Here is a 57,671-nt window from a genome sequence, read left to right as displayed (position 1 = left end):
TATGTCATCCAACGTCAAACCGTCTTTTCCTTCAAAAGAAAAATCAATCCTGCTCATCTGATGCGAAAAAGCAAAGTTGACATCCGGATTGTTCCGTCCGGCTTCCGTAGTCGCATAAAGAAAATCAATGGACATTTGCTTTTCCTGTGTTTGTTTATCCGAAGTCGTTTCCACTGTTATACAATCGGCAACCATAACGGAAGTCTCCGTAAATGGATAATAGGCGGACAATACATGTTCCTGTTTTCCCAGGAAATAAATAGACTGATTCTCGTCAAATGCTGCAAACGAAGATAAATTTCCTGTATATTTATAGGAAATATTTACATCATCTTCACAAGTTACCCCTATACGATCACCATCAGTCCACGTAGTACCAACAGTCCGGGACTTCTCCACAACCTCCGTGATTGTTCCCGAGATTGGCGCTTTCACCCCGACGATATCATCGCCGGAGTAATCATAGCTGCTACATCCCCAACATAAGATAGACAATGCAGCAATAAATGGCATTTTTCTTTTCATAATACTATAATTTAACAAGTTATATTTTCGGAATAAAGACTGTTATTGTAATGTTACGCTCATCAATCCAATCACTACATCATTAGCAACGGTTTCCAATGTCAGTTCTTTCAGAGTCTTATTCTTGTCCAACGGAATATCCAGCATGACACCGGCGCCACCTTCAAATCTGCGGTCGGCAGATCCGCGAAGTTTCAAAGCCTTTCCCAAATCACGACTCACGATTCCTGTTTTTAAATGAAACCGATACGGGCGAGGTCTGGGAGCATCAAAAGCAAAATCATCCAGATAAAAGTCCTGCTCAATCGGACACCAATTATCAGGGTTTACCAATTCCAGCACCTCTGAAGTTCCATCTGTATAATATACACGTACAATTCCGTTGGCTATCCGGCACTGCATATGATTGGTGCTCCCTACAAGCAACAAATAAGCATGGGAAGCTTTTCCAGAGAGAGGAACCTTCACCATATCCGGATAATTATCCCATAAAGAAGTGTAAGCGATATTGTTACCTTCTTTCATTACACGGAAAGGAATACCAAGTGAAGTTTTATACATATTATCCTTCACCAAGCTACGTAAGCCGGAATCATCAATTTCAGCAGTCAGCAATGGATGGCACCATTCTCCAATTCCCTGAGTCGGTAACTGCAAAGTTGTATAAGGAGAACGTGGAGATAAATACTCATTTTTAAAAATATCCGCTACAGAAGAATTAAACTGCTTATCCATGTTTACCACACGACATTTACCAGTTTCAATATTTTCAAATCCATTGTATACGACTTGAGGAACATTGACATAGACATTGACAGGTTGCCACCATTCCATATTCCCTTGACGAGTGTACACAAAGAAAGTATGATGTCCTTTCTTATCTTTATTCACTTTCGACGAAAGCTTGGTTGTGTTTACCTTCTTCGTTACCAGAACATTTTGCGGGTCATATACTTTAAGAAACGAAATACCCTGAGGAGCGTTCAAGTCTACCTGTCCTTCCAGCGTAGTAACAATTTCATCATTTGCAATCTGTTGTAAGACATTACCTTCCCATTGAATCTCGATTTCAGCTTTGGTGACAGCCGGTACAGAAACAACAATCAGAGGATACCCATTCGCAGCTTCTTCCGTCTTCCATTTCACAGCTTTTCCATTCACCTTTACCAAACGGATCTTATCCTTCACTGCATTCACTTGCAACGTCAAGGCCAATGGTTCTTTGAAACGTTGTGTCACATTATAAATATCCATATCACCCTTACGTAAGAATTCATAAGCTAAATCAGCCATTGACATAGACGCCTTATCCCACGCCATAGGAAATCCCGGGCGGATCACCAATTTTCCATTCAGAGCATCCGGCGAAACGCCATACAAGCCCTGTATCAAAGTGCGGGATGTTATACCTATTTGGTCTGCAAAATCACGGTAAGTTTCCCGGCGAACAGCATCATACAAACTTATTTGTCCGAAATTGCCAGGACTTTTCCCAAGGTACATCCCATCCAGAATAGAACCTTTCAACAAATTAAAACCATCGTCTCCACGCCCTGCCTGAAAAAAAGCAAGCGCAGTATGCATCACCTCGGCAAACGCCACATTATTCACACTCCACACATAAGGCATCCAGTTCGTAGTGGATAATGTTTCATAATCACGATCCAACCCATCTGCAAATACCGGAATATGCGGAATAGAGGTATCGACATACCGGGTTGCCTGATAAGCCTGGAAAGGATCGGCTGTTTCACTATCTATCGCGTGATAGATAGTCCACAAACCAGCGCTTTCATGTAAACGCTTATGCCCCATGAAATCTTGAAACTCGGCCCAATGCCCTTTATCTTTTATCCAAAGCCTTTCATTCATCGCTTTCAATATCTTATCCGCCTCTTTTTCATAGGGAGTAGCATCTTCCCCTATCTTTTCAGCCAGCATAGCGGCCAATTTATTAGCACGATAGTTATACGCTGACGAATGAGTTACAGCTCCACTGTTATAATAAAGTGCATCACTGGCCCAAATACAGCAATAAGCATCATACAGCCCGTCATTATCAGGGTCATAATTCAATTTTTCCCATGCCAGATGACTAGTCAATACAAGCCACATTTTACGTACATAGTCCAAATCGCCGGTCCAGTTGAAATGCCAGAGCAACTCATCAATGTAGCAAAGATTCATATCATAATGATGCATTTGATCCTTTCGGTAAGGAGTACGGCAAATATACCCGTTACTGTAATGCGGGGTACCCCATTTTTTTACCGAACGTGCCAAATGTAAAGCAGTATCCTGTGTAGGATGAGGTATTGTCGCAGGGACATCCGTAACCTGACTTGCTGCATACGAATCGAAATGCGTACGAGCCCTATCATGCCAGCCAATAAAATCACCGATATAAGCAGCACGCCAGCCATTTAATTGCGAACGCCAGCCAATAGCGCCGTGAAGCCATATTTTGCCATCCCATATTCCATCAGCGGCAGCCGCCAAAGCCCCTCCCAATGGATTAAAATAGGGATCCGGAGTAGAAATCTGAAGAGATGACTCTATCTCCGAACGCCACTTTTCAGACTTATCGTATAGGGAAGTTCCTTCAACAAGAGCTGGTAAACGTAACTCCTGATCTTCCACAACAATATAAGCAGTCGTTCCATCCAAACTCAATTTATAATGTTTCTGTTCTTTCGGAAGTTGGGGAGCATCAAAACTATCAGCACGATCAGCACCCATATCACCATTGCGGCTTAAATTCTTCGCTCTAATCTCTGAAATATAGCAATGTAAAAGAGCCCCCTCCGGCATATCCTTCATTGTAAACCGCCATATCCCTCCTTCTGCGTCAGGAAATGCCAGTACGGAGATATTTAATTCACCTTTGCCCAACAAAGGATCTGTCAGACGATAAGTACGCCTTCCCGCCCTGTATCTGGCCTCACAAAATTTTAAAGAATCAAGAGCTATACTTTGATTACCACATTGCAAGCGAAAACAGATATGCTTACTATCCTTCGGCTTATAAGCAGCAAACACAGGCCGGTCGCTCGTTTCAATCCTAAAGTCTGTAATACCTCCGTACAATGCACGAGTATAGCGATTCTTGCCGTTCACACAAACAAAATCATTACCATCCGGACGATATTGTATAGTACGTTTTATCCCTTTTTTACGTTCAATTTGGGAAATTGTCTTTGTTATATGCGCCCCATCTGTCGCTGCTTGTACAACAAGTGAGAACGCAGAGCACATCAGAAAACCAATCAAACAACTTTTATTCATATTTTCCTATCCTATATTTATTACATTTACTTCAATTTTTAACGATACGCTTCATTTTGTACATACAGCCCCTCTTTCACTTTCATCTGCGAATCGGGAATAGGATAGAGATAAGTTCCATCCTTTATTTGCCGGATATACAATAACAAAGTCGGACGTATGACATTACCATTGGCATCCACTGCATATTCCTGAAATTTATCACGAACAGCTTGAAGATTATTATGACGTACCAAATCATGCCAACGGATTCCTTCACAAGCCAACTCTCTCCGTCTCTCCTTGTCAACACATTCCCGGAATGCAGCCGGTTCCTTTTCGGCATTTGTCAATACCGGTATTCCTGCACGCCGCCGTATCCTGTCGACCATATCAACCCCTTTTGAAGTTGGACCTACAATCTCGGCATACATCAACATCACATCTTCCAAACGAATCAACGGGAAATTCAGAGGGAAATAAGTACGATCCACTATCTGCGCATTAATATCATCATACCCCAATGCTTCTCTTTTCATTTTATGTTCCAGGAATTTGATAAAGAAATCCTCACCTGCATATTTCGTCACACTATTAGGATTGTCATCATTCACAAACTTGGTCGTATCAATAGTAGCCAGACACCGTACATCAAGAAAATGTCCTTCTTCATCTTGTTCCTCTTTCAATAAATTATCAAGCCCCTTCGCACAAGCAATACTATTACCGGACATTTCAAGAGTAACATATTTCGAAGGTAAACGAGGCACGGAGTGAAATACCATCGGATTACCATAATCTTTAGCGACTATATATTGAATTTCAAAGATGTGATATTTATTATCATTCTCATTTATCCACATTCTTTGCCATTCACTTGCATTTTTAGCCCAAAATTTACCGGTTGCATCCGCATAATCAATTACTTCTTCAAGAAGCTCCCTAGCGAGTTCCTTTTTAGTTTCATCATACAGAGGAAATCCCGCCATTGTCAGATAAACTCTTCCTAACAATGCCTTTGCCGCAGTCAATGTTGCACGGCCACTGGCGGATTTCCTTCCTAGATAATCCTTCGGTTCCTCCGTCAGGCTTCCGACAGCATATTCCAAATCAGGAATAATAACCTTCTCATAAATTTCTACAGCCTCCGACTGCGGAGTCGACATTGCTTCTGAAATAGTCTGAGGAACAAGCGTCAAAGGAACACGCCCGTAATAACGAACCAAATCAAAATAAGCTAATGCTCTCAAAAAACGCGCTTCTCCTATTTGTTGTTCCTTTATTCCTTCAATAGTATAATTCACCCCATCTACCTTGGACAAAAACAAATTGGCACGCGAAACAATCTCAAACAAGTCATTCCATGCATCCCGAACTGTTGCAATGGTCGATATATTAGGGTTAAAAGAACTGATGTCCATATAGTCACGCTGTGCCGTACTCAGTTCTCCGCACCATGTATTATCCGAACGAACCTCTGACATAAGTAAAGCATAAGTCGACAACGGAAGCAGTCCGTTATATACTCCTATCAACGCTTGCTCCATTTGCGACGGGGTCGTATAAAAGTTTTCAGTAGTACGGGTATCTACCGGAGTGACATCTAGCCAGTCACTACAAGAAGAGAATAACAATCCCATACTCATAGCTCCACTTAGTATATATTGATATAGTTTCATAGTTTCTTTTATTAGAATGTTACATTTACCCCTAAAGTAATAGTTCTAGCCTGCGGATATGAACCGTAATCATAGTCACTATTCTTTCCGTCATTATTTACTTCCGGAGAATAACCACCTTCATATTTATCCCACATCAGAAGATTTTCTCCCGAAATATAAACACGGGCATAATTAATTATCTTCTTATTTTTGATGGGAATACGATAGCCCAGCGTTACGTTTTTAATTTTAATAAAATCGGTACTATACAACCAGCGGGTATCGTACAGTGAACCTGTATTAGAGTTATTAATACCGGGAGTTTTCCCATCACCCGGCTGTTCCTCGGAAACCCACATATTTTTCCAACGTGACAATACATTGATAGATGCTCCCATACCCGGACGATCCATGCCACGACCGAGCAGACTATATATCATTCCCCCTGTCTGTCCAGTCAGTAATACAGACAGGTCGAAATCTTTATATTTAAAGGTATTTGTCATACCAAAAGTATAATCGGGATCCGGTTTACCAACCAACGTACGATCCTGGTCATTAATCTTACCGTCATCATTCACATCACGGTATCTCACATCACCCTGGATAGAATTGGACATTGTAGGATATTTCCTCAAATCTTCCTTATACTGATACACTCCTACAGCATCATACATATAATATGCCCTCAAAGGTTGTCCAACCATCAATACCTGTGTATTCGATTTATCCCATCCAATGAAAACCGTACTATTATCTTCTCCCAAACTCAACACCTTATTCTTATTATAAGCTATATTCAAAGAAGTAGTCCACTTGAACCTTCCTGTCAAGTTTTGGGTAGTCAGTTCAATCTCAAACCCTTTATTTTTTATACTACCGATATTCCCCCATGCTTGTGTGAATCCCATTGTGCCAGGAACAGAAACCTGATATAATAAATCTTTAGTCGTTTTATCATAATAATCGGCAGCAAGAGTTATCCTGTTATCAAAAAATCCCAAATCCAAACCAACATTCCAACTGTGTGTCTTTTCCCATCCAAGTTCTTTATTATCAATTGAACTGGAAGCAAAACCATTGGTCAGGCTTCCACCAATTGAATAGTTGGAACTACCCATCAGCCCGATAGCAGCGTTAGTAGAAATAGAATTATTTCCATTCATACCCCAGCTACCGCGTATTTTCATTTGATTGACCACAAACTTTTCCGGCCAAAACTTCTCGTTAGAGATTCGATAGGCAGCAGAAACAGCAGGAAACATCCCCCAACGATTATTCTTTCCGAAACGTGAAGAACCGTCGCGACGAATACTTGCTGTCAACAGGTAACGGTTATCATATTCATACTGGGCACGCCCGAAATAGGATAATAAGCGATTGGGAGTTGACAAGGTAGCTAACGCAACTTTTATAGCCTCATCACTTTGGTTGAAAACTTCAAGTGAATTATCCGGGAACTGTTGCGCAGACAAGTTTGTAGTGGCTCCCGAAGAACTTTCCATTGAATAACCTGCCATAGCGGCAATATTATGCTTGCCTAATTTCTTATCATAATTTAATACAGCCTGCAACAGATATTTGGATGACCGTATATCTATACGGTTGGCAGAACTATGATACCCTTCACCATCCGTCCAGTTCTTAATTACCGAACTCGGAGTAAAAGTGCGAGTCTGACGGCTTGTAAAATCATACGCACCTTTCACTTCCGCCCTCAATCCGTCAATAATATTGACTCTGATAAAAGCTGAAGAATTCAACCGGGCCGTTTCGATATGATTGGTGACCTGCTCCATATAAGCAATAGGGCTGATTTTTGTACTAGACCATAAATAAGAGGCATAAGGTTCCGCACCGGAATATATCCCAGCATCTGGCTCTGCAACTGGACACATTGTCAAAACCTGATTTGCCTGCTGATCTTTGCCATCCACACGCCCACCATCTTTCCAGTCCATTGACGGAGCCATATTAACGCCTAAAGTGATGCGATCATACAATTTTGTCTCCACATTAGCCCGCAGATTCAAACGTTTGTAAGCACTCTCTATAGCAATACCTTGCTGGTCTATATATCCCAGAGAAAGCCGGTATTGAGTATTCCCTCTACCATTTGAAACAGAAAGCTGATAATTCTGCATCGGAGCCAAACGATAAAATTCATCCTGCCAGTCAATTAGTCTTAATCCACCGTAACCGGGCTGTGTCCATCGCGGGTCATTCATATACTCATAGTTTACCCGATTACCATTCAAGGCATAACGGGTATCCCAATCATCATCTGCCGTAGCTCCTTTTCCTCCTAAAGCAGCAAGGTATCTACTATTGTTATAGGCAGTCCGGAAAGTGATCCACTCTTCCGGGCTTAGTACATCTATTTTCTTTTCCAATTGTTGGATACTGAATGCAGCAGAAAACTGTACCCGGACTTTATCATCCTTATTAGCCATTTTAGTTGTAATCAAAACAACACCATTAGCACCACGAGAACCGTAAATAGCAGAAGATGAAGCGTCTTTCAAAACTTCAATCGACTGAATATCATTTGGGTTGATACTTCCCAAATCATCTATCGGAATTCCATCTACTACATATAAAGGAGTGGCATCCGCATTAATGGAAGCAGCTCCGCGCACACGAATCTGTAATTCTGATCCCGGCGCACCATTAGTTGACCGTACTTCTACTCCCGCCAACTGCCCCTGCAATGAAGAGGCAAGATTGGGTGCCGGACGGTCTTCAAGTTTCGCTGCATCAACTTTGGCAATGGCCCCGGTCACATTCCCCCTTTTGGCTGTACCATAACCGATTACAACCACTTCGTCCATTTGCACGTCATTTTCGCTCATCCTGATGGCAAAAACACTCTTTCCTTTAATAGAAATAGTCTGTGAAGCATATCCCAAATAAGACACCTCAATTGTCTTAGCTTTATCAGGAACTGCAAGAGTAAATTTGCCATCCACATTGGTAATTGTCATTCCAGACTTCCCTTCTGCTACAATAGTTGCCCCGATCAACGGTTCATTTCGTTCATCAACCACCGTACCGGATATGGTACGTTTTTGTGCAAATACTGTGACCGAATGGAGAGCCGAAATCATCATCAAGAAGAAAAATATATATTTTCTTCTCCAACAGCTAATCTCACAAACAGTGCTTTTCATACATTCTAGTTTTCATTTAATAATATTAGTTTTATACAATCTCATAAACCATGGTAATACAAAATCCAGTTATCAATTCAACAGCAAATATAGCGGCATACATGAAGCTGCTCATGCATTTTTCTCCATATACCATGCACATTTGTCCACCTGAACATTCTTATATAGTCCCTCTTTCTTTTTTTCAGGTTATTCAAGAAATTCAATGCAAAAGTCTGAATTTAAACTTTAAAATTACGTGCTATTTATCTATCTTTACCGCAAATCTAAAAAAACACAATCATTATTATCACTATACAAGTATGAGATTCTTCATTAAAGCTACAATTTTCTTTTTTATATGTACATGTATTATATATCCGGCAAACGCCTCCATAGAAATACATGCTAGGAATCTGACTGCCACTGACGGATTAGCCAATAATTCTATCAGGCATATCTATCAAGACAGCAAAGGATTCATTTGGTTTTCTACTTTAAATGGCCTGAGCCGTTATGATGGAAATTCATTTGTTACTTTCCGTCCCCAGAGCGGTGAAGAACTGTCATTAGCGGATCATCGTATCAGAAGTGTACAGGAAGACTCCGACGGATTCCTATGGATTACAACTTCCGCGGAACAAATCAGTTGTTATGATTTGAAAAAAGACTGTTTTGTAGATTTCACCGGCAAAGGAGAAATGAAAGACCGTTATAATGAAGTCACAATCCTCCCTAATAAGGATATATGGCTTTGGGGAAGGGTGCAAGGCTGCCGGAAAATTACTTATAAAAACAACAAATTCAGTTCGGAAACATATTCTACCGACAACCATAAACTAAAATCCGACAATATACGTTTTCTTAGTGTATTTGATTCAAATTCCATTTGGATTGGTACAGGAAAAGGGCTGTATTTACTTAAAGATAACACGCTCGAATGTATAGATTCGACTCACTACTTCCTTCAAAGCGCAGTCATTGATAATACTATTTATTTCATAACATCAGAGGGATTTATTTGGAAATACAACCAGCAGCACCTCACGAAAGTTGCCAATACTGCCACATCAACTGATTTTTTGCTAACAGGCAATATTGTATTACGTAACGAATGGCTGTTATTTACCAAACAAGGCGGAATCTTATTCAATCCCAAGACCAATACAACCAGAATTGCTCCGGAAGAGCTCAATATCCGTAATGGATTGGTAGTGAAAGATAACCGCAACAACTACTGGGTTCATAATCAGACTGGATACATTAACTATATTCAAAAAGAATCCGGTAGTGTCAAAAAGATTGATGTAAGATCGTCAAAGCTTCCATATTTCATTGATTACGAACGCTATCATGTCTATCATGACTCCAGAGACATTATATGGATAACGACTTATGGGAACGGACTTTTTGCCTATAATCCTACTACTAAAGAACTGGAACATTTTACCGCAACCGCCAATCATACAAATCCCATCGCCTCAAACTATCTTCAATATATAATAGAAGATCACTCGGGCAATTTATGGACAAGTAGCGAATATTCCGGTATATCCCAAATTGAAATCATAAATAAAGGGGCTGCAAAAGTATATCCCGAAGGTGAATTAAATATCGACAGGGCAAATGCCATCCGCTTCATATCCCACATGCAAGATGACGAAGTATGGATAACAACGCGTGCAGGCGGATTATATATCTACGATAATAAACTAACAAAACAGAAAAGCAAAAAGTATTATGATATAAATATCTATTCTGCATGTGAGGATAGTAAAGGTAATATATGGTTGGGAACACGCGGGAAAGGGCTCCAAGTCGGAGACGACCAACACTATATACATCAGGCAACCGATACAAATTCCTTAGCTGCCGATCCAGTATTCTGCATTTTGCAAGACCGCAAACAACGTATGTGGATAGGAACGTTCGGCGGAGGACTTGATCTCGCTGTTCCTAAAAAAGACAAATACATATTCCGGCATTTTTTCAATAAGACTTATGGCCAAAAGGAAATCCGCACTATCTGCGAAGACCGTAACGGATGGATATGGGTAGGAACCAGTGAAGGTGTTTTTGTATTCGATCCTGACCGTATTATAAAAGACCCGAACGATTTTTACCAATACAATCTGGATAACCATGCCCTGAAAAGCAATGAAATAAAATCAATTATACAAGATAAGAAAGGCAGGATATGGATTGCCGAATCAGGTATCGGATTTTGCGTAGCCAATATAAAGAATGATTATAAAGATATATCCTTTACTCACTATACGGTCAATGATGGACTTGTCCACAGTGTAGTACAAGCTTTCATTGAAGATGATGAAGGAAATATCTGGGTATCCACCGAATATGGGATTTCTTGTTTTAACCCGGAAAACAAAATATTCAACAATTACTTCTTTTCTAATGATATATTGGGGAATGTATATACAGAAGGATGTGCCAAATTAAAAGATGGTCGTTTGGCTTTCGGCACCAACCACGGACTTATAATACTCAATACTAAGCAAATTAAAAACAAAGAGAAAATTCTGTCCGTTACATTTACAGACTTAAAGTTAAACGGAATATCAGTCCGTCCTGCCGATATGGACTCTCCATTGACAGCCGCTCTGGCATATACAGATGCCATCAGTCTGAAATATTACCAAAGTTCCTTTGTCATAGACTTCTCCACTTTTGACTATCCAATTTCGACTAATACAAGGTTCAGCTACAAACTTGAAGGATATGACGATGACTGGAGTATTCCTTCTACATTAAACTTTGCAGCTTATAAAAACTTACCGGCAGGTACCTACTATCTACATGTCAAAGCCTGCAGCGTATCAGGTATATGGAGTGATAACGAGGAGACACTTGAAATCAAAGTAACTCCCCCTTTTTGGGCAACCGGATGGGCTTTCTTTGTTTACATACTCATTGCAGGCATTATCATGTATTTTGTATATCGTACTATCAGGAATATTAACAACTTGCGGAATAAAATTAAAGTAGAAAAGCAATTAACAGAATACAAGTTAGTATTTTTCACCAATATCTCACATGAATTCAGAACTCCGCTTACACTAATACAAGGGGCTTTGGACAGAATCCACCGTACCCACAATATCCCCAAGGAGATACGTTACTCTATCAAACTAATGGACAAAAGTACCCAGCGTATGCTGCGTCTGATCAACCAATTACTTGAATTCCGGAAAATGCAGAACAACAAACTCGCCCTTTCACTTGAAGAAACTGACGTTATCGCTTTCTTATATGAAATCTACCTAAGCTTTCAGGATACAGCCGAATCCAAGAATATGGATTTCAAATTTATACCATCCGTCAATTCATACAAAATGTATATTGATAAAGGTAATATCGACAAAATCGCCTACAATCTTTTATCAAATGCTTTCAAATATACTCCTTCCGGTGGAAAGATAGAATTCAGCATTTATATTGATAAACAGAAACAGCTATTAATCATGAAAGTAACGGATACAGGTGTAGGCATACCCAAAGAAAAACGTAATGAGCTGTTTAAACGTTTCATGCAAAGCAGTTTTTCTAGCGACAGTATAGGAGTAGGTTTACATCTTACCCATGAACTGGTTCATGTTCACAAAGGGAACATCTGCTATGAAGAAAATCCGTCAGGTGGTTCTATTTTCATTGTAACTTTACCTACTGATTCTTCCATTTATCAATCTAACGACTTCCTTATTCCTGAAAATGCCATATTAAAAGAAGAAGCACAAAACCATCCTTCGCTTTCTGCTCTTAATGAGGAAAATGCTCACTCTGAATCAGAAGAAGAAATAGATAAAGAAGTAGAAAATATAGAGAAAGAACTAAAAACAGAACTGAACGCATCTGATCAAGAGGGTCCTCTAAACAAACGGAAAATACTTATTATCGAGGATGACAATGACGTACGGGAATTCTTGAAAGAAGAACTGACCCCATATTTCGAGGTTGCTGCCGAAGCGGATGGAAAAAATGGTCTGGAGTATGCCCATAATAATGATATAGACCTCATTATCAGCGATGTCATGATGCCTGGATATAATGGTTTCGAGATAACCCGTAAACTAAAAAGTGACTTTAGTACCAGTCATATTCCTATAATCCTACTTACAGCCCTGAATGCAGCGGAAAGCCATCTGGAAGGAGTGAAAAGCGGTGCAGACTCTTACATAACAAAACCTTTCAGTACCAAACTGTTACTGGCAAGCATATTCAAACTGATAGAACAGCGTGACAAACTAAAGGAGAAGTTTTCCAATGACTTGTCAGCCAAACGTCCTGTGATGTGTACATCGGATAAAGACAAGGAGTTTGTCGAAAATCTGACCAAGATAGTGGAAGAACAACTGACTAACCCTGAATTTACTGCCGATGATTTTGCTTCTATGATGTCACTGGGTCGCACCATCTTTTACCGTAAAGTGCGTGGAGTGACCGGATATACTCCCAAAGAATATCTTCGTATCATGCGAATGAAGAAAGCTGCTGAATTGTTGTCAACCAAGAAATATACCGTATCTGAAGTAACTTATATGGTCGGCATCAATGACCCGTTCTATTTCAGCAGATGTTTTAAGGCTCAATTTGGCATCTCTCCTTCCAGTTATCAGAAAAGATACCAAGAGGGCATAAGAGAAACAGAAATAAACGAAGATTAATAAATATATTTATGTGTTTGTGAACATATGTACATGTTTAATGGAATTTTTTCACTAGTCGGAATAAAAAGTTCAGACTAATTTTGTCTCAGAAAAAATTATCAACACATTTAATTATAGCATTATGAAAAGATCAGTATTAATTTTAAGCCTGGCAGCCTTTGTATTATCAAGCAACGCACAAGTATTAAAAAGCAATCTGCTAAATGGATATAAACAAGGTGATAAATTGGAAAAAGCTACATATAATAAAGCTGATGCTCCGATAAAAATAGATACCTGGTGTGAAGCATTCTCTTCCCAAACTGACAAGAATGCCGGTAGTCCCATTACCGGACAAGAGCTCAGTTATGAGGGATATACGGAAAAAGGAGTATCTATCAAAATAGGAGAACTCCCGGAAAATGTGAAAGGTTCAAGATTTAGCGTATATTCCATTTCTGAAAAGAATGACTATTGCAGGGGAACTTTATACCTTTCATTTTTGGCAAACTTTTCCTCCGTCGCTTCCAGTCGCTTAGGCGATTTCATTGCTCTTTCCCCTGTTCATACTGGCGGTAATCTGCGTGCCAGAGTATATGTCGGTAAGATAGACGATGAACATATCCGATTCGGGACTAATCTGTTAAGAGTTAATGCAGAATCCTTCAAAAGCCATGCGCTTAATAAGACGCATCTATTGGTTCTCAAACTGGATTATAAAAAGAACGAGGTTTCATTATTTGTAGACCCAGCCTTAACAGCAGAAGAACCTCAACCCGATGTGGTAGCGAAGGGGGACGAAGATAATAACAAATTAAAAGGGGGGATTCGTTCTATTTCATTTAGGAACCGCGATGATTTGACCGGAAATGTCGGTAACTTCCGCTTCTCTTCCAGTTGGGCAGGTGTGATAGCTCAATAAAAATCTATTTTTATTATTGCATTATGATGTAATATGGAGCATTGAATTGTGTACAATGCTCCATTGTTTTTACAATCATGTCACTTAAATTCACTTCTGTCATTTTACATCATAATAAGTATTATCCTCCTCCTTCACATAAAGAAAAAAAATGACTTATCTTTAATAGACAAGCTTTCTGTTTTTAATAAACTATTGAGGAGTTTATTAAAAACGGTATCCAAGTTTATTATAAATTATAAATTTCGATTTTAAGGTTCTCCCTGTACTTTTTCATAACAAAAAAGACTGCGAACCTTATAAAGATTTGCAGCCTTTAGCTTATACGGTAACTCTCACAGCTTAACTATTGTAAGGAGCTTCTGATATATTGTTATAATATTGTACTATTCTATTTTCATTCTTTTTTAAATTCTTTATCCATTAATCTTTCCGCTTGCAAATATACAAAATTAAAAAGGCTTTGTCAAGAGTGCGCTACTATAAGAAAAAGTATTTGTAACAAAGTTCCATATCTAATACCTTACAACCATAATATCGCTATTTGTGGATAAAACTACATACAAAATGGAATTTTTTCATCATAGCTATTTGCAGAATCAACCTAATTTTGTCATACAGGTCTAAAAGAATTATTAATCATATATAAATATCACAGAAATTATGAAACACATCCTTTTTTATGCATTATTCTTTATTTTAAAGATTGCGTCGGCACAAGCCCAAAGTCTTGACCAGCCGAAGAACTATCCAGCAGATGCTATTTCTTCTTTTGCTGAACGTCTGGAACCTATGGGACGCATCTTGGAAGACGATAATTATTATGTGTGGTGTTGTGCACCAATTATAGATGAAAAGAATAAAGTACATGTATTTTATTCACGTTGGGAAAAAAAGTATGAAATGAAAGGATGGCTGGGGCATTGTGAAATCGCACACGCCGTAGCCGACCAACCGGAAGGCCCATACAAATATGTATCAACAGTACTGTCCCCCCGCCCGGGCTATTTTGATGGTAATACATGTCACAATCCAAGCATTTATAAAATAGACGGTCGTTACTGGCTATTTTACATGGGAGCAACCAATGGTAAATTTGGAACGAAACGTATCGGATACGCTGTAGCAAACTCTATTTGGGGACCGTGGGAAAGATGCGAAAAACCATTATTAATGCCTGGAAATACAGGTGAATGGGATGATTATATTACCACTAATCCAGCTTTCTTAAAACATCCGGACGGAAAATACTGGCTTTATTATAAATCTTGTAATGAAAATGAATATGTGAACCAACATATCAATGGTATTTCAGGTAACCGGAAATATGGGGTAGCTTTTGCAGATAAAATCACAGGACCTTATCGACGATATGAAAAAAATCCGATCGTCGATTTCTCCGGTTTCGGAGAAAACAGGCAAGTAGAAGATGCGTATATCTGGTATGAAAACGGTATATTCAAAATGTTAATGAGAGATATGGGGTTCTACGACCATACAGTGGGGCTCTATTTCGAATCCAAAGACGGGCTGAACTGGCAAAACCCTCAAATTGGTTGGTTTGGAGCAGAGCATTATATCAAACAACCACCCGCTCCTAAACATCTCAAACGTTATGGACGTTTCGAACGCCCGCAAGTACTAATGAAAAATGGAAAACCGGCTTACCTTTTCACGGCTTCCCAAGGGGGAAAAGCAGAAACATCTTCAGGTTTCGTCTTTAAAATCAAGCCCGAATAAACGAACATAGAACTTAAAGTACACTTATAAAAAACTGTTATGAAAAAAATTATATTGATATTATTTACCTTGTTGCAATTCCCGGCAAACGCAAAAGACTTGCCTCACTCCTCCTATTGGCACGGAGAAGAAAGAACTCTTCGATATAAACCCGAAGGAGAAGAGTTTGTAATAACCAATGGAAATAAAAGATTTACTAGAGCTATTTATGGAACTAATACCGGCTTTCGTTTTGAAACCAGTGACTTCCCCGAATTCGGACTTTACATGCCTAACCTCGGTGGAAGTGTATATATGGCTATATCTACCCCCTCAAATATTACTTGGATAAAAGATATGGAATTCATTGAATCTCGTTTTAAATCCGGGCAACGCACCTACATTGTGAGAGACAGGAGACATCTAGGAAACGGCAGTCTGACAATTGATGCTGTAGCTATGTCCGATGGCGATGGATTAGTAGTAAGATACAAAGCCAAAGACATCCCTGCCGGCACTAAAATCTTGTGGATATATGGGGGGAGCCAACAATCAGAAATTCGGACGTGAGGGAGACTTGAATTCCGACCCAGCCGATTGTTTTTTCATTAAAGCCAACAATTGTTCCGGAAATATATATCAAATTAATCAAAACAAATTTACGATACAATACGGGCACCACACCAGCAACAGAGCCTCTCAACATAAAGTAATGTCCATAGCAGGAACCTTTCCTATCGGAACTGATATAAAAGAAGTGGATGGAAACCTTATTGACCAATTGGACGAACTTATCACATCCCGCAAATCAAACAAACCGGTTATCATAGCAAAATATCCGGTTAGTACCATTCCTTTCTATATTGAACTGCACAACCCTAAAAGTCATAGTGAGTTTCAATATAATGATCTCAGTAATGTTTTCAACAAAGGTGTTGAGTTCAGAACCCAAATAGCTTCCAGAATCAAAATAAAAACACCTGATCCATTTCTGAACACATTAGGAGGCACCTTCTCTGGAGCGGAAGATGCTGTATGGCAATCTCCATCGTATCTACATGGAGCCATCTGTTTCCGCGAATTACTTCTTACCGGTTGGAGAGGGGCTTATCTCGCAGACTTGATGGGATTAGAAGATAGGGCAAAAACTCACTTTAACGGTTATCTTAATTCGCAAGTTATAGATGTTCCCGTCACATTACCCCATCTTCAGGACACAGCCCTAAACCTCGCACGGTCTGCAAAAATATGGGGAACCCCCATGTATAGTAATGGTTATATAGGAAGAGTTCCTAATAGAAGAGACGTCATGCATCATTATGATATGAATCTAGTCTTTATAGACCAACTGTTGTGGCATCTCAAATGGACCGGAGATCTTGATTACGCACGAGAAATATATCCTGCCCTCCAACGTCACTTTACATGGGAAAAAAAACTATTCGACCCCGATAACGACGGGTTATATGATGCCTATGCTTGTATCTGGGCTTCAGACGCATTACAATACAATGGCGGTAAAGTGACACATTCTACTGCATATAACTACCGGGCAAATAAAATAATGGCAGAAATATCCGAAAAATTAGGAAAAGATCCAAGCATATACAAAAAAGAAGCAGAACTTATATTATCTGCCATAAACAAAGAATTATGGATAAAAGACAAAGGATGGTGGGCGGAGTTTAAAGATAATATGGGAAACCGGATACGACATGACAACGCTGCCATATGGACTATTTATCATGCAATAGATTCTGATATACATGATCCCTTCAAGGCATATCAGGCAACCCGATATATAGATACGGAAATCCCCCACATCCCCGTCATGGGAAAAGGTTTGAAGGATACTGCCAATTATGTGATTTCAACAACAAACTGGCAACCTTATATGTGGTCTATCAACAATGTCGCTTTCGGAGAAATCTCACATACCGCCCTTGCTTATTGGCAAACAGGACGTTATGAAGAGGCTTTCAAAATGTTCAAAGGAGCTGTTCTGGATGCGATGTACCTTGGTTCAGGTCCGGGAAATGTCACACAATTGTCATTCTATGACGCAGCCCGCAGAGAGACATATCGTGATTTTGCCGATGGAATAGCGACAGGGGTACGTGCTCTTGTACAGGGTATGTACGGTATCATGCCAGATCTTATTAATAATAGACTAACGATAAGACCCGGATTCCCCGATGATTGGAATTTTGCAGAAATTGAAACTCAAAATATGGCATATACTTTTGAAAGGAAAGGCAATATAGAAAGGTATTCTATAACTCCTAATTTACTCAAAAAAGATGTCAGCTTGTCAATGGAAATAAAAGCTATAAGAAACAAAATTAAATCTATCAAAGTAAATGGAAAAGATACACCCTATACTTTACTTACAACCACTATTTTATCTCCAGAAATTAAGTTTGAGGCAGGAATAGCTGACAAATACGATATCACGATAGAATGGGACGGAGAAAAAATAAACAGAGACATGATATCTGTCAATGTAGCCAATGGCAGCCAGTTCAGACTAAATATTCCTTATAAATCAGGAAAAATATATGACCCGCAAAACGTTCTGCGTCATGCAAACTTAAAGAATGACATACTAACCGGCACTATAACCGCTCAAAACGGACATCGCACTGTATTTGTCAATATCACCAATGGAAATATGAATTATTGGCTTCCCATAGATATAAATGTCAACAATCCGCTTGATATCGTTTGTGATTCTGAATCTTCTTCTCTTATTTTTACCTTGAAAAACAATATGGATAAAGTGATAAAAGGTGATTTGTATATCAATGGTAAAAAGGTGAATGAAAACATCAATATAGAAGCTCATGGAAAAAACAACTATGAATTTGATATTCCCATTGCATCTTCAGGAACTAATAGAATAAAAGTCAAATCCGGAAAAGACACTTACTCTTTTCGAGCCATCAATTGGAATATCTCTGTACCGGAAAAATCAGTTTATAAGACGGTAGACATGAAGAAAATATTTAATGACAAAGTAAGTAATATATTCGCTTATGGAAAATATATGTTCCCAAGATGGAAATACACCACATTACAAGTTCCGACCCAAGGTATGGGACAATGGTGTCATCCTCAAAGTATTTCTGTTATTGATGACCGTGGAATAAGAAATAAGGCTTCAAGAAATAACAATAGATTCATTATGCCACAAGGAATACCTTTCAGTACTCCAGGAGAAAAAGAATATAATAATATTGCATTCACCACATTATGGGATAACTACCCGACTTCCATTAATATACCACTAAACGGTAAAGCTTCTAAAGCCTATTTCCTCATTGCAGCTTCCACTTATTATATGCAATCTCATATAGTAAATGGCGAAATCAAAATAGAATATACAGATGGACAAAAAGAAGTACTGAAACTTATATTACCAGATAATTTAATTCCTTTAGATCAGGATATATTCGTAGATGGATATGCTTTCAACACTAAAGATCCACGTCCGTGGAGAGTACGCCTTAAAACAGGTGATGTAAGCAAATATCATGCAGGCGAACTTGGAAAAACAATATCGAACAACCCGATATCTATTGATGGTGGTATGGCTACAATGCTTGATCTGCCACTCAATCCAGTTAAAGAATTAAAATCATTATCTTTGGAGACGACAGCCAATGAAGTCGTGATAGGATTGATGGGAGTAACGCTAGTCAAATAGCCACAGAATGAGGGTGATCAATGATACACCCTCATTCTATATATTTCTGGACACTGTCCATAATATTCCTACTGATAACTGATTTCTATTTTACTATCAATATTGTATTCTTGTCTTACTTGACTCTTATCTTCCACTTCCAAATAAATTTCACTTAATCGAACTTTTTTTCCATACACTATCTTTCCCGCTGTTTTCACTTGTGCTCGAATATTAAATAGATAGAAGTTCTCAATACGTAAACTATCATTCCACCCCGAAGCTGTAATGAAACATTTAGATCTTTTCGCTCTTACATGAGAGAAATAAACATTGCGAAAGTGTGGATACCCTTTTTCTTTAGGTTCTACTGGAGTCAGCATTATTTTCCAATGTGCAGGAATCTCCCTACTTTCATATTCTACAGGTAATTTCGAATAACTATATTTTGGATGCCAGTTCAAATCCACCTCCAATACATTAGATACACTATCAGCCTCAACTCCTGTGACATAAATATTCTCTACTGTCCCACCACGATTCATAGACGATTTAAGCCGTAATACAGATCCTGTGCCATACGCTATCAGATCATGAGCCAGTACATTACGAATAGAACCGGAAGTCTCACTTCCGCAAGTCAGTAACCCTGCACCTTTACGGGCAATACAGTTACGAACCACCACATTCTCCGTGGGACGATTCACACGCAGTCCGTCGGCGTCACGCCCTGCCTTAATACAAATATTATCATCGTTGCAATCCACATCACAGTTTTCTACCAGAATATTGGTAGATGAATCAATATCAATGCCATCCGTACTTGGTCCGTGACCTCCTACATTATTATTAATAGTAAGTCCGCTCACCGAACAATGATCCGAATACAAAATCTGACAAGCCCAGAATCCCGTACGCACCAACGTAAAGTCTTTCAACGTGATATGCTTGCTGTTGGAAACCAGTACTCCCCTCACCCGCTTGCAATCATAATCCACAATCCAACGCAGATTCTTCTTCTCATATTCCTCCCGCATCGCCCAATATTTATCCCAGAATACTTTTCCGCGGCAATCGATAAAACCTTCCCCCGTAAGAGCGGCATTTTCCGCATCCATTATATTGATAACGGCCGAAGGCCATGTCATTTCGATACCGGCAATGCGGGAAGGAAATTCCGGATAGTCCTGAATATTATCACTCGCAAGCAAGGTAGTACCTTTACTAAGATGCAGATTCACACCACTCTTGATAAACAAAGCACCTATTTTATAATACCCCGGGGCAACAACTACCGTACCTCCTCCCTGTTGGTGACAAGCATCAATAGCGGCCTGGATAGCAGGAGTACTGAATACGGAAGTGTCATTCCGCAACCCGAACTTTCCGGCATCCCATTCTGTGTTTTCCGGAGTCCTCTGCGCCCCCACCTGATCGGCCCACGACAAATCCGGCTCTGCAGATACACTTCCCCAATCATAAGCAGGAATCGTCTTTTTCGGAGTTGTAAAACCAATCAAGGCCAATAGTACAATAGATAAAAGATACTTCATAATTACTTCTTTTAGTTCACGTTGCAAAATTATCGCATATCATCAAAGAGGTAATGGACAGATGTACGCAAAAGATAGAATATTATATCATACGGACAATTAACTTGAAAGGGTGCACAATTGTATATAGTCTTTGTACATTTCTCCATTTCATACATCACAAAAAGGAGTAATTTTGCGAGTGAATAAATACAATAAGGTCCAAACCGATAAAACAAATATGAGAAGAATTGCAATTTATCTATTGTGCATATTCATGTTACTGCCTGTTGTAACAATGACAGCACAACCTGGTTATAACTACTCAAAGTTACAACGGGAGAAACTAAACCGCGGCGTAGTTGCCATTCGCGAAAACCCTTCAGAAGTAATCGTTTCGTGGAGGTATCTTTCTTCCGATCCGATACAAACCGGTTTCAACGTATACAGAGACGGGAAGAAATTGACAGACACTCCCATCACTGTCAGCACCCTGTTCCGTGATAAGAATAACAGTCAGAAAACGGCTGTTTACGAAGTGCGTCCTGTTCTAAAAGGAAAGGAGACGCATCACATTGACGGTACATACACATTCCCGGAAAACGCGCCTCTCGGCTATCTGGAAATTCCCCTGCAAAAACCGGCAGACGGAATAACTCCGGCAGGCGATACCTACACGTACAGTCCCAATGATGCTTCCATCGGTGACGTAGACGGTGACGGCGAATACGAAATTATCCTCAAATGGGATCCCAGCAATTCACACGACAATGCACACGAAGGTTATACAGGCGAAGTATACATCGATTGTTACCGAATGAACGGAGAACAACTATGGCGTATCAACTTGGGTAAAAACATACGTGCAGGAGCTCATTATACTCAATTCATGGTGTACGATCTGGATGGTGACGGCAAAGCGGAAGTAGTGATGCGGACTGCCGACGGAACAGTGGACGGAAAAGGAAAAGTAATTGGAAATGCTGATGCAGACTATCGCGAAGCCGGTACTTTTGACCCAAGCAGGAATCAAATGATGAAGCAAGGACGTATTCTGAAAGGCAAAGAATACCTGACTGTTTTTTCAGGAGACACCGGTGAAGCCTTACATACCATCGACTATATCCCTGCCCGCGGCAACGTTGCCGACTGGGGAGACGCAAAAGGTAACCGAAGCGACCGCTTCCTGGCTTGTGTAGCCTATCTTGACGGAGTACACCCAAGTGTTGTCATGTGCCGAGGCTACTACACACGCACCGTTCTGGCGGCCTTCGACTGGAACGGAAAAGAACTGAAGAACCGATGGGTATTCGACAGCAACCATCCCGGATGCGAGCAGTACGCCGGACAAGGAAACCACAATCTGCGTGTAGGCGATGTGGATGGTGACGGATGCGACGAAATTATTTACGGTTCCTGTGCTATCGACCACAACGGCAAAGGACTTTATTCTACCCGAATGGGACATGGAGACGCCATCCACCTGACACATTTTGACCCTTCCCGTAAAGGTCTGCAAGTATGGGACTGCCACGAAAACAAACGTGACGGAAGTACGTACAGAGATGCCGCCACCGGAGAAGTGTTATTACAGATAAAAAGCAATACCGATGTAGGACGTTGTATGGCCGCCGACATTGACCCGACTCATCCGGGTGTGGAAATGTGGTCAGGAGATTCACAAGGAATTCGAAACGTAAAAGGAGAAATCATAGCCCCTAAAATGAGAAATATGCCGACCAATATGGCTGTCTGGTGGGATGGAGACCTATTACGCGAACTATTGGATAGAAACATGATTATTAAATACGACTGGGAAAACAAAAAGTTTGTTCCGCTTGTCAAATTCACAGGAACTCTTTTCAACAATGGAACGAAATCGAATCCTTGTCTCCAAGGTGACATTATAGGCGATTGGCGGGAAGAAGTACTCGTACGCTCCGAGAACAACGCTGCTCTCCGGCTCTACGTTTCGACTATTCCGACCGAATACAGATTCCACACCTTCCTTGAAGAACCGATATACAGAATCAGTATCGCTACCCAAAATGTAGGCTATAACCAGCCAACACAACCGGGATTCTATTTCGGACCGGACCTTATAAAAATGAAAGGTACTTTCAGAGGATATCAATTCAAGTAAGTTAAGAGACTATCATGAAACACAAATTATTTCTTTTCACATTTCTCCTGGCTATACTGTCCGCCATTAATATACAGGCATCCGAACGCAAAAAATACAATTTCAACAGCGAATGGAAGCTGCGGATAGGAGACTTTCCTAAAGCCAAAGATACAAAATTCGACGACAGTAAATGGAAACAAGTAACTTTGCCCCATGCCTTCAATGAAGATGAAGCATTCAAACTTTCCATTGAACAATTGACAGATACAGTGGTATGGTATCGCAAGAGTTTCCAGATTCCGGAACTGAAAAGTAATCAGAAAGTATTCGTCGAATTTGAAGGAGTACGCCAACGCGGAGACTTCTATCTTAACGGACATTATCTAGGCAGACACGAAAACGGTGTTATGGCGGTAGGGTTCGACCTGACTCCACATATCAAAGAGGGTGAGAACGTGATTGCCGTTCGCACCGACAACGACTGGATGTACAGAGAAGAAGGAACTAACTCTAAGTTCCAGTGGAACGACCGCAATTTCAATGCCAACTATGGCGGTATTCCTAAAAACGTCTTCTTGTACGTTACTGATAATGTATATCAGACTCTTCCCCTATATAGCAACCTGAAAACGACAGGCGTATACGTCTATGCCCAAGACTTCGACATCCAAGGACGCAAAGCTACGATTCATGCCGAATCGGAAGTCAGAAATGACAGTAAAGCTACCCGGCAATTCAGCTATCAGGTGACTATACTTGATGCCGACGGCAAACTAATGAAAACTTTCCAAGGTGATAAAGTGACTTTGAAAGCCGGAGAGACTAAGACGGTAAAAGCATCTGCCATCCTTCATAATCTTCACTTCTGGAGTTGGGGATATGGTTACTTGTATACGGTAAAAACCGCTTTGAAAGATGATAATAATCAGATATTCGACGAAGTCAGTACCCGCACCGGCTTCCGCAAGACCCGCTTCGCGGAAGGAAAGATATGGTTGAACGACCGTGTTATCCAAATGAAAGGGTATGCACAGCGCACCAGCAACGAATGGCCGGCAGTAGGTCTGTCCGTACCTGCCTGGTTGAGCGATTTTTCTAATGACCTGATGGTGAAAGGAAACGCGAATCTGGTTCGCTGGATGCACGCTACTCCGTGGAAACAGGATGTAGAATCCTGCGACCGTGTAGGTCTGATACAGGCAATGCCTGCCGGAGATGCAGAAAAAGACCGTGAAGGACGTCAATGGGAACAACGGGTGGAGTTGATGCGAGACGCGATTATCTACAACCGTAATAATCCGAGTATCCTGTTCTACGAATGTGGCAACAAAGCCATCAGCCGCGAACACATGATAGAAATGAAAGCTGTCCGCGACAAATACGACCCGTTCGGCGGACGTGCCATCGGATCACGTGAAATGTTGGATATCCGCGAAGCGGAATACGGTGGCGAAATGCTGTACATCAACAGAAGCGAACATCATCCGATGTGGGCGACCGAATATTGCCGCGACGAAGGTTTAAGAAAGTACTGGGATGAATATAGCTATCCTTTCCACAAAGAAGGTGACGGACCACTTTATAAAGGACAACCGGCCACTGACTATAACCGCAACCAAGATGAACTTGCCATCACCATGATAGCCCGCTGGTATGATTATTGGCGTGAGCGTCCCGGAACGGGTAACAGAGTCAGCTCCGGCGGTACTAAAATTATCTTCTCCGACACCAATACCCACTACCGGGGTGCGGAAAACTACCGAAGAAGTGGAGTGACGGACGCGATGCGTATCGAAAAAGATGCTTTCTACGCACATCAGGTAATGTGGGACGGATGGGTAGATACGGAAAAAGACCAGACCTACATCATCGGACACTGGAACTATCCGGATAATACGGTAAAACCTGTGCAGGTAGTATCTACCGGAGAAGAGGTGGAGCTTTTCCTGAATGGTAACTCCCTGGGTAAAGGCAAACGCCAATACAATTTTCTCTTTACTTTCGACAACGTAGCCTTCAAACCGGGCAAACTGGAAGCTGTCAGCTACAATAAAGCAGGGAAAGAAATCAGTCGTTATGCTGTAAATACAGCCGGTGAACCTGCCAGTCTGAAACTTACCGCTATCCAAAACCCCGAAGGCTTTCATGCAGACGGTACGGATATGACATTGATACAGGTGGAAGTGGTAGATAAAGACGGACAACGTTGTCCGTTGGACAACCGCACTATTCAGTTCACACTCAAGGGTCAGGCGGAATGGCGCGGAGGTATTGCTCAAGGTAAAAACAATCATATTCTTGATACAAACCTTCCGGTAGAATGTGGTATCAACCGCGCACTGATCCGCAGCACGACGGCTGCCGGAAAAGTAACTCTGACAGCACAGGCTAAAGGACTTCTAAGTGCCTCTCTCACATTGGAAACGGTGCCTGTAAAAGTGACCGGAGGTTTGAGTACCTATCTTCCGCAGGCCACTTTGAAAGGCAGACTGGATAGAGGAGAAACACCTTCTACCCCTTCTTACAAAGACAGCAAAAAGGGTGTACGAATCGTTTCGGCAAAAGCCGGTTCCAACAATAATGATGCTGAAAAAAGCTACGATGATATCGAACTGACCGAATGGAAGAATGACGGTAAACTAAGCACTGCATGGATTACCTATACATTGGAAAGAGATGCCGAAATAGACGATATATGCATCAAACTGCAAGGATGGCGTTCACGAAGTTACCCGCTGGAAGTATATGCCGGCAACACCTTGATTTGGAGCGGAAACACGGATAAAAGCCTGGGATATATTCATCTCAATGTAGAAAAGCCCGTACGTGCTAATACGATAACCATCCGCTTGAAAGGAAACACCAGTGACAAAGATGCTTTCGGACAGATTATCGAAGTAGAGGCTATAGCGGCCAATACAATGGAATTGGAAAAAAGCAGTAGCAAACACCAGTTGAGAATCATCGAAGTTGAGTTTCTCGAAACAATCAAATAAAAAAGTTCCGGCAATGTTGTTTATTTGCCTGCCATCAAGTATCTTTGTTCATAAACTGAATTTTAACGCTTATGTGTAAACAACCGGATATCCTAGAAAGTGAAAAGATTCACTTTGCAGTCATGGCAATAGAAGCTGGAGCACGCGAAATGGGAATTTCTCCTATGGAAATGCGCCGACGTTTAGAGAAAATGAATCTAATCAAACGTCTTCTACTGGACAATTACGAAGTGATGCACACACAAAGTCTAAAACATGTAGGCGAGGATGTGGTCGAGGCTTTGAAGAACTGGGAGGCACAGGAGGGCGAGAAGGGATGAAAATAACACTTTATCATGGCTCCACCCTTTCTATAGAGCATCCCTTAGCCAAAGTGGGACGTGCCGATTTAGATTTCGGTAGAGGTTTTTATCTAACCTCACTACGCTCACAAGCAGAACAGTGGGCTGCCCGCGTACAACTATTACGGGCAAGTACTACTGCATGGATTAATGTATACGAATTTGATATGGATGCAGCTATAAAAGCTGGATTCAAGCTACTTCGTTTTGATGCTTACGATCAGCATTGGTTGAATTTTATTGTCGCTAGTAGGAATGGAAAACAGCCTTGGAAAGATTATGATATTATAGAAGGAGGCGTAGCAAACGATCGGGTTATTGACACCATAGAAGATTACCTTAACGACATTATCACCATAGAGCAAGCCCTCGGGCAATTGGTATATGCACAACCTAATCATCAGATATGTTTGCTCAATCAGCAACTCATTGATACATATCTACATTTTGATAATAGTTTTCCACTGGATACTATGGACAGAAAAGGAGGTAACAAATGAGAGAACAAGTACTTTGGAGAAAAATCAGTCGCATCGTCCTATTATTATCAGCCCGATTGGAGATAAGCCCGGAAAGAGCATTAAATCTGTTTTATGAAACGAATGTATGTGCCATGTTACATGACTCCCGTTACGGACTGCATCTAATGAGTGATACTTATATTATAAATGATGTATTGCGTGAATTACAAGACAAGCAGTAATTTTAGAATATATTATGATACCAAGCAAACAAAATCTCTTCTTTTCATACCGTTCCTTTTTGAATCCTTATCACTCATTTTTTTCATTTATTCCTTCATTATTCACACCACGCTGATAAACCGATGGTGCCACCCCAAACTGTGCTTTAAAGCATTTGCTGAAATAAAAAGGATCACTGATGCCTACCTTGTAAGAGACTTCCGCAACCGTTAGATTATCTTCTGACAGCAACAACTCCGCCGCTTTCTTCATTCGCACCACACGCAAATATTCATTAGGCGAATATCCTGTTACGCCGCGTAATTTCCGATAAAAAACGGTTCGTCCCAACTTCATAAGCTGCGCAAACTCATCAATAGAAAATTCCGGGCGGGCAAGATTCTGTTCGAGAATGGCAGCCAAGCGGTCTGCAAATTCTTTATCCCGTTCGGTAGTACACATAGCCGGTCGCACAATACCCGGTTCGTTGGAGAACTTCTCACGCAATTTATCACGCTGTTCGATCAAACGGAATACACGTGCCAACAGCAGTTTAACGCTGAATGGTTTGGCGATGTATGCATCCGCACCTGCCTCAATTCCTTCCAGATGCTTTTCCGGTGAGTTCAACGCAGTCAGAAGGATAATGGGAATATGACTCGTATCAAAATCTGTTTTTAGTTTCTTGGTCACTTCAAATCCGGTCATTCCCGGCATCAGAACATCACAGATAATCAGGTCGGCATCATACGTACGGGCCTTTTCAAATCCGGACGTGCCGTCGGCAGCCACTTCCACTTCAAAGTATGCGCCAATTTCTTCCCGTAGAAACTCACGGATATCATTATCATCTTCAATAATCAGCACTTTCCGTTTGTTCAAAGGAGCAGCCATCTTTTCCGGGTCAGGAAGCTCTTCCGAAAGCTGTAACAAATGATGTACGTGACCGTCTGCCTCTTTCAGCAATACGTTGCCCGGAACAAGGAAGTCTTTCTCCGAATACACCGTCTTATCTGTCGGAATACATACGGTAAATACAGAACCGCCACCTTCATTGTCTTTATACTCAATCGTACCTTTATGCACCTGCACCAGTTCGTGGCTCAAATGCAGACCGACTCCAATACTGTCACCGGAGAAATTACTCTGCATAAACCGCTTGAACAATTCATTCTGTTTCTCTTTAGGAATCCCCACTCCCGTATCCGAAACCTGAATCTGCAATGTTTGCTTCCCTTCGTCCACATTCACCGAAAGAATAATCGTTCCGTTGGAAGGAGTATATTTAAATGCATTTGAAAGCAGGTTATAAGTCACCTTATCCAAATTACCTTTATCAATAAACATCTTATAAGATGGCACCGAAGGCAAGAAACGGAAGTTCATATTCTTCTGTTCCGCCACGTCGCCGAAACTCAAAAATATTTCATAAAGGAAAGAGATGACATCTGTTTCCTCTAAAGAAAGCGCCAGTTTATTATTCTGCATCTTTCTGAATTCCAATAACTGGTTGATGAGTCTCAACATACGTTGCGTACTCTTATCCATTGTTTTCAGAGGATATATCAATTCGCGCGGAATATCCGTGACACGCTGAATTTTCTCCAAAGCTCCCTGGATTAAAGTAAGCGGCGTACGGAATTCATGAGAAATATTGGTGAAGAAGACCAGCTTATATTCAGTCAGTTGCTTCTCTACGTTAATACGGTTACGCAAACCATTAAAGTTGCGGACGATGCGGAAGGCAAAATACAAGGCTACCATCAATAACAGAACATAGCACAACATTGCCCAGTTAGTCTTCCAAAACGGTGGGACGACTACGATCTTCAGTGTAGTCTCACTGTCGTTCCATATACCCGATCCATTGCTGGACTTGACATGAAGTATGTAGGTTCCCGGATTCAGGTACTTAAAGGAGGCGAAATTCAGTGGAGAAGGAGCACTCCATCCCTGGTCGTAGTTTTCCAACCAATACATATATTTCGTATGTCCGCTATCCGAATAGTCGAAAGTGGAGAAATCTATCAGGAATGAGTTTTGAAAATATTTCAGCGTAATTTCATCCGAATAAGCAAGAGACTGTTTTAAAGGAGAATCCTCCATCTGCGGATTCATCTGGGTCCCATTGACGTACAAATCAGTGAAAACAACCGGAGAAAACGTTTCACTATCTTGTATCTTTTCAGGGTCGATCACAATTAATCCATAGTTTGTACCAAAAAGCAATTTCCCGTCTTCACGCATACAGGCACTATTCTCACTATACACATTTCCTAAAGTATAGGAAGAAAAGAAATAGTTCTCAAAAGAACGGGTGGACGGGGTGAACTTGGAAATTCCATATTCAGTCGCTACCCAAAGGTTTCCTTTTCTATCTCCCAGAACAGACTGGATCACATCGTTGACCAACCCTTCGGAAGTTCCGTAATGCTCATATTTCAATGAATGATAGTCGTCCTGCGGCGTACAGAGGTTCAGTCCCGAACCGGAAGTACCAATCCACATACGTCCCTTCGTATCACGATAGATACATTTGATTTCATTACTGCAGAATTTTCCGTTTGTATAACTGAAGAGATGATAATTATCACCATCCGCAATCAGTGAGTCCGGATGAAAGATACAAATCCCCTCACTGGTTCCTACCCAGACCATTCCGTTTTCATCTTCTTCTATCACACGCACCATCCTCATTCCGAACGTTTGCTGGAAGAAATGCCGGAATTTATATTTCCCGTCAGAAGTAGGTTCAGCCAATTCGAGCCCTCCGCCGAATGTACCCACCCACATACGGTCTTTACGATCGCGATAAATAGCAAAAACGTTATTATCCGACAATGAAGTTGGGTCGGACGGGGTATTATAATACCAGGTATCTCCCACCTTCAATCCATTACCACGGGTTCCAGTCCACATCCGTCCCTGGCGATCTTCAGCGATTGCATAAATATTGGAATGAAAATATTGATTCGTCATTTTCGACTGAAGATTTGCGTCAAAGGTATAAAGTCCGCCTTTACGCGTACCTACCCAAATATCGCCATTAGACATCTTGGTCAACATACGGATGGTATTCGAACGGTCGAACAGTTCACGGGACTCGGGATAGATGCGGGAAGTTCCTTCATTCAACACTGAAATGCGGGATAAACCCGAATATTCCGAAGCTACCCAGATGCCACCGGCACGATCTTCCATGACATATTGCAGGAAATCCGAACTGATATGACTTTGATCGTTGATGTTGGCAACGAAATGTTCCAGTTTATCTTCGGCTGTGTTATAAGCAAAAAGCCCATTCCCATAGGTAGAAATCCAGATGATTCCGCGGGAATCATGTACGATATGATAACGTTCGAAGTCGATGTAACTGATCTTGTCTTGAGGGATCAACTGGAAATCTTTACTTTCACCGGTTGCGGCAACCACATAGGTGAGGCGTCCTGTATGATTATATATCCAATAGTCTCCGTGGTTGTCGCGAATCAGTTCGCCCTTTTTAATATTCAGACGAGGATCAGCGGCTACCTCTCCGGTCGTAAAATCATAAGTATATACTCCGGTCGTAGTCAGAATCATCCATTTATCTTTCAACAAGAAATTTCCGGTAGGCGACGTCTGCCCTGCAACGGTTGAAAGGGCAGCCAGCTTCTGCATCTTCTGCGTAGCCGAATGGTAATAATAAATATCTCCATCTGCCGTAAGGAAATACATGTCATCCTTATAAGCCAGAGAAGAAGTGAAATGAATCAACCGGTCTTCTATCCGATATTGTCCATTGGAGACAGAAACTAATCCGCATTGAGTGCCGATCCAGATACGTCCACTGGCATCTTCATTCACGAATTTCACCCGGTTGTCCGGCAGGTTTCCACGTTCTGTCCTGAATACGGTGGATGTCATTTCACCGTTTTTCTGATGCACCATACGTCGGCAACCATTGCCTTGATGTGATAACCATACGTCTCCGTTGGCTGTAACAAATACAGTAGAGTAATTCTGCCTTAACTCGCCGCAACCCGTGTAATCAACAAAACGGGCACGTTGCAAATCATAGCAGCTATATAGTTCAGGTGTAGTGGAAATCCATAAAAAGCCATCTTTATCTTCTGTGAGATCGTAAATCCGGTTGTCGGCCAAAGACACTTTATCTCCGGCTTCCGGACGAAAGGTCAGGAAAGAGTTGCCATCATAACGACTTAATCCGTTCAAGGTAGCCAGCCACAAAAAGCCTTTGCTATCCTGATAGATGTATCGGATAGAGTTGTTGGGAAGACCGTCACTAGTTCTCATTTGTGTAGAACGAAGCTCTATTGCACTATAGGCATTCAGTACAAAGCTAACAAGGAAAGTGAAGACTAAAAGGTGTCTTTGCGTCATATAGATTCCAAGATTAATAATAAATGTAGGACAAAAATAATCAAGATAGTTGAGATAATAAAAGAAACACTCCATTAAATAGTAGGAAGTGAATATGCTAAAGGACAATTATTACCATTTTTTAGACGCGGATTACACGAATGACGCGGATTTTTTATTCTTAAATCTGTGTCATCCGTGTAATCCGCGTCTAAAAAATTACAGACTGATAGAATTACTGAAAACTCAATCCATGTGGAATACTTCCGGCAAAGGAATGGATACGGGTGAATTGTCCGGATTCACTTCCATGATATCCGCCATATAATCCCACCATTTCTGTACGATTTCCGTATTACCTAAATCCTGCGAACCTGCTCCCCCTTCCGTTTTTTGGAAAGCAAACAGGATATTTGTTTCTTTATCCCAATAAATCGAATAGTCCGACACTCCATTCTGTGAAAGCAGTGCTTTCAGTTCGGGCCAGATGGCAGCATGTCTTTTTTCATATTCGGCTTCACATCCGGGTTTCAAATACATTTTAAATGCTTCTCGTTTCATGGTTTCAATCTATTTAAAGTTAATCTTTCTTTTCTTCTGTGTCGATAGCAAAAATAGGTGCTGTCGTCTTTTGTTTCACCTGGTAGTATTGAACGGCACTGTCATTCATCTGTGGATATTGATTTTTCAACAAGCGAATCATTTCCGCACCTGCCCAAAGAACCGGTCCGTAACCATGTGCCGCATATACATTGACCGGACGGTAATAGTAAAAAGCAGGGTCGAAAGCCATTCCCGTACCGACACAGGTTCCTTCCACTTGCCCCTCCGCATTTATCTTGCCGGCTACGGCATGCCATCCCAGATGAGTAACCGGTCCGTAAGCAATGGCGTCAATCCATCCTTTATTGATGGCGTGTGCCAGGCAGTATACATATATCGCAGTAGCGGAAGTTTCCAGGTAAGAATCATTCCGGTCGAGCAGTTGGTGCCAAAGTCCTTCTCCACTTTGCAAGGCTGTCACTCCACGTACATGAGCCCGGAAATAATCCATCACTTTCGCACGTTGAGGATAGTCTTCCGGTAGAACGTCGAGCAGTTCGCAAGCCGTCAACATAGCCCAACCGTTGGCGCGCGCCCAACAAAAAGCAGGATGATCGCTACTGCTTTCCACCCATCCGTGACGATACAGTCCTTTTTCGGGAATAAACATGCGATCGGCAAATTGCAGGAATTGTCTCACTGCTTCTGCCAGATATTTATTTTTTTGCCCCTTGTCATAATAACTCATCTGTGCTACTGCCGGAATACCCATAAACATATCATCCAGCCAAAGAGTGTTATGCTGCGGACGGTTGCGTGCAAAAGTTCCATCTGCCAGACGATACTCTTTATTAATGATGAAATCAAAATAATTACGTATCAGTTCATCCACAGGAAGCGAGGGATCTTTCAAACGGACTTTCACCATCGCCGCGCATACGGCTCCCGCATCATCCAGTGCGTGCGGAGTGAGGATTTGAAGCAACTGCGGGTCCGTTGTGCCCTTTTCTTTATAAACACGCTTGAAATGCGGTGCTACTTCGGCCAGAAAACGAAAACGATTCTGTACATAATCCATATAGCGTGTGTCACCCGTAGCTTCGGATGCCGCTATCAAGGCAGAATAGGTCACTCCCCATTCATAACTTGCCAAACGAAAAGCTCCACGCTCCAGTTGTGCCTCCTCTCCCATCGTTGTATAATTGGTAATCACTTTACCCGTATTCTTGTCTACCACACGGGCGGGAGTCTCCTTATCTATATAAGCAAATACACGGTCTACCTCTTTCTTTACCTGTTCCGGTGTCAAATCACCATAAGTGCCCTGATAAGCAGGTTGCAATAAATGCAAAGGCGTGTTTGAGTCATTCACTACAGTTTTCTTTTTCTGTGCGCTGACAGGCAAAGCTATCAGCAACGAAGCAATGGCTATGATACGAATATTCATATTTTATTTTTTAGGTATTTTACATCCTCTGAATAGGGTTCCCTGCAAATCCGGTCCAAAGTAGAATCCCGGTTGTGTCGGCTGGTTGTAGGCTACGTTCTGGGTAGCGATACTGATGCGATAAACAGGATCCTCCAAAAAGGTGTGGAAGCGGTAATCAGTGGGAATGGTAGAGACATAAAGCCGCAAAGCGGTATTATCGGCTGTGCGCAACAGTACTTCTTCCCGCCAGTCGCCTACAATATCCCCTTGCAGGCAAGGTGTTGCCTTCGTTCCGTTGTTGGAAAGAGCTCCTTCGAAAATGGCTATACGCTCACAGACTCCTTTCTTCCAATTATATTTGCTGACTATATTTCTATCCAATAGTTCGCGCAGTAAATCACCGTCCCACCAGACAGCCATATTACATGACAATCCTCTGACACGGGCTTTCACCACTTCTCCTTTTATATTTCTTATTCCTCCGGAAGCAAGAGACCACATTTCAACGCCCGGTTGGGTCGGGTCAATATCAGCCGCCATGCAACGCCCGACATCTGTACTATCTTTTATCTGGAAAAGAATTTCTCCGGTTGCCGCATCTCTGTATGTACTTCCGTCACGCTTGTTTTCGTGGCAGTCCCATACTTGCAACCCTTTGCGGGAAGGGTCGAAATGAGTCAGATGAATCGCGTCTCCATGTCCCATCTTCGTTGTGTACAGCCCTTTGCCGTTATGGTCGATGGCACACGAGCCGTAGATAATCTCATCGCATCCGTCACCGTCTACGTCACCTACCCGAAGGTTATGATTACCTTGTCCGGCATAGTCTTCACAACCGGGATGGTTACTGTCGAAAATCCAGCGTTCTTTCAGTTCCTTTCCATTCCAGTCGTATGCTGCCAATACTGTACGGGTATAATATCCACGACACATCACAACACTAGGATGGATGCCGTCGAGATAGGCAACACAAGCCAAAAAGCGGTCACTACGATTACCACGATTGTCTCCCCAGTCCATCAGGTTTCCTCTTCCCGGTACGTAATCAATCGTTTGCATCGCTTCTCCTGTCAGACCGTTGAAGACAGTCAGATATTCCGGTCCGGTCAAAATACGTCCCTGTTCATTCCGATAGTCAGCTTGCGCATCTCCAATCACTTTTCCTTTTCCGTCCACTGTTCCGTCGGCGGTTTTCATTACTACTTCCGCTTTACCGTCACCATCGAGGTCAAACACCATAAACTGGGTGTAGTGTGCACCGGCACGTATATTACGTCCCAGATTAATGCGCCATAAATGTTGCCCGTTTAATTTATAACAATCGAAATATACCTCTCCGGTGTAACCGTCATGCGAATTATCGTGTGCGTTCGACGGATCCCATTTCAAGATAATCTCATATTCCCCGTCACCATCCACATCGCCGATACTGGCATCATTAGGAGCATAGAAATAACTTTGTCCTGCCGGAGTCGTACCGTTTTCAGGACGATTCAGCGGGATGTTCAGATAACCAGCCGGAGCATCGGACGGCAATTGATAATTGCTTTCCGTTTTTGATTGGATAGCTTTGACGGTATAAAGTACGGATTCCGTACCTTTATATATATCCTGAAAGAAAGTCGCATTTCTTATCGGATATTTGTTTACCTTTTCACCGTTTCTATAAACATCAAAAGATTCGTCCATCGGGTCGGAGGACAGATAACGCCAAGACACGGCAACAGTAGATGGATTCTCTCTGATGGCAATTACACCGCGTCCCAAATGTTCGCGTTTCAGTTTCGAAAAGTCATAGTTCGGCTGCGCCACTACAAAAGCAGCTATCAGACACAGACTTAAAAAAGCACTTATGCATTTCATAGTTTTATCGTTAATCAATTTACAACACAAAAGTAAGCGGCACAGCCTACTTATAAAATAGAATATTGTACAGATCTATGTAGAAATCATCATATAGCCCACTTTTAAACCGCATTATAACTACCTGGTGAACAAAAATGAATATATCTGAACGGAAATCCATTGAAAAAGAAAAGTGCGTCCCTTATCTTTGCCAATGAAAATTAGAATGAACACCCAATTAATAAAACAGAATTATTTCACCATGAAGAAATCACTACTCTCATTCTTTACAGTAACTCTTCTTTGTCTTATGACAGGAAAGCCGGTCATGGCACAAGAGTTACCTGCACAAAAAGAGACTTTAGAGACTATCGTAAAAGTAAACGACTACTTTATGAAAAAGTATGCCGATTACACATTGCCTTCTTTCTATGGCAGAGTTCGTCCAAGCAATATATGGACGAGAGGCGTATATTATGAAGGATTAATGGCTCTGTATGGCATTTACCCTCGTGAGGATTATTATAAGTATGCCTACGATTGGGCTGATTTCCACAAATGGGGAATGAGAAACGGCAATACGACCCGTAACGCAGACGACCATTGCTGCGGACAAGTTTATATCGACCTTTATAATATGTGTCCGTCCGATCCGAATATGATCCGGAATATAAAAGCAAGTATCGATATGGTAGTCAATACTCCGCAGGTGAACGATTGGTGGTGGATTGACGCTATCCAGATGGCAATGCCAATCTACGCTAAGTTTGGGAAAATGACCGGTGAACAGAAATACTACGATAAGATGTGGGATATGTATTCTTACACTCGTAACGTGCACGGAGAAGCCGGAATGTATAATCCTAAAGATTGCTTGTGGTGGCGCGATCAGGATTTTGATCCTCCTTACAAAGAACCGAATGGAGAAGATTGTTACTGGAGTCGTGGAAACGGCTGGGTATATGCAGCTCTTGTACGGGTATTGGATGAAATCCCTGCCAATGAAATACATCGCCAGGATTATATAAATGATTTTCTCGCTATGAGCAAGGCACTTAAAAAATGTCAGCGTGAAGATGGTTTCTGGAATGTGAGTCTTCATGATCCGACGAACTTCGGAGGTAAAGAGACTTCCGGAACAGCACTGTTTGTATACGGCATGGCTTGGGGAGTGCGCAACGGACTGCTCGACCGCAAAGAATATCTTCCCGTCCTTTTAAAAGCATGGAACGCTATGGTGAAAGATGCCGTACATCCGAACGGATTCCTGGGATATGTGCAGGGAACAGGCAAAGAGCCTAAAGACGGACAGCCGGTTACTTATAAGAGTGTGCCCGACTTTGAAGACTACGGAGTCGGTTGTTTCCTGCTTGCCGGAACAGAAGTTTATAAATTAAAATAACATAGACAGTTTTTTCATTAGGTTTAAAGATAATCATTCATTAGGTTTAGTTAGAGGTTAGTTAGTAGCTAGTTCCCTCACTGACTGTTTAGACACCGGTCAGTGAGGGATTTCAAAGAAAACAGATTCATGAAAAACAAATTATTCCCGTATATATGTTGGCTGATGGCCATTACATTTAGTTTGCAACTGCAAGCGCAAAATAAAGTTTCCGCTCCCATGGCAGACGTCAATCAAGTAATTGACAACACGCTGGACAGCCTGAATAAAGCACGTACCTCGCGACCGGAAGCCGGTTCGAGCCGGAAAGGTGACAACCCTGTTCTGTTCCTGGTAGGTAACTCTACCATGCGTACCGGAACTTTAGGAAACGGCAACAACGGACAATGGGGATGGGGCTATTATGCAGGTGATTATTTCGACTCTAACCGGATTACTGTAGAGAATCATGCGTTGGGTGGAACCAGTAGCCGTACTTTCTATAACCGTTTATGGCCGGATGTAATCAAAGGAGTACGCCCGGGAGACTGGGTTATCATCGAACTGGGGCACAATGACAACGGCCCATACGACAGCGGACGTGCCCGTGCTTCCATTCCCGGAATTGGCAAAGATACACTGAACGTAACGATTAAAGAAACCGGAGTAAAAGAAACCGTATATACCTACGGGGAATATATGCGTCGTTTCATTCAAGATGTAAAAGCCAAAGGTGCTCATCCTATCCTATTTTCGCTTACTCCCCGCAATGCTTGGGAAGACAAAGACAGCACCATCATCACACGTGTCAACAAGACTTTTGGATTGTGGGCAAAGCAGGTGGCAGAAGAACAGCATGTTCCTTTTATTGACTTGAATGATATCAGTGCCCGCAAATTTGAGAAGTTCGGCAAGAATAAGGTGAAATATATGTTCTACATCGACCGTATACATACAAGTGCTTTCGGTGCTAAAGTAAATGCAGAATCTGCTGCTGACGGAATACGTGCGTATGAAGGACTGGAATTAGCCAATTATCTGAAACCTGTTGAGAAAGATACAGTGACAGGTTCCAGTCGGAAAGAGGGACGTCCGGTATTGTTTACTATCGGAGATAGTACGGTCAGAAATGAAGATAAAGACAAAAACGGTATGTGGGGTTGGGGAAGCGTAATTGCTGACGAGTTCAATCTAAATAAAATTTCTGTAGAAAATCGTGCGATGGCAGGACGTAGTGCACGTACTTTCCTCGATGAAGGTCGTTGGGATAAGGTATACAATGCCTTGCAACCGGGGGACTTCGTTCTGATTCAGTTCGGACATAATGATGCAGGAGATATAAACAAAGGGAAAGCCCGTGCCGAATTGCGCGGTTCGGGAGATGAGAGCAAAGTCTTTCTAATGGAAAAGACAGGCAAATATCAAGTTGTTTATACTTTCGGCTGGTATCTTCGAAAGTTCATCATGGATGTTCAGGAGAAAGGTGCCATTCCCATCGTTCTTAGTCATACGCCACGCAACAAATGGAAAGATGGAAAAATAGAACGTAATACCGAGTCTTTTGGCAAGTGGACACGTGAAGCTGCGGAAGCTACGGGAGCTTATTTTATCGATCTGAATAAGATTAGTGCCGATAAACTAGAAAAGAAAGGTGTGAAGAAAGCAGCAACTTACTATAATCATGACCATACACACTCTTCTTTGAAAGGAGCGCACATGAATGCGAAAAGCATTGTTGAAGGGTTGAAAAAGAGCGATTGCCCGTTAAAGAATTACTTAAAGTAAGAACATAAGGGATAAAGTACGCTATCTATCCCGTAATCTATTAATAGAAAAGTTACTCTTATCCCTTTGCAAACTTCTTTTGGATTAGTACCAAAGTATCAGTTGCTTAAGACTAATCTATAAACGCAAGTTCCGTTTATAAAAATGCAAGTTTTGTTTTTATAATCAAAAGCTTCATTTATAAAAACAGAACTTGCGTTTATAGTTTATAATAAGTTGATTGTAAGTTTGGTATTAAAAGAAAGGAAGTTTACCCTTAATGCGGAAGAACTTTGCTATTAATAGATTGGGAAGCAACTAGTGCTACTTTACACTCGTTCAGTTATCTATTGGAATAACTTCCTGCATATAAATAGCATCCAGACTCCAAAGAGCAGCATCATTCGTGCTGATGCTCGTACATTCATCTAATAGAGACGGTACTTCCGGCGGAAGTATGGTAGTGATGCGGAAAGGCGGTGCAGGTGTATGTTCCAACCGGGTAAACAAATCTTTCCAGGCTTCTTCAGCCATTTGGGTATTACGCAAGTGATAAGCTGCGTAAGCCATCAGGCGGGAAACACGAAAACGGCTATGGCTAAGCTCCCATGCTTTCTTCTTGTAACGTGCAGCATGGTCAAGCCAGGCGTCTTTCCATTCGGGTATATCAATCATACGCATCATTTCATTGGCTATCTCAAATCCGCCCATGATCGTCATTAAATGGTTGGTTGTTTCCAGTTTGGGGTCACATTCGGTTGTGATGATCCCTGTTGACGGATCAAATCCTAGAGCTTTGGGGCCGGTAAAGAGGCGGTTAGGCAGGACGGCAATGCTTTTCATTCCTGCTATTATTTTATCACGATAAGCAGTGTTACCTGTGCGCTCCCATTCTGTCATCCAATTACCGGCATAAGCCAGCCAGTCGGGACCGATACGCAAACGGGCGGGAGCGGTACAAGGATATTCACTGCGAGGTTGGGCCAGGCGCATAGGGTCCAAGTCATAGAGTTTGTGGTCGGCATCCTTCACTTCAGTCATTAAATCACCGCAACGTTCGTCTGTAGTAAGGTAATAGTAGAAACGGTTCCAGGCGGCCTGGCTGATTCGCGCTTCTTTAGCTCCGCATCCCCAATGACTTACATTATGCCGACTGCCTAATCCGGCATTGGGACCGATATGATAGACATCCACTTCGCCTGTATGACGCGTCATAGCTTCTGCCATACGCCAAATATCAATACGCCCGGTACGCAGGAAATTATACCATAGCCACATATTAGAAGCCAGTTCCGTATTGTCCCAGGCAAATCCTCCGACATCGTAACGCCAGGTATGACGAACAGGGTCATAAGCGTGCATCACATCACCATAATTCCAGAAACCGTACCACTTGTTTTGTTCGATTGCTTTCTGATAGAAGTCAATGTAAGCATCCAAGCGGGCTTCTACACGAGTACGGAATGGAGTAGTACGGTCGGGGAGACTCCATATCCCGAAAGCCTGGCGGGCATGAAGATAATTCGGGGTTGGCATTAACAGACTAGGGCTAGAAAATTGTTTGGCATAATCAGCAAAAGCCTTTTTTCCGGCATAGCCACTTTGTGGGATCAGTGTCAACGTAGTTGTACGGGCAATGCCGTATGGCGTGCTCATACCTTCTTGGACATCTTCATAGCTGGCATTCAGGTCATGAGCTATACGATCATAATGCCGTAAATCCATAGGCTCGGACTCCGGACTCCACAACCAGGCGGTAAGGGTAGCTACCGGGGTTCGTGCGTCTGAAATTTCAATAGAAGAGGGATAAGACTGCCAAAAGTCATGCATACAAAGTCCTAATCCTCCGGTAATATCTCCGACAAAAATATATCCATCGCTACGTGTGCCGGAAAAGGTTCCTATCCAGGGATTATCGTTATTGGCACGTTTACGAATGGAGAAAGCATCGGCAGTGAGTTGAGACAGACGGTAATCATTCCATGAAGCCCAGTTATCGAGCAGAGAGCGGTTCTTTTCATCGAAAGATTCATAAGGCGGAATACGTTTGCCTTCCATTTGCTGTTGTTGCAGGGAGGATTCATCTGTTGACTTCTGTTGTGCATCTTTCTTTTCATTACTGTTTTTCTTATTATCTGTCTTATTTAAAGTGAGTATGCGACGCCCTACCAATGGTTGTACCGGCTCGCTCCACACTCCTCCATCTGCACACGAGAAAGCAATATGACGATTATACAGAGCTTCACGCATAGGAACATCGAAACGGATACCCAAACTACGAATGAAATCTTTCTTCTGATCTCCGTCATAGACGAAGCTATGTACCATTTTGATCTGTTCACTGCCACCATAAAAGTAGAGACGTACCACAAAAGGAAGCCACTCACGGTTATTCCGTTTGTTCATATCAGAGTTATTCGCATAGTTCCCTTCCCTTTCAGAGTGATTCGTATCAATCTTCTTATTCCTGTTCTGATGTATCCCTTCCAACTTTACAAGTGCCCGTACAGAGCCCAGACGTTCTATGGTTACTGATTTTATTTCTCCTATGTAACGAGTAAAAGATATTTGAGATGTATTTTCTTGAATCGGCTCGCTTTGAGTATTACAAATCAGACGCGCTTTCTCTCCTACTTTAGTTCCTTTATATAATAGGCTATCAATCAGGAAATCTCCGCGTCGGGGAATAAATACGGAAATTACCCCTGTTTCAATCTGAATATTTTCAGGCGTTTCAGTGATTGCAATAGAAGCATTAGGCTGTTTATTGATAGTTTTTACTTTCCGGGGGGCTTTTTCTAATGTCAGTCTTTCCGTTCCGGCAGGAATGACTCCGGCAACTCCGCTCCATTTCACGGAACCATCCGGCCAGTAAGCCAATGGCCAAGTATCTACCGGAATCTCTTGATTTCTATCTGTTTTTAGTCGCAATGAAGTTTCAGGAAATAGGTAGCCTTCATCAAAAGGAACTCCGAAGCTTACAGCTTTGTCTTGTTCAGGAGTATTGCCGATCCAATGTAAAGGAACAGTAGACGTTTGGGGTGGTAAACATTCATAGTGGAAGTTTGTAATGCGGGTACGGGATAAGGTGGTGCGAAAGCCGAACCATCCTTCTGTCAGAGGTTCGGCATCGCGGAAGTCCACCAGTCTCTTGCCGTCTATGTAATAACTAACCCTATTATTTTCATTTGTTATCTTAATGTGATACCAGTGATTCGCTTTTAGCAAATGTTCGGTATCTGTATATTCTTTCAATATGGCAGGACGTACTTTGGGATCTGTGATTCCTGCTTCATTGCCGTCATAACGACGGAAGCGTGTAGTAGAGTTATAATTTCCACCATATCCCATGTAATAGAGTTGCAAAGAATAACAATTCAGAAAGATTCCGCTACGCCACTTCTCACGTTTCCATATATTATCAGGATATTTGGGATCCGAAGCCATCCAAAAGCAATTCAGGTCACTCAAACGGTCTCCTTCTTTTTCTACAACTACACATGCATCATATTCAATGGTTACCCGCCCGCTCATCTTTTCTTTCCTCCATAAAGTAAGGCCTTTAGGAGACAGTATTTCAGCGGTATCACCCTGAAATGTCACTTTATAATCCGGAGATTCCGACTCTACCTTCCAATATTTATGAAACTGGCGGGCGTTGAGGCCGGAAACTTTATTGTTTTGTGCGTTTGTTCCTAAAGTGATGAAGAGGAACAAAAGGATAAAGAGTTTTTTCATATGTATATTTGCTATCTCACCTTACAAAGGTAGGGAGAGCCGATCAATTAAGAAATAGAATATTATCCATATATATGGCGATTCGTTCAACTATGAAAAAAAGAACAACCCGACACTGTAACCGGATTGTTCTTTCCTTATAAACTTATACTAAATAGAATAAGATTTTTCTTATTCTTTCGGTTCTTCCGTTTCGGATGACTTCAAAGTTTCGGCGCCTACATAATAACCCAGGTTAGTTCCCTGATTATATCCCATGTTCTGCATAGCCTGAGACATGTCATAGTTATGGTCGGTCATCAAGTGTGGCAGACGGTGTGTAGTAGGATGATTCGTTGAGAATATATAGATTGATTTATAATCACTTGAGCCTAAAATAACCTCTTCACGGTAATCACCCAAAAAATCACCATAATAACAAGGATTATATTTTGAGGCATGATTTCCCTGATTACTACCATAAAGGTCAAAAGATATCAGACGATTCTTATTTGACTTGTTTACATCAGGGTTCGCTTTATAGCTCACAATACAACCGCGGTCTAACATTTCCCTAGTAGATTGACCACTCCAATAAATAGCCACATTATACATCACTCCGCTACCAATTCCAGTAGGATATGTAGTAGAAACCAATCCGGTACCATTACAACTAAACATACCTTCTTGTGTAGAAGACCAATATTCAAAATCCGGACTATCCGGATCAACATCCGCTACTATACAACGCCCAACATCACTTGCATCTGCCGGTAAATTTCGTCCATGACCGGTAATCATACTACCATCTCTTGCATTCATCACCTGACAGGCATATCCATTTCCCTGACCTTCATAATCTTTTGACTCTTCAAAAGAAGCAACAATCTGCAATCCGGAACGGTCTTTTATGAATTTTCCGACATGCAATATATCTCCATGCCCATTTCCACTACACCATAACTCGCTTCCATTATCGTCAATAGCTGCCGAACCATACAAAATCTCATCCCTTCCATCACCGTCCAAATCAGCAACACGGAAACAGTGTGAACACATCCCTAACCATTTAGACGAATGATCTGCTGTATCAAACTTCCAACGTGGAACCAATTCATTACCTTTTAAGTCAAGTGCCCAAACCTGCCAATTCTTATAAATACCTCTACTGATTATCAAACTAGGATTAGCCACTCGCGCTCCGGTTGTTTCATCAGGAATACCATCCAAATAAGCAACACCGATAAAGAAGCGATCCATACGATTGCCAAAATCATCTCCCCAATATTCACTCCAATACTTGGCACGTGATACTTTCGATCCTTCTCCTCCACGTGGAATATTATCTATACGAGTTATTTCACGTCCGTCATATCCCCTGCAAATAGAGATATATTCGGGACCCTCCATTATCAAACCGCAAGTAGTAGCTGTAGACGGGTCATTCTGATCTCTCGCAATAGCCGCTCCGGAGTACCAACCTTTACCATCTGTTTGACGATTACGATAATCATTCACTTTCCCATTTGCGTCAGTGATAATCTTGCCATCGGCAAACTTTGTACCTTCGGAAGTACGGAAAGCAATTTCACACAAACCGTCACCATCAAAATCATACAAGATATAAGAAGTATAATGTGATCCGGAACGGATGTTAATTCCCAAATCAATCCTCCACAAGAAAGTCCCGTCCATTTTATATGCTTCCAACAGAGTAGTACCATTAAACCAAACTCCCATATTCGCTCCGTCGTATGGTTCTCTCTTCACCACAATCTCTAATTCACCGTCACCGTCCAAGTCACCTAGCTGAATATCATCAGGAGAATATGTAATCGATGCATCGGGTACATTCATGTTTAATCTAATTTCATGATAAAACTTTTCTGCCATTTCAGAAGTAAATGTATAATCGCAAAGCGTTTCAGCCTGATTAGCAAGAGTAACCCGATATACATTCGTTTTTGATACATCAATATCTGCATCCACCCAGGAAGTCGTATTTGAAATAGGTTCTTCATTCAATTTCACTTCCGTCTCACCGTCTACTGATTTATAAATATCAAAAGCAACATTAGACGGATCGGTCTTCAATAATCTCCAGCTAATCAATGCGGATGCAATCCCTGATGCGTTATTGGGATCAGAAGCCGAAATAGGATCATAACTCACCCACATGGCGCGGCTACCCGTTATGACTTCGGTCGGCAGAGGAGGCAATTCTTCTGTTTGATTGCCATTGTTCACTTCAACGACGGGGTCATTATCTGAGCAAGCAACTATAGCCAGCAAATAAAACAGCCCCAATATTATATAATGTATCTTCATTTCTTTCGTTTTTTATTCTATAAACATCCGTTCTATGCAAGAATATCCTATTTCTATTCATCAGTATTCCGGTTAAGTTACCAACCCGGATTCTGCTCCAAATTAGGATTTTTCGATTTTTCACTCTGAGGAATCGGGAAGAAATACATCTTATCATCCCAACTTCTTTCTTTTACCTTACGCTCATACGTATAAATATCATCCCCATTTTTCGTAATTTTCATTTCAACAATGTTCTTGAAATGTTTGTCCCCCTCCTTCCAACGACGTACATCCCAAAAACGATGTCCTTCAAAAGCCAATTCTACCATACGTTCATTCTGATATTTCTTCCAGAAAGCATCATTGGTCATCCCTTGAGGGAATCCGGGCATTCCGGCACGTGTACGGACTACTTTGATAGCATCTACAGCCGAAGTTGTAAATTCACTGTCCGTTGCATACGGACTACCCAGATACTTATATACAGCTTCCGCATAATTCAAATAGAACTCTCCAAAACGGAACGTAATCCATGAATGATAGGTCTTTGAAGCTGTACCGGCACGCAAATCTACTGCCGTCTGACAATACTTCTTCAGATAATAACCTGTCGGAGTTCCGCCACTCAAAGGTTCCGCATTTAATCCGCCCTGATAGGTTTGCAGAGGAACAGTATTCCAGTTAGGCCATTTTTCGTCTCCATTCTTGGCAATAGTCAGATAGAAACGAGGGTCGCGGTTGGTATAATAAGGATTAGTAGGATCGTAGTTATCCAACTCGTCCGGGCGCAACCCTGTATCCTTCATCTCATACGCATCCACCAGTGTCTGTGTGGGACAGTTTCCACCTTTACAATTTTCCAACCCTACCGGGAAGTTATATCCCTCAAAAGAATTAGTGGTAGTAGTGGCACGACGGAGAAAAATCAATTCACTAGTAGCGTCATTGTAATTATCCTTACTCCAAAGTGATGAATAATCCTCCACTAAGAGTTTTGCCTTTTCAGCAAATCCATTACTGTCATCTAAAATTTCCTTATTGGCTTTAGCTGCACGATACCACAGCTCTTTATTATCAGTCGGGTTAAACAAAGGACTTGCCGCATACAACGCAGCACGAGCTTTCAAGGCCAATACCGTTTTACGGTTGGCACGTCCTGTTTCCGCCGGACTACTAGGCAATGCCATATCTCCCAGTTTACTGTAATCGACAATAATCTTATCCTTTATATCATCACATTCGGCTATGATATAATCAAAAATCTCCTGTGCCGGCCTGCGCGACAATGTATTCGATTCTTCGGCTGTTAATATATGGTCGCTAAACGGCACATCTCCATATTGCCGTACCAAGTTAAAGTAGAAATATGCACGAAGGAAACGCACCTCATACTGGTAATTGGTATAACGGAACATTTGTTGTGCATAATCACTGTTCAAAGCCAACTCGGGAAATGTCAGTCCGGTAAACTTCTCCAGATATAAATTACAATTGGCTATCCCTTCATAACAGGACGTCCACATACTACTTTTAGCATTTGACGGACTCCAAGAACCATTGTAAAAGTCTTCAATCTGATTTCCCGAATAAGCATATTCAGCCTCATCAGTAGCAGAACCAAGAATTGCCCCGCTATAGTTTCCAAAGTCCACATCCATGGACAAATAGATATTTGTTATCAGCCCTCCCACATTACCGAAGTTGAGCTTCACAAAATCCTCATCATAGTTATTGTACTCATGATATTCCATCTTATCTGAGCAGGAACCGAGTGTGACTACACACATCATTCCGTAGATAATGTTTTTCAGTTTCATTCTTTCGCTTTGTTTTTATGATTAAAAACCAATCGTAACACCGACTACTACACTCTTATTCAGCGGAGTCGCTACACCATAACATTCCGGATCTGCCACATCAATGTGATCTGAACAGAACAAGTCTGTTCCTCTAACATATAACTTGGCACTCCCCAATATCTTAGTCTTCTTCATCAATTCTTTCGGGAATCTGTAATACACCTCCGCATTACGCAACTTCAAGAATGACCGGTCTGCCAACCAAACCGTATTAGCCTGATAGTTATTGGCATTACTCTGTGAACTCAAACGAGGATATTTGGCATTTTGATTTTCCGGTGTCCAACGATTCTCATAATAATGAGTAGAAAGTGTCGTATTATTTATCAATGGCCAAAACATACTCTTCGTATTCAATAAAGCAGAATAGTTACCTGTTCCCTGAAACATTACATCTACCCCAATCCCTTTCCATTCGGCTCCCAAATGGAAAGAATAATAAATTTCCGGGGCTGTCGTACTATAACCAATAGCAGTTTTGTCATTAGCATCAATGATTCCGTCTCCATTCACATCTTTATATTTTATGTCTCCCGGCACTACCGTAGTAAAGTTTTGTGTAAGGCTGTTTGCTATATCTTCTTTATCTTTGAAGAAACCTTCAGCTACCATTCCATATACTTGGCCCAACCGATTTCCTGTTTGCACAAGATTCTTATACAAACGCGGTTCTTCCAGTTGTTCCTTAATTTCATTCTTATTCCAAGCAAAATTACCGCCAAGATTAAACACTACATCTCCTAACCTTTTCGTATAGTTAAGTCCTAGTTCCATACCATAGCTATCAACGATTCCGGCATTCTCGAACGGAGCATCAACTCCCAGTACATCGGTATATTTACCCTCGGAAGAAACCCAAATATCTTTTCTCCGTTGATAATAGCCTTCTGCCGTCACATTCAATCCATTGAACAACATAGCATCAACACCAACATTATATTTATACGCTTTCTCATGTGTCGAATTAGCAGTTGCCAAGCGACCGATAATAGTACTTCCGAATTCAGAGTCGTAACTACTGTTAAACTTATATTGCGTACCGGTAGTCGTATAAATCTGGTCCCAATAGTCATATACGGTAGTACTTCCGTCTTTAGGCAGATAATCAACATTGATCACTCCAAACGAAGCGCGCAATTTCAAGAAGTTCACCCAAGACACATCTTTCAACCATTTTTCTTCCGAAAGTACCCAAGCAGCAGAAATGGTAGGAGAAAAAGCCCATTTATGTCCCGGTGCCAATAAACTGGAAGCCGAACCAACCAATGCCAGATCCAAATAATAGCGATTAGAGAAACCTACATGATTATACCAAGAAACATTTTGCCGATAAATAGTAGTGTTCAGACCGTATGAATCACGATATTCATAATCCCATTTCAATTGAGAATACACATCCCACTTTTGGAATGAACGATTATAATCTACACTACCTGCAAAATTAAATTGACGCGCCCAATTGTCAATACCCGCACCCGAACCCATTTCACTGGATTCGCCACCTGAAATGGCAGTATAAAACGGCCCGTTAGTTGTCCAGCTTGTTGCATAACCGGCATACGTATAAGTTTTGCTATGGTCTTCTAAAATATTGGAATAGTTATCATAAGCTAAACGAAAGTTAGCTCCCAATCCTTTCAGCAAACCAGACAAATCTTGTGATAAGGTAAGGTCGGCAAACAAACTGCGAGAGTGTCCTTTAGAATAAGCAGCTCCCTGCGATTGTGCGACAGGATTCGACGTGCCCGCCCAAGTGGTACTTCCTCCCCAACTGCCATCTTCCGTACGAACCGGAAAAGCTGCAGAAGGAATCGAATAAATCATATCCCATAAGTTAACCGAAGCCCCCGGAATCCGAGATTCGGATAATGTTCCGAGAAGATTTAACTTCAATTTGGTAGTGCCCGTTAAATCAATATCCAGATTTGTACGCAAATTAGCACGTGAATACATATTCTGTGTAGAATATCCGTCATTTGCATTCGGGGTCTTGATAAACCCTTTGTCTGTTAATAAATTCGCCATAGTATAGTAGCGGAACTTTGTTCCTCCTCCACGGAATTCAATCGTGTATTTATTAGAAACTCCTCTGTCTTTAAAGGTTTCATCAATCCAGTTCACATTAGGATAGAGATAAGGGTACATACGGGAAGCTCCTCCACTGCCTACTCCATTACGGAAAGCGTCGACTTCTTCCGGAGTATATCGAGCTCCCAAACCTTCATATCCACGCGCTTCATTCACTGCAGAAGCATACGTAGCCGCATCTACAAATTCCGGACGTCGAGACTGAGTGTTAATGATGTGATCATACGTAAACGTTATCTCTTTTGTTTTGTACTTACCACGCTTCGTCGTAATCAAGATCGCACCGTTCACTCCTTTGTATCCGTACAATGCCACAGCCGCAGCATCTTTCAGGATGGAAACGGATTCTACTTCTTCCGGACTCACCAAGCTCATGTCTCGTTCCAAACCGTCAACCAGCACAAGCGGTGTACTACTTGACAAGCTCTGCAAACCACGTACATAAAAGGTAGGATCTGCCATTAAACCTGTACTAGCTGCATTCTGCAAAGTAGTAAGGCCCAATCCATATCCATATAAAGAATTGGATATATTCCGGGAAGACCGCTTATTAAACTCTTCATTATAGGTGGTAGAAACAGCTGCTGTTGATTCATGACGATTGAATGTCCGGTTAGCTCCCACATCAATAGTCTGAGCTGCATATCCCATCACAATAGTCATCGGACCATCAGCCTTTACCACAACTGTGGTAGAGCCTTTGTCGACAGAAAAGACACTCAAGCGTTGTCCCTTCTCGACCGCAATCTCAAATTTACCATCTTTATCAGTTTCAACCCGGGTCTCCACTGCGCCACCTTCCACATTAACGGACGCTCCATAGACTGGGTTTCCCGATTTATCAACAACAATACCTATAATGTTGTTGTCTGTATTCTGCGCTCTGACCGGAATGCTCAAACAAACTAGTAAAGCCAGTATCAGAATCTTATTTTTTCTCATATAAATCAATATTCAAGTATTGTTTTAATCTGTTTCGTTGTCTCACATTACCAACCCGGATTCTGAATCAATCCATACCCTTTGTTAATTTCCGTTTGCGGGAATGGAGAAAGATACCATTTGGAATCAAATCCGTATGTCCACCAACGACGAACCGGTTTAGATAATTCAAACCTTTCATATTCAAATCGAGTAGGTTGCAATGCTCCTTTGTTCTTATCTCCTTCATTCCATTTTGTATTACCTGTCATGCGATTACCGGTATCATCCAAACGATAGGCAAGTAATCCATGCAGACGTTTCTCGAAACGATCGGCACGTTTGTAACGGACAAGATCAAAGTAACGGCTATCTTCAAGCCCCAATTCCCGAACACGTTCACACAGCAATTCTTCCAATAAGGCAGCTTTGTCAGAAAGTAAATTCTTATCTGTAACACACTCCGCCAAATCTTTCTTCAATCCCACGCGGGCACGTACTATATTCATTTGGTTAATAGCCCCCCGGTGATCGTTCTTAGCTTGAAGCAAAGCCTCCGCATAAGTCAAATAAATATCAGACAAGCGAAGATAAACCCAGTGCGTATACTGACGTTGGTACTCAGTTCCCAAATAATATTTCATATTTTTATAACCGGTCGCATAGTTACCAGATTCAAGTGCCGCATTTTGTCCTTCATCGTATCCTCCGACCCACAATTCATAAGGTAAACCGGACATCGTTCCGGCACTCCAGTCTAACATCTTCGGTAGTCCATTCACCATGCAATGCTCATACAGACGAGGGTCACGAGTTAATACGATTTCCGACAATAGTTGTTCTCCATTTTTAAATGTTCCGGTCAAGAACATTTCATCCAACTTACCTTCTGTTTCCGCCTTTTTCCAGTCAAACGGAGTGCCGTCGGCCCATGGGAACATCTCCACATATTCCTGTGTAGGCGGATATTCAGTACGGCAAAGTGACGGAACAGCCCAAGAATGCCACATATAAGAACTTGAGTTGAAAGCGTCCGACATATTCGTGCGAACAGAATGTAAGACTTCCTTGCTGTTCTGACGAATATACCCCATACGATATGCCTGACGATACTGTTCCGGTGTTTCTTCCGAAGCCTTATTCAGGCTATACCCGCCTTGACTCTCCAGCTCTTTAAAGAATGCTTCACAAGCCTTCAAACAGTTATCCCAAAGTTCCGCATGATAGCCGCCGTACCATACCAGACGTTGCTGTTCAGCCTCTGAGTTTCCTCCTGCATATCCGTTGACATCGTTAAACAACGGAGAAGCGGCAAATTGCCAGATTTTGCATTTCAATGCCATCGCACCGGCCTTTGTCCAGTGTCCGGCCTTGCTGGCAAGATCGGCATCAGCATAAGCCCACACCAATCCACCAGAATTGATAGCATCATCCAACATCTTTATCATGTAATTAACAGTCTCCTCTACCGTAGCACGGGGTATTTCATAACCTGACTCCGTACCGGTGAATGACGCATATAACAATGGAAGACCTCCATAATGACGGAACATATCAAAATAGCGTGCTGCAATCAAGCATTTAGCTTCTGCCACCAACTGAGTTTTTTCAGCATTATCCATACCCGGCACTCTATCTATATTTTCCATTAACAACCAACACCAACGCACTACTTCCCATACCATTTCCCGTGTATATGGGAAAATATCCTCGTTTCTACCATAATTAGCATTGTGAATTCCCATATAATACTGTTTATACACACCAGCATCGCTAAAATAAAGTGACCAGCAATCTGTTAGTGCATCTTTCTTTCCTAAATAAGGGCTGGAAGAATCTGGAATATTACCATTACTGTCTGTATTATAAGGTAATCCATAATACTGCCTACTATAACAGGTATTCAAAAATTGGCGCGTATATTCAGCGCTATTGAATACTGTATCAATAGTTGCATTTCCGCCCGGTGCCTTATCTAGAAAAGAGTTTCCGAATTTAATTTCGTCCACACATGAAGTGGAAACCAGACTAATTACCGCTCCCATCATCGCACCGATAAACCATTTATTTTGTAATTTCATTGTATCTTTCCTTTATCAATTTTAGAATCCTAATTTCAAGCTCAACGTATAAGTCTTGGACAATGGATAAGAAGGTGCATTAGTAGCTCTTGCTTCCGGATCACCCCACAAATAAGGAGTTATAGTCCACAGATTATATCCCGCAAAGGCCAACTGACATGTATTCAGTCCAAGTTTCTTCATCAATGGGAAATGAAAATTGTATGCTACCTGAAGGGTCTTTAAGCGCAAATATTTTGCATCCTTCTCATACAAAGTAGAAGTAGCATAGTTGTTCGTTGAATTTTCAATGGTAGCCCTCGGATACTCCGAAGATTGTGACGGATTTTCCGGTGTCCATGTATGGTCTAAATGGTATGCCAACAATCCTCCCTGCTCACTATTGGAAGATGAATAAAACGGTTGACGAAATACATCCGAAATCATACGACTTACATTCCAGGCCCCTGTCCATTGAGTACTTATTTCCAGATTCTTCCAACTGAATCCTAAATTAATACCTAGCATATATTCAGGATCGTCTGTAAAGCCATAGTCATAACTTGCATCATTTGCATCAATCTTACGGTCACCATTCAAGTCTACATATACTGCATCTCCATTTTGAAGAATACTCTCGTGAGTGGGGAACGGACGATTAAATGTCTGCTCATATAGCGCAGGTGTATCCTCATCATAGAAGCGCCAGAAAACATATTGACTACGCGAACCAATACGGTGTCCCTTCTGATATTGATATAAATTATTCTGCGGGGCTTCCTTCTTTTCAAAAATCTCATTCTGATTATAAGAAAGGTTAATACCCGCCCAATAACGGAAATTATCGCCAATCTTATCGTTCCATTTTAAAGAAAGTTCCCAGCCCCAACTGTCTACACTTCCTAAATTTGAATAGGGAGTAATGAACCCTAACATTCCCGGAGCTGTACCATCACGCAAAAGGATGTCATTACGACGTTCTTTATAATATTCAAAGGTTGTTTTCAGACGGTCATCAAGGAAGTTAATATCAACACCATAGTTCCGTTTCAGAGCTTTTTCCCATGTCACAGCAGCATTATTCTTAGCTACCTCACGTGCCCCTAGACTAACAGTACCATTATCTGTACCGAATCCATATCCCCAAGCGTTAGTCGCTCCTCCACTTGCTGTTACACGATTCGCCAAATCACCTAAACCGACATTATATGGATCAGCCATATACATAAATCGCGATCCCCCAATATTATCGTTACCTACTAAACCGACACTGGCACGTAATTTCAAAAAGCTAACTACCGACTTCAAAGGACGGAAAAACTTCTCTTCACTCATCACCCAACCTATAGAACCAGCCGGGAAATAAGAAAAGCGCAAATCGGACGCAAAGTTTTCCGAACCGTTATAACCCACATTAAACTCTGCCATATAGCGACTCTTCCAATCATAAGTGACACGTCCGACTAATCCGACATATCCATGAGGAATGTCCGAATATACTTTCGGATAATATTCTTTCTGTTGATTATATAAGAATAAAGCTGTTACTGTATGATCACCAAAAGTACGATTATAATTAAAGCTAGCTTCCATATACCAATTACGCGCTTTACCTGTAGTATACGAATACTTCACATCCGTATTCTCTCCAAACTTACGATAAGCAATACTACCGTCATCCATCAATACAGGGGTGTATGTAGCTACAGACCCACCAGAACCGACTTTATTAACTGTAAATGAGCTGTTATAAGATCCCTTCACTTTAAAAGAAAGTCCCTTAGTCAAGAAGTCCATTTTTTGGTCTAAAATCACATCCACATTCAGCGAATTGTTACTGGTCTGGCTGAATCCATTTCCATAATATCCCATACCTGTACCTCCTGTAAATGGTAATTTCAGCCCGTCCGAATAAGTCTCATCGCTCGAATTTACTAATTTTCCGTCTATGATTCCCGGACTGGAGAAAGGAGTAGCATAATACATATTTTTAATCAATCCGGAAGATCCCTGACTCGTACGCGGTTGATCTGAATTATTCACATTACCACTAATATTGAATGACAAAGTAGTCGTTTTAGTGACATCCATATCCAAGTTTGTACGATAGTTAAACCGACGGTACTGATAGCTTAAATTATAAGGAAGATCAAACTCACTAAAAAGTCCTCCTTGCGTATAAGCACCTGCAGAGATGAAATAACGTACTTTATCTGTTCCTCCCGAGATGTTCAGATTATGCTGGCTCTGAAGCGTAGAGCTTTTCATAATATAGTCAGCCCATTGTATATTTGGGAAACGAATAGGATCGGAACCATCTGCAAATTTTTGAATCACTCCATCACTAAATAAGGCAGATTTGCCATCACCGGACATCATTTGATTATGAAAACGGGCATAGTCATAGGAACTTGCCTGTTCTACCATTTTTGTAGGCATCAATACAGAAGCAGAAGTAGTAAACGAAATTTTCGCCTTTCCTTCCTTTCCTCGTTTAGTTGTAATCAAAATGACCCCGTTTGCTCCACGAATACCAAATACGGCTGTTGCCGAAGCATCTTTCAAGATAGAAATGGATTCAATTTCATTCGGGTCGATATCACTCATACTTTCACGATCCACACCGTCTACCTGAATTAACGGTGAAGAATTTTCCCAAGTAGCTTTACCACGAATAAAAATTTCAGCGGCATCCGCTCCCGGCTCACCGGAATATTGTACGGTAGTCAAACCTGTCATCTGCCCTCCTAATACATTGGAAACCGAACCTACAGATACACGGGTCAATTCTTCTCCCTTCACACTGGCGATAGCTCCTGTCATAGTCACTTTCTTCTGCGTGCCATAAGCTACAATCTCCACCTCTTCAAGAGCAGTCACATCCTCTACCAGGATGATTTTCATATCATTTTTTGCTACAACTGTTTTATCAGTATAACCTATAAAAGATACTTTCAGTTTAGTACCGGGACGTACATTTATTCTAAATACACCGTCAATGTCGGTAATTGTACCGTTAGATGTTCCTTCCGCAAGTACACTTGCTCCAATTATCGGTTCGCCTTGGCTATCTACTACTGTTCCTTTTATAGTACTTTGCTGCTGTACAACTTCGATGGCTGCCGAAGCTGTTTGCAATCCCCATGCAGGTGCAAAAGTTGCTATAGTGAAAAACAGAGCGACAGGTAAGGTTGTCCCCTTTATAAAGTTTTTCTTATTCATATATGTATATGTTCATGATATAAGTATAGTTGACGGACTTTATATACCGTCATGTTTATTTTAGAATGCGAGCATCATACGGAAATAGCCGGCGCATGAAGCACGTTCACAAGTGACGTGAAAGCTTCCATTTCCCATGCTATGTGTCCATTGATTGACTGCAGAACGCTGTGTACTACTCCAATAGTGCCCAGCAGCCTTGTTATTTACAGGTAGATCAGAAGTAACCATCTTATCACCATTTACTTTCTGAAGACTACTATTAATACCACTCATATTCTTGGCAACCTGATCCCAGCACATCACAGAAGGTAGATACCAAGGAGTTACACCAGAAGGAACGGCTTCTGCTTTACGATAAGCCATGATATAGTCATAAACATAATCACAAGTAGATGTACTACCCATTCCTTCGTAACACATAGTAAGTATTTTTGTGTTATTATACCCCATCAATGCGGGAAAAACCTTTGATGCATCATTTTTGTTAACATCCCTCTCGGTGTTACAACCTACAAACTTATCCTTCCAATCTTCATCTGAATTAAACCAATCTGAGTAATAACCAGCCTTACTAGAATGAAACATTTGCAAGGCAATATCGTTTTGTTCATCATCTTTTACCAATGAGTTCTTTGTAGATAATACTATCCCATGCGTACAAGCGGGGAAGTCACGACGCAAAGCATCAATCTCAGCAGAATAAAGTTCGGGATGTGTTACACTGGGCTGTGAATTACCCACATAACAAACAATACCAATCACATTCTCCGGCACCGCCTCCGCATCTACAGAAACTATTTTTCCGTCCGCACAAAAATAATCCCCTACCTGCAAAGTATGGTTAATCTTACTCTTATCTTCGATGGTATACATCTTCGCTGTTCCTCCTTCCAAGGTACCTTTAGCTTCATATTCCATTTCACTTACTCCTACATAAGTCCCCTTTATGGAGAATTCCTTATTCGGATTAACCAAAAAACGGTATGTATTTGTACTTTCCTGATAATAAGGAGTTGCTTGAGTATTGTTCACTGTAAACGAACCGGCAGCCAAAGGTAACAGATAATCATCTATACCGCCATTTGTAAAGCTATAGGTCAAATTAGGCATCTTTACTACCGCAAGAGCCATCCGATGTTGCATAGTAAAAGCGATCTGCCCTTTCAAACGATCCCCCTGAACACTACCCGTACTGGTCATCAAATCATATTGTGTATAATTTCCTTCATTTTGTTCATCGCCAATTTTCCAATTGTTAACATACGTTTCAAAAGGATCTACCTTAGTAGGATCAAAAGTCACATTCGCATTATACGGATAGTACGCATAAAAAGTCATCCGCTGAAATTGTGAACCTTTGTATTCAATAGGATCCCCTCCATCAGTCAATTCCCAATAGCCATCTGTCAGTGTGAATTTCCGATTCTTGATATCCTCTACCACCGTTTCTCCTCTTACCGCAAATATACCGATAGCATCTCCGTTAGAAAATCGGGTAGTATATCCATTCTCTGTAGCACGTGTCTTACCACTTTCGTCCATAAATCCTTCATCAGACACACTAATCTGAAATCCCTGCAAAGAATCCGGGGTTTCTCCGGTCAGTTCTTCATTTTGCGAGCAAGACGCAACTACGGCTGCGCCAGCCAGAAAAAGCATTGATATATAATTATATATTTTCATAAATCTCATGTTTATATTTTTAGCATTTTTATCTATATTAGATTGGTAAACAGATCACTTCACAACAGGCTGTGGAGTTACGGTTTCTTCTGTAATATTCCAACTAGGATTGGTTATCTCTGTTCCAGTTTCAGCTATACTCGGGTCGGATGTTATAGGATCGTGGTTTTCATCCTCCCATCCTATTATTTGCGTTTGTTCTGTGATTGTCAACACATAATTATTGTCCTCGTATTTATTTGTCTTGATGATATAATTATAAGAAAATCCTGATTTCAGTTCTGTCAAGTTAGCAAACTCGGCTTCATAAAGATAACCGTTCATTCTAGCTTGGATAGTTACTTTGCCTTGCACCTTCTGTGGCAGTAAAATAGCTTGTACTGTATAATTATCCTGCTCTCCTATTTTATCCCAATATATATCATCTTCGTCCGTAACAGGGTCTTCACTGACTGTTGTCTCCCCTGTTTTAGGATTAAATGTACCATTATTCTTAAGCCCAATAAGATAGCAAGTTATATCTGCTAAGTCCACACCTTCGCCAGCTTGAAACTCCAATCTAATACGACTCATCACATGATTGAATGCTAATGTCACGTTCGGGGTTTGTGATGTAGCCTTCCCTTTAGCAAAAAGAAAATCTATCTTCGCACGTTCTTCTGCTGTAGCTTGATTGTCACTGGCTGTAGTCACTTCCAATACAGGTTGTTCTTCACCTGATGTACCAGAAAATGGAGCGTATGCCACTACATCATACTCTCCGGAACCTAATACCCAAATTTCTTCTGCATTTCTTCCTTTTGCTGCAAAAAGACCATTGCCCTTGTATTTGTAATGAATATTCACTTGTTCCGTACCACAAGTGATTCCTACCGAGTCTTCTGCCTCCCAGTTTGTTTCCGTAGCTCTTGTAACAAGATTGCTTGCCTCATGATTGTTTATTACTGCACTAAAAGAAACTTTCGCTCCCGTATCACCGGTAAACTGAATATCAGTTTCTTTAATATCGTTGCTACATCCTGCTAAAAGTAGTAAGGCAACAGCAGTTGTGACATAGTTTTTTTTCATACCATGTTTTTTAAAGTTAAACATATTTTTGTTGATTAGTAAAATCGTCGTAAAGTAAAAAAGACAATGGCTGCATTCTTTTCCAAGCAGCAATTGAAATAAATGAAGCATTTTTTTTATTGTTTTCCATATCTATTAGGTACATCTGTT

29 protein-coding genes (1 of these 29 running past the window's edge) are annotated in these 57,671 nt (G+C 41.4%); 12 read left to right on the top strand and 17 right to left on the bottom strand.

What is annotated here, in order from left to right; genetic code table 11:
• The 4 genes in view from BXY_RS15615 to BXY_RS15600 are tightly spaced (at most 42 nt apart) and all read right to left on the bottom strand, a layout consistent with a single transcriptional unit that may run on beyond the window.
• A protein-coding gene (locus BXY_RS15615; RefSeq protein ID WP_015532416.1) for a fimbrillin family protein crosses the window boundary here: on the bottom strand, positions 1 to 525 show its 5' portion. 468 nt of this gene lie to the left of the window's left edge; the window shows 525 of its 993 coding nt (coding positions 1-525); its start codon is at positions 523 to 525; its stop codon lies off the left edge, out of view.
• A 42-nt stretch (positions 526 to 567) separates the two neighbouring features.
• A complete protein-coding gene (locus BXY_RS15610; protein ID WP_008018608.1) occupies positions 568 to 3,810 on the bottom strand; it encodes a DUF4450 domain-containing protein in 3,243 nt (1,080 codons plus the stop codon).
• 38 nt (positions 3,811 to 3,848) lie between these two features.
• Positions 3,849 to 5,468, bottom strand: a complete 1,620-nt coding sequence (locus BXY_RS15605) for a RagB/SusD family nutrient uptake outer membrane protein (RefSeq protein WP_004308511.1) — start codon at positions 5,466 to 5,468, stop codon at positions 3,849 to 3,851.
• An 11-nt stretch (positions 5,469 to 5,479) separates the two neighbouring features.
• A complete protein-coding gene (locus tag BXY_RS15600) occupies positions 5,480 to 8,620 on the bottom strand; it encodes a SusC/RagA family TonB-linked outer membrane protein (protein ID WP_196043080.1) in 3,141 nt (1,046 codons plus the stop codon).
• 302 nt (positions 8,621 to 8,922) lie between these two features.
• Here BXY_RS15600 and BXY_RS15595 point away from each other — a divergent pair, with 302 nt between their 5' ends.
• From BXY_RS15595 to BXY_RS15575, 5 genes are all read left to right on the top strand, one after another.
• Complete coding sequence (locus BXY_RS15595) at positions 8,923 to 13,281, top strand: hybrid sensor histidine kinase/response regulator transcription factor (protein ID WP_004312562.1); 4,359 nt, start codon at positions 8,923 to 8,925, stop codon at positions 13,279 to 13,281.
• A 124-nt stretch (positions 13,282 to 13,405) separates the two neighbouring features.
• The gene (locus BXY_RS15590) at positions 13,406 to 14,185 is read left to right on the top strand and encodes a hypothetical protein (protein WP_008642253.1); all 780 of its coding nucleotides are present in this window, start codon (positions 13,406 to 13,408) and stop codon (positions 14,183 to 14,185) included.
• 663 nt (positions 14,186 to 14,848) lie between these two features.
• The gene (locus tag BXY_RS15585; RefSeq protein WP_004312563.1) at positions 14,849 to 15,925 is read left to right on the top strand and encodes a glycoside hydrolase family protein; all 1,077 of its coding nucleotides are present in this window, start codon (positions 14,849 to 14,851) and stop codon (positions 15,923 to 15,925) included.
• Between the two features lie 39 nt (positions 15,926 to 15,964).
• Positions 15,965 to 16,474 (top strand): DUF4450 domain-containing protein, encoded by a 510-nt coding sequence (locus BXY_RS15580; protein WP_004308507.1) that lies wholly within the window; start codon positions 15,965 to 15,967, stop codon positions 16,472 to 16,474.
• Positions 16,440 to 19,610 carry a DUF4450 domain-containing protein gene (locus BXY_RS15575; protein ID WP_008642250.1) on the top strand — a complete coding sequence of 1,057 codons (3,171 nt, stop codon included), beginning with the start codon at positions 16,440 to 16,442 and terminating at the stop codon, positions 19,608 to 19,610. The genes BXY_RS15580 and BXY_RS15575 overlap by 35 nt, the downstream gene beginning before the upstream one ends.
• Positions 19,611 to 19,678: 68 nt before the next feature.
• On the opposite strand, the gene BXY_RS15570 is transcribed toward BXY_RS15575, so the two are convergent.
• On the bottom strand, positions 19,679 to 21,142 hold the full coding sequence (locus BXY_RS15570) for a glycoside hydrolase family 28 protein (protein WP_004308505.1): 1,464 nt from the start codon (positions 21,140 to 21,142) through the stop codon (positions 19,679 to 19,681).
• Between the two features lie 220 nt (positions 21,143 to 21,362).
• Here BXY_RS15570 and BXY_RS15565 point away from each other — a divergent pair, with 220 nt between their 5' ends.
• The 5 genes from BXY_RS15565 (at position 21,363) to BXY_RS15545 (ending at position 27,286) form a co-directional block, all read left to right on the top strand.
• Positions 21,363 to 23,264: a rhamnogalacturonan lyase gene (locus tag BXY_RS15565; protein ID WP_004308504.1), complete on the top strand. Its 1,902-nt coding sequence runs from the start codon at positions 21,363 to 21,365 to the stop codon at positions 23,262 to 23,264.
• Positions 23,265 to 23,278: 14 nt separating this feature from the next.
• Complete coding sequence (locus BXY_RS15560; protein WP_015532412.1) at positions 23,279 to 26,242, top strand: glycoside hydrolase family 2 protein; 2,964 nt, start codon at positions 23,279 to 23,281, stop codon at positions 26,240 to 26,242.
• Positions 26,243 to 26,313: 71 nt separating this feature from the next.
• Positions 26,314 to 26,562, top strand: coding sequence for a DUF3791 domain-containing protein (locus BXY_RS15555; RefSeq protein ID WP_004308502.1), 249 nt, complete (start codon positions 26,314 to 26,316; stop codon positions 26,560 to 26,562).
• The gene (locus BXY_RS15550; protein WP_004308501.1) at positions 26,559 to 27,083 is read left to right on the top strand and encodes a DUF3990 domain-containing protein; all 525 of its coding nucleotides are present in this window, start codon (positions 26,559 to 26,561) and stop codon (positions 27,081 to 27,083) included. Before BXY_RS15555 ends, BXY_RS15550 begins: the two co-directional genes overlap by 4 nt.
• Positions 27,080 to 27,286, top strand: a complete 207-nt coding sequence (locus BXY_RS15545; RefSeq protein WP_004308500.1) for a DUF3791 domain-containing protein — start codon at positions 27,080 to 27,082, stop codon at positions 27,284 to 27,286. Before BXY_RS15550 ends, BXY_RS15545 begins: the two co-directional genes overlap by 4 nt.
• A 70-nt stretch (positions 27,287 to 27,356) precedes the next feature.
• Here BXY_RS15545 and BXY_RS15540 read toward each other — a convergent pair whose 3' ends face one another.
• The 4 genes from BXY_RS15540 to BXY_RS15525 all read right to left on the bottom strand — a co-directional run bounded on the left by BXY_RS15540 (position 27,357) and on the right by BXY_RS15525 (position 35,463).
• The gene (locus BXY_RS15540; protein WP_008775429.1) at positions 27,357 to 31,649 is read right to left on the bottom strand and encodes a hybrid sensor histidine kinase/response regulator transcription factor; all 4,293 of its coding nucleotides are present in this window, start codon (positions 31,647 to 31,649) and stop codon (positions 27,357 to 27,359) included.
• 225 nt (positions 31,650 to 31,874) lie between these two features.
• Positions 31,875 to 32,189 (bottom strand): L-rhamnose mutarotase, encoded by a 315-nt coding sequence (gene rhaM, locus BXY_RS15535; protein ID WP_004308498.1) that lies wholly within the window; start codon positions 32,187 to 32,189, stop codon positions 31,875 to 31,877.
• Between the two features lie 19 nt (positions 32,190 to 32,208).
• Entirely contained in the window at positions 32,209 to 33,618 is a 1,410-nt protein-coding gene (locus tag BXY_RS15530; protein WP_015532410.1) for a glycoside hydrolase family 88/105 protein, read from the bottom strand.
• Positions 33,619 to 33,621: 3 nt separating this feature from the next.
• Entirely contained in the window at positions 33,622 to 35,463 is a 1,842-nt protein-coding gene (locus tag BXY_RS15525) for a rhamnogalacturonan lyase (RefSeq protein ID WP_015532409.1), read from the bottom strand.
• 244 nt (positions 35,464 to 35,707) lie between these two features.
• On the opposite strand from BXY_RS15525, the gene BXY_RS15520 reads away from it, so the two are divergent.
• Both BXY_RS15520 and BXY_RS15515 read left to right on the top strand, forming a co-directional pair.
• Entirely contained in the window at positions 35,708 to 36,847 is a 1,140-nt protein-coding gene (locus BXY_RS15520; protein ID WP_118219695.1) for a glycoside hydrolase family 88/105 protein, read from the top strand.
• Positions 36,848 to 36,976: 129 nt separating this feature from the next.
• Positions 36,977 to 38,611, top strand: a complete 1,635-nt coding sequence (locus BXY_RS15515) for a rhamnogalacturonan acetylesterase (protein WP_015532407.1) — start codon at positions 36,977 to 36,979, stop codon at positions 38,609 to 38,611.
• 318 nt (positions 38,612 to 38,929) lie between these two features.
• Here BXY_RS15515 and BXY_RS15510 read toward each other — a convergent pair whose 3' ends face one another.
• The 8 genes from BXY_RS15510 to BXY_RS15475 form a co-directional block, all read right to left on the bottom strand.
• On the bottom strand, positions 38,930 to 42,328 hold the full coding sequence (locus tag BXY_RS15510; RefSeq protein WP_015532406.1) for an exo-rhamnogalacturonan lyase family protein: 3,399 nt from the start codon (positions 42,326 to 42,328) through the stop codon (positions 38,930 to 38,932).
• Positions 42,329 to 42,499: 171 nt separating this feature from the next.
• Positions 42,500 to 44,635: a rhamnogalacturonan lyase family protein gene (locus tag BXY_RS15505; RefSeq protein WP_015532405.1), complete on the bottom strand. Its 2,136-nt coding sequence runs from the start codon at positions 44,633 to 44,635 to the stop codon at positions 42,500 to 42,502.
• 77 nt (positions 44,636 to 44,712) lie between these two features.
• Positions 44,713 to 46,434, bottom strand: coding sequence for a RagB/SusD family nutrient uptake outer membrane protein (locus BXY_RS15500; RefSeq protein WP_015532404.1), 1,722 nt, complete (start codon positions 46,432 to 46,434; stop codon positions 44,713 to 44,715).
• Between the two features lie 21 nt (positions 46,435 to 46,455).
• Positions 46,456 to 49,506 carry a SusC/RagA family TonB-linked outer membrane protein gene (locus tag BXY_RS15495; RefSeq protein ID WP_015532403.1) on the bottom strand — a complete coding sequence of 1,017 codons (3,051 nt, stop codon included), beginning with the start codon at positions 49,504 to 49,506 and terminating at the stop codon, positions 46,456 to 46,458.
• 47 nt (positions 49,507 to 49,553) lie between these two features.
• On the bottom strand, positions 49,554 to 51,566 hold the full coding sequence (locus BXY_RS15490) for a RagB/SusD family nutrient uptake outer membrane protein (RefSeq protein WP_015532402.1): 2,013 nt from the start codon (positions 51,564 to 51,566) through the stop codon (positions 49,554 to 49,556).
• Between the two features lie 21 nt (positions 51,567 to 51,587).
• A complete protein-coding gene (locus BXY_RS15485) occupies positions 51,588 to 54,767 on the bottom strand; it encodes a SusC/RagA family TonB-linked outer membrane protein (RefSeq protein WP_015532401.1) in 3,180 nt (1,059 codons plus the stop codon).
• A 60-nt stretch (positions 54,768 to 54,827) separates the two neighbouring features.
• The gene (locus BXY_RS15480; protein WP_015532400.1) at positions 54,828 to 56,453 is read right to left on the bottom strand and encodes a fimbrillin family protein; all 1,626 of its coding nucleotides are present in this window, start codon (positions 56,451 to 56,453) and stop codon (positions 54,828 to 54,830) included.
• Between the two features lie 54 nt (positions 56,454 to 56,507).
• Positions 56,508 to 57,521: a fimbrillin family protein gene (locus BXY_RS15475; RefSeq protein WP_177159833.1), complete on the bottom strand. Its 1,014-nt coding sequence runs from the start codon at positions 57,519 to 57,521 to the stop codon at positions 56,508 to 56,510.
• Positions 57,522 to 57,671 lie beyond the last annotated feature (150 nt).

The organism is Bacteroides xylanisolvens XB1A (assembly GCF_000210075.1).
Classification (GTDB): domain Bacteria; phylum Bacteroidota; class Bacteroidia; order Bacteroidales; family Bacteroidaceae; genus Bacteroides; species Bacteroides xylanisolvens.
The sequence above is the reverse complement of the archived record's forward strand: the minus strand, read 5'-3'. Positions and strand labels throughout refer to the sequence as shown.

What these genes read in the sequence shown, in the direction of transcription:
- BXY_RS15560 (WP_015532412.1), top strand. Translation starts at nt 23,279, where the DNA reads ATGAAACACAAATTATTTCTTTTCACATTTCTCCTGGCTATACTGTCC.
- BXY_RS15590 (WP_008642253.1), top strand. Translation starts at nt 13,406, where the DNA reads ATGAAAAGATCAGTATTAATTTTAAGCCTGGCAGCCTTTGTATTATCA.
- BXY_RS15605 (WP_004308511.1), bottom strand. Translation starts at nt 5,468, where the DNA reads ATGAAACTATATCAATATATACTAAGTGGAGCTATGAGTATGGGATTG.
- BXY_RS15480 (WP_015532400.1), bottom strand. Translation starts at nt 56,453, where the DNA reads ATGAAAATATATAATTATATATCAATGCTTTTTCTGGCTGGCGCAGCC.
- BXY_RS15570 (WP_004308505.1), bottom strand. Translation starts at nt 21,142, where the DNA reads ATGAAGTATCTTTTATCTATTGTACTATTGGCCTTGATTGGTTTTACA.
- BXY_RS15565 (WP_004308504.1), top strand. Translation starts at nt 21,363, where the DNA reads ATGAGAAGAATTGCAATTTATCTATTGTGCATATTCATGTTACTGCCT.
- BXY_RS15525 (WP_015532409.1), bottom strand. Translation starts at nt 35,463, where the DNA reads ATGAAATGCATAAGTGCTTTTTTAAGTCTGTGTCTGATAGCTGCTTTT.
- BXY_RS15485 (WP_015532401.1), bottom strand. Translation starts at nt 54,767, where the DNA reads ATGAATAAGAAAAACTTTATAAAGGGGACAACCTTACCTGTCGCTCTG.
- BXY_RS15505 (WP_015532405.1), bottom strand. Translation starts at nt 44,635, where the DNA reads ATGAAGATACATTATATAATATTGGGGCTGTTTTATTTGCTGGCTATA.
- BXY_RS15520 (WP_118219695.1), top strand. Translation starts at nt 35,708, where the DNA reads ATGAAGAAATCACTACTCTCATTCTTTACAGTAACTCTTCTTTGTCTT.
- BXY_RS15550 (WP_004308501.1), top strand. Translation starts at nt 26,559, where the DNA reads ATGAAAATAACACTTTATCATGGCTCCACCCTTTCTATAGAGCATCCC.
- BXY_RS15580 (WP_004308507.1), top strand. Translation starts at nt 15,965, where the DNA reads ATGAAAAAAATTATATTGATATTATTTACCTTGTTGCAATTCCCGGCA.
- BXY_RS15575 (WP_008642250.1), top strand. Translation starts at nt 16,440, where the DNA reads ATGGGGGGAGCCAACAATCAGAAATTCGGACGTGAGGGAGACTTGAAT.
- BXY_RS15555 (WP_004308502.1), top strand. Translation starts at nt 26,314, where the DNA reads ATGTGTAAACAACCGGATATCCTAGAAAGTGAAAAGATTCACTTTGCA.
- BXY_RS15500 (WP_015532404.1), bottom strand. Translation starts at nt 46,434, where the DNA reads ATGAAACTGAAAAACATTATCTACGGAATGATGTGTGTAGTCACACTC.
- BXY_RS15510 (WP_015532406.1), bottom strand. Translation starts at nt 42,328, where the DNA reads ATGAAAAAACTCTTTATCCTTTTGTTCCTCTTCATCACTTTAGGAACA.
- BXY_RS15600 (WP_196043080.1), bottom strand. Translation starts at nt 8,620, where the DNA reads ATGAAAAGCACTGTTTGTGAGATTAGCTGTTGGAGAAGAAAATATATA.
- BXY_RS15610 (WP_008018608.1), bottom strand. Translation starts at nt 3,810, where the DNA reads ATGAATAAAAGTTGTTTGATTGGTTTTCTGATGTGCTCTGCGTTCTCA.
- BXY_RS15530 (WP_015532410.1), bottom strand. Translation starts at nt 33,618, where the DNA reads ATGAATATTCGTATCATAGCCATTGCTTCGTTGCTGATAGCTTTGCCT.
- BXY_RS15595 (WP_004312562.1), top strand. Translation starts at nt 8,923, where the DNA reads ATGAGATTCTTCATTAAAGCTACAATTTTCTTTTTTATATGTACATGT.
- BXY_RS15545 (WP_004308500.1), top strand. Translation starts at nt 27,080, where the DNA reads ATGAGAGAACAAGTACTTTGGAGAAAAATCAGTCGCATCGTCCTATTA.
- BXY_RS15585 (WP_004312563.1), top strand. Translation starts at nt 14,849, where the DNA reads ATGAAACACATCCTTTTTTATGCATTATTCTTTATTTTAAAGATTGCG.
- BXY_RS15540 (WP_008775429.1), bottom strand. Translation starts at nt 31,649, where the DNA reads ATGACGCAAAGACACCTTTTAGTCTTCACTTTCCTTGTTAGCTTTGTA.
- BXY_RS15515 (WP_015532407.1), top strand. Translation starts at nt 36,977, where the DNA reads ATGAAAAACAAATTATTCCCGTATATATGTTGGCTGATGGCCATTACA.
- BXY_RS15490 (WP_015532402.1), bottom strand. Translation starts at nt 51,566, where the DNA reads ATGAAATTACAAAATAAATGGTTTATCGGTGCGATGATGGGAGCGGTA.
- BXY_RS15475 (WP_177159833.1), bottom strand. Translation starts at nt 57,521, where the DNA reads ATGAAAAAAAACTATGTCACAACTGCTGTTGCCTTACTACTTTTAGCA.
- rhaM (WP_004308498.1), bottom strand. Translation starts at nt 32,189, where the DNA reads ATGAAACGAGAAGCATTTAAAATGTATTTGAAACCCGGATGTGAAGCC.
- BXY_RS15495 (WP_015532403.1), bottom strand. Translation starts at nt 49,506, where the DNA reads ATGAGAAAAAATAAGATTCTGATACTGGCTTTACTAGTTTGTTTGAGC.